Origin of the sequence: Jutongia huaianensis (genome assembly GCF_014384985.1) — a bacterium.
Taxonomy (GTDB): Bacteria; Bacillota; Clostridia; order Lachnospirales; family Lachnospiraceae; genus Jutongia; species Jutongia huaianensis.
Map to the genome: position 1 here is coordinate 230686 of NZ_JACRSX010000002.1, position 57671 is coordinate 288356.

General features: G+C 44.3%; 51 protein-coding genes and 1 riboswitch (1 of these 52 running past the window's edge). Of the genes, 46 read left to right on the plus strand and 5 right to left on the minus strand.

Annotated features, from left to right (window positions below):
• The 6 genes from H8704_RS03070 to H8704_RS03095 form a co-directional block, all read left to right on the plus strand.
• Positions 1–1066, plus strand: partial view of a serine/threonine protein kinase gene (locus H8704_RS03070; RefSeq protein WP_249297287.1) — the 3' portion only. It extends 467 nt beyond the left edge of the window; 1066 of the gene's 1533 nt are visible here — the last part of the coding sequence; its start codon lies off the left edge, out of view; the stop codon is at positions 1064–1066.
• Between the two features lie 32 nt (positions 1067–1098).
• A complete protein-coding gene (locus H8704_RS03075) occupies positions 1099–2508 on the plus strand; it encodes a hypothetical protein (RefSeq protein WP_249297289.1) in 1410 nt (469 codons plus the stop codon).
• A gap of 139 nt (positions 2509–2647) precedes the next feature.
• Positions 2648–2944 carry a thiamine-binding protein gene (locus H8704_RS03080; RefSeq protein ID WP_022464523.1) on the plus strand — a complete coding sequence of 99 codons (297 nt, stop codon included), beginning with the start codon at positions 2648–2650 and terminating at the stop codon, positions 2942–2944.
• Positions 2916–3710, plus strand: a complete 795-nt coding sequence (locus H8704_RS03085) for an ABC transporter permease (protein WP_118689266.1) — start codon at positions 2916–2918, stop codon at positions 3708–3710. The genes H8704_RS03080 and H8704_RS03085 overlap by 29 nt, the downstream gene beginning before the upstream one ends.
• The gene (locus tag H8704_RS03090; protein ID WP_022464521.1) at positions 3707–4723 is read left to right on the plus strand and encodes an ABC transporter substrate-binding protein; all 1017 of its coding nucleotides are present in this window, start codon (positions 3707–3709) and stop codon (positions 4721–4723) included. Before H8704_RS03085 ends, H8704_RS03090 begins: the two co-directional genes overlap by 4 nt.
• 60 nt (positions 4724–4783) lie before the next feature.
• Positions 4784–5548: an ABC transporter ATP-binding protein gene (locus H8704_RS03095; protein WP_118678989.1), complete on the plus strand. Its 765-nt coding sequence runs from the start codon at positions 4784–4786 to the stop codon at positions 5546–5548.
• A gap of 94 nt (positions 5549–5642) precedes the next feature.
• Here the strand turns inward: H8704_RS03095 and H8704_RS03100 are convergent, their stop codons facing one another.
• Entirely contained in the window at positions 5643–7691 is a 2049-nt protein-coding gene (locus tag H8704_RS03100; RefSeq protein ID WP_022464519.1) for an HD domain-containing phosphohydrolase, read from the minus strand.
• 208 nt (positions 7692–7899) lie between these two features.
• On the opposite strand from H8704_RS03100, the gene H8704_RS03105 reads away from it, so the two are divergent.
• From H8704_RS03105 to H8704_RS03125, 5 genes are all read left to right on the plus strand, one after another.
• Positions 7900–8307: a hypothetical protein gene (locus H8704_RS03105; RefSeq protein ID WP_118678993.1), complete on the plus strand. Its 408-nt coding sequence runs from the start codon at positions 7900–7902 to the stop codon at positions 8305–8307.
• On the plus strand, positions 8304–9323 hold the full coding sequence (locus H8704_RS03110; protein WP_118678995.1) for a hypothetical protein: 1020 nt from the start codon (positions 8304–8306) through the stop codon (positions 9321–9323). The genes H8704_RS03105 and H8704_RS03110 overlap by 4 nt, the downstream gene beginning before the upstream one ends.
• Positions 9324–9355: 32 nt before the next feature.
• Entirely contained in the window at positions 9356–10237 is an 882-nt protein-coding gene (gene cdaA / locus H8704_RS03115; protein WP_022464516.1) for a diadenylate cyclase CdaA, read from the plus strand.
• A 74-nt stretch (positions 10238–10311) separates the two neighbouring features.
• Positions 10312–11709 carry a CdaR family protein gene (locus tag H8704_RS03120; protein ID WP_249297291.1) on the plus strand — a complete coding sequence of 466 codons (1398 nt, stop codon included), beginning with the start codon at positions 10312–10314 and terminating at the stop codon, positions 11707–11709.
• Positions 11706–12575 (plus strand): hypothetical protein, encoded by an 870-nt coding sequence (locus tag H8704_RS03125; protein WP_249297292.1) that lies wholly within the window; start codon positions 11706–11708, stop codon positions 12573–12575. The genes H8704_RS03120 and H8704_RS03125 overlap by 4 nt, the downstream gene beginning before the upstream one ends.
• Here H8704_RS03125 and typA read toward each other — a convergent pair.
• On the minus strand, positions 12572–14410 hold the full coding sequence (typA, locus tag H8704_RS03130) for a translational GTPase TypA (protein WP_022464513.1): 1839 nt from the start codon (positions 14408–14410) through the stop codon (positions 12572–12574). The two genes, H8704_RS03125 and typA, sit on opposite strands and share 4 nt — an antisense overlap.
• A gap of 374 nt (positions 14411–14784) precedes the next feature.
• On the opposite strand from typA, the gene H8704_RS03135 reads away from it, so the two are divergent.
• The 15 genes from H8704_RS03135 (at position 14785) to tsf (ending at position 28195) form a co-directional block, all read left to right on the plus strand.
• The gene (locus H8704_RS03135) at positions 14785–15426 is read left to right on the plus strand and encodes a single-stranded DNA-binding protein (RefSeq protein WP_022464512.1); all 642 of its coding nucleotides are present in this window, start codon (positions 14785–14787) and stop codon (positions 15424–15426) included.
• 136 nt (positions 15427–15562) lie between these two features.
• Positions 15563–16063 (plus strand): cob(I)yrinic acid a,c-diamide adenosyltransferase, encoded by a 501-nt coding sequence (locus H8704_RS03140; RefSeq protein ID WP_022464511.1) that lies wholly within the window; start codon positions 15563–15565, stop codon positions 16061–16063.
• A 75-nt stretch (positions 16064–16138) separates the two neighbouring features.
• Complete coding sequence (gene dapB / locus H8704_RS03145; RefSeq protein WP_249297295.1) at positions 16139–16894, plus strand: 4-hydroxy-tetrahydrodipicolinate reductase; 756 nt, start codon at positions 16139–16141, stop codon at positions 16892–16894.
• An 88-nt stretch (positions 16895–16982) separates the two neighbouring features.
• Positions 16983–17564: a CvpA family protein gene (locus tag H8704_RS03150; protein ID WP_249297297.1), complete on the plus strand. Its 582-nt coding sequence runs from the start codon at positions 16983–16985 to the stop codon at positions 17562–17564.
• A 24-nt stretch (positions 17565–17588) separates the two neighbouring features.
• Positions 17589–18236 (plus strand): epoxyqueuosine reductase QueH, encoded by a 648-nt coding sequence (locus tag H8704_RS03155; RefSeq protein WP_249297299.1) that lies wholly within the window; start codon positions 17589–17591, stop codon positions 18234–18236.
• A gap of 122 nt (positions 18237–18358) precedes the next feature.
• Positions 18359–19441, plus strand: coding sequence for a bifunctional diaminohydroxyphosphoribosylaminopyrimidine deaminase/5-amino-6-(5-phosphoribosylamino)uracil reductase RibD (gene ribD / locus H8704_RS03160; RefSeq protein ID WP_249297301.1), 1083 nt, complete (start codon positions 18359–18361; stop codon positions 19439–19441).
• 107 nt (positions 19442–19548) lie between these two features.
• Positions 19549–19698: riboswitch (FMN riboswitch) on the plus strand.
• A gap of 86 nt (positions 19699–19784) precedes the next feature.
• Positions 19785–20444: a riboflavin synthase gene (locus H8704_RS03165; RefSeq protein ID WP_249297303.1), complete on the plus strand. Its 660-nt coding sequence runs from the start codon at positions 19785–19787 to the stop codon at positions 20442–20444.
• Between the two features lie 25 nt (positions 20445–20469).
• Entirely contained in the window at positions 20470–21672 is a 1203-nt protein-coding gene (locus H8704_RS03170; protein WP_022464505.1) for a bifunctional 3,4-dihydroxy-2-butanone-4-phosphate synthase/GTP cyclohydrolase II, read from the plus strand.
• A 78-nt stretch (positions 21673–21750) separates the two neighbouring features.
• Complete coding sequence (ribH, locus tag H8704_RS03175) at positions 21751–22212, plus strand: 6,7-dimethyl-8-ribityllumazine synthase (protein WP_022464504.1); 462 nt, start codon at positions 21751–21753, stop codon at positions 22210–22212.
• Positions 22213–22222: 10 nt separating this feature from the next.
• The gene (locus H8704_RS03180) at positions 22223–22717 is read left to right on the plus strand and encodes a YqeG family HAD IIIA-type phosphatase (protein WP_249297305.1); all 495 of its coding nucleotides are present in this window, start codon (positions 22223–22225) and stop codon (positions 22715–22717) included.
• A gap of 20 nt (positions 22718–22737) precedes the next feature.
• Entirely contained in the window at positions 22738–23544 is an 807-nt protein-coding gene (locus H8704_RS03185; protein ID WP_022464502.1) for a hypothetical protein, read from the plus strand.
• Positions 23545–23878: 334 nt separating this feature from the next.
• Complete coding sequence (locus H8704_RS03190) at positions 23879–24565, plus strand: cell wall hydrolase (RefSeq protein WP_249297306.1); 687 nt, start codon at positions 23879–23881, stop codon at positions 24563–24565.
• Between the two features lie 197 nt (positions 24566–24762).
• Positions 24763–26250: a threonine synthase gene (thrC, locus tag H8704_RS03195; protein WP_249297308.1), complete on the plus strand. Its 1488-nt coding sequence runs from the start codon at positions 24763–24765 to the stop codon at positions 26248–26250.
• Between the two features lie 264 nt (positions 26251–26514).
• Positions 26515–27237 (plus strand): 30S ribosomal protein S2, encoded by a 723-nt coding sequence (gene rpsB / locus H8704_RS03200; RefSeq protein WP_118678578.1) that lies wholly within the window; start codon positions 26515–26517, stop codon positions 27235–27237.
• A 28-nt stretch (positions 27238–27265) separates the two neighbouring features.
• Positions 27266–28195: a translation elongation factor Ts gene (gene tsf, locus H8704_RS03205; protein ID WP_022465569.1), complete on the plus strand. Its 930-nt coding sequence runs from the start codon at positions 27266–27268 to the stop codon at positions 28193–28195.
• Positions 28196–28384: 189 nt separating this feature from the next.
• On the opposite strand, the gene H8704_RS03210 is transcribed toward tsf, so the two are convergent.
• Positions 28385–29272, minus strand: coding sequence for a DegV family protein (locus tag H8704_RS03210; RefSeq protein WP_249297310.1), 888 nt, complete (start codon positions 29270–29272; stop codon positions 28385–28387).
• A 256-nt stretch (positions 29273–29528) separates the two neighbouring features.
• Here H8704_RS03210 and H8704_RS03215 point away from each other — a divergent pair, with 256 nt between their 5' ends.
• From H8704_RS03215 to H8704_RS03270, 12 genes are all read left to right on the plus strand, one after another.
• Positions 29529–30173 carry a YoaK family protein gene (locus tag H8704_RS03215; protein WP_118678641.1) on the plus strand — a complete coding sequence of 215 codons (645 nt, stop codon included), beginning with the start codon at positions 29529–29531 and terminating at the stop codon, positions 30171–30173.
• A 323-nt stretch (positions 30174–30496) separates the two neighbouring features.
• A complete protein-coding gene (locus H8704_RS03220) occupies positions 30497–31861 on the plus strand; it encodes an Ig-like domain-containing protein (RefSeq protein ID WP_249297313.1) in 1365 nt (454 codons plus the stop codon).
• A gap of 107 nt (positions 31862–31968) precedes the next feature.
• The gene (locus tag H8704_RS03225) at positions 31969–32847 is read left to right on the plus strand and encodes an Ig-like domain-containing protein (RefSeq protein WP_249297314.1); all 879 of its coding nucleotides are present in this window, start codon (positions 31969–31971) and stop codon (positions 32845–32847) included.
• Positions 32848–32859: 12 nt separating this feature from the next.
• Positions 32860–34452: a hypothetical protein gene (locus tag H8704_RS03230; RefSeq protein WP_249297316.1), complete on the plus strand. Its 1593-nt coding sequence runs from the start codon at positions 32860–32862 to the stop codon at positions 34450–34452.
• Between the two features lie 12 nt (positions 34453–34464).
• Positions 34465–35199: a CpsB/CapC family capsule biosynthesis tyrosine phosphatase gene (locus H8704_RS03235; RefSeq protein WP_022465574.1), complete on the plus strand. Its 735-nt coding sequence runs from the start codon at positions 34465–34467 to the stop codon at positions 35197–35199.
• A 30-nt stretch (positions 35200–35229) separates the two neighbouring features.
• On the plus strand, positions 35230–36015 hold the full coding sequence (locus tag H8704_RS03240; protein ID WP_249297317.1) for a YveK family protein: 786 nt from the start codon (positions 35230–35232) through the stop codon (positions 36013–36015).
• 5 nt (positions 36016–36020) lie between these two features.
• Positions 36021–36758 carry a CpsD/CapB family tyrosine-protein kinase gene (locus tag H8704_RS03245; RefSeq protein WP_249297319.1) on the plus strand — a complete coding sequence of 246 codons (738 nt, stop codon included), beginning with the start codon at positions 36021–36023 and terminating at the stop codon, positions 36756–36758.
• A 100-nt stretch (positions 36759–36858) separates the two neighbouring features.
• A complete protein-coding gene (locus H8704_RS03250; protein WP_249297320.1) occupies positions 36859–38322 on the plus strand; it encodes a sugar transferase in 1464 nt (487 codons plus the stop codon).
• Between the two features lie 141 nt (positions 38323–38463).
• Positions 38464–39207: a response regulator transcription factor gene (locus H8704_RS03255; RefSeq protein WP_118689272.1), complete on the plus strand. Its 744-nt coding sequence runs from the start codon at positions 38464–38466 to the stop codon at positions 39205–39207.
• Positions 39207–40283, plus strand: coding sequence for a sensor histidine kinase (locus H8704_RS03260; protein WP_249297322.1), 1077 nt, complete (start codon positions 39207–39209; stop codon positions 40281–40283). The genes H8704_RS03255 and H8704_RS03260 overlap by 1 nt, the downstream gene beginning before the upstream one ends.
• 121 nt (positions 40284–40404) lie before the next feature.
• On the plus strand, positions 40405–41160 hold the full coding sequence (locus tag H8704_RS03265) for an ABC transporter ATP-binding protein (protein ID WP_118689278.1): 756 nt from the start codon (positions 40405–40407) through the stop codon (positions 41158–41160).
• A 3-nt stretch (positions 41161–41163) separates the two neighbouring features.
• Positions 41164–43770 (plus strand): ABC transporter permease, encoded by a 2607-nt coding sequence (locus H8704_RS03270; RefSeq protein WP_249297324.1) that lies wholly within the window; start codon positions 41164–41166, stop codon positions 43768–43770.
• 123 nt (positions 43771–43893) lie between these two features.
• On the opposite strand, the gene H8704_RS03275 is transcribed toward H8704_RS03270, so the two are convergent.
• Positions 43894–45000, minus strand: a complete 1107-nt coding sequence (locus H8704_RS03275) for a glycosyltransferase family protein (RefSeq protein ID WP_022465581.1) — start codon at positions 44998–45000, stop codon at positions 43894–43896.
• 26 nt (positions 45001–45026) lie between these two features.
• Positions 45027–47024, minus strand: coding sequence for an O-antigen ligase family protein (locus H8704_RS03280; protein WP_249297325.1), 1998 nt, complete (start codon positions 47022–47024; stop codon positions 45027–45029).
• A 214-nt stretch (positions 47025–47238) separates the two neighbouring features.
• Between H8704_RS03280 and H8704_RS03285 the strand changes: the two genes are divergently transcribed.
• The 8 genes from H8704_RS03285 (at position 47239) to htpG (ending at position 57501) form a co-directional block, all read left to right on the plus strand.
• A complete protein-coding gene (locus H8704_RS03285) occupies positions 47239–47922 on the plus strand; it encodes a GntR family transcriptional regulator (RefSeq protein WP_022465583.1) in 684 nt (227 codons plus the stop codon).
• Positions 47923–47945: 23 nt separating this feature from the next.
• Positions 47946–49415, plus strand: coding sequence for a sugar transferase (locus H8704_RS03290; RefSeq protein ID WP_249297328.1), 1470 nt, complete (start codon positions 47946–47948; stop codon positions 49413–49415).
• Between the two features lie 12 nt (positions 49416–49427).
• Entirely contained in the window at positions 49428–50657 is a 1230-nt protein-coding gene (locus H8704_RS03295; protein ID WP_022465585.1) for a glycosyltransferase, read from the plus strand.
• Positions 50623–51549: a glycosyltransferase family 2 protein gene (locus H8704_RS03300; protein WP_249297330.1), complete on the plus strand. Its 927-nt coding sequence runs from the start codon at positions 50623–50625 to the stop codon at positions 51547–51549. The genes H8704_RS03295 and H8704_RS03300 overlap by 35 nt, the downstream gene beginning before the upstream one ends.
• A 34-nt stretch (positions 51550–51583) precedes the next feature.
• Positions 51584–53296 carry a glycosyltransferase family 2 protein gene (locus tag H8704_RS03305; protein ID WP_118678605.1) on the plus strand — a complete coding sequence of 571 codons (1713 nt, stop codon included), beginning with the start codon at positions 51584–51586 and terminating at the stop codon, positions 53294–53296.
• Between the two features lie 41 nt (positions 53297–53337).
• Positions 53338–54432: a UDP-galactopyranose mutase gene (gene glf, locus H8704_RS03310; RefSeq protein ID WP_249297332.1), complete on the plus strand. Its 1095-nt coding sequence runs from the start codon at positions 53338–53340 to the stop codon at positions 54430–54432.
• 72 nt (positions 54433–54504) lie between these two features.
• Positions 54505–55236: an Ig-like domain-containing protein gene (locus tag H8704_RS03315; RefSeq protein ID WP_249297334.1), complete on the plus strand. Its 732-nt coding sequence runs from the start codon at positions 54505–54507 to the stop codon at positions 55234–55236.
• Positions 55237–55413: 177 nt separating this feature from the next.
• Positions 55414–57501, plus strand: a complete 2088-nt coding sequence (gene htpG / locus H8704_RS03320) for a molecular chaperone HtpG (RefSeq protein ID WP_118678609.1) — start codon at positions 55414–55416, stop codon at positions 57499–57501.
• The last annotated feature ends 170 nt before the right edge of the window (positions 57502–57671 follow it).

The following is a 57671-nucleotide window of genomic DNA, read 5'->3' on the forward strand; positions in this document are numbered from 1 at the left end:
TGTCAAGGAATATGTAGAAAAAAACGGTCCGATTGAAGGAGAGAAGCTCTTAAATATGCTGGAGCCGGTGATCTGTTCCCTGATGAAGGTTCATCAGACCGGGGTTTTACACAGGGATATCAGTCCGGACAATATTCTGCTGACACGGGATGAACGTCTTGTTCTGATTGATTTTGGAGCAGCCCGCAGAGAAAATATCAATATGACCAGAAGCATGACTGTGGTGTTTAAGCGGGGATTTTCACCGGAGGAACAGTACCGGACCAGAGGCAGGCAGGGAGCCTGGACGGACGTGTATGCACTATGTGCAACGGTTTATTACGCATTGACCGGAAAAACTCCGGATGAATCCATTCAGAGAATGCTGGAGGATGATATGCCATCTCTGATGGATATGTCGGAGCTGTCATTGGGCCTGCCACAGAAGAAAGCGTTGATGAAGGGGCTTACTGTGGATTTTCATCACCGTTATCAGACCATGGGAGAATTATATCGGGGGTTGTATCAGGAGGAAGAGAAACGATTTCTCTTTGGCCGTTACTGGAAGGTGGCCGGAGTCACTGCAGGCATCGTGATTCTGGCTGTGGCGGCAGGCTTTCCGGGGTCAGGGGGACGCAGTACCAAAATAATGCCGGCTGCTTCACCGGCTGTGGTACAGACAGCAGAAGCGTCTGTTACAGCGGTTCCTTTTACCACCGGCATTCAGGAATATAAAATGGCCAGCTTTACCGGAATGAAAAAGAAAGCGGCCGCCGGGAAGCTGAAACGGCAGGACAAATCAATTTCGATCCAATGGATCTATAAATACAGCGATAAGGTGAAAAAGGGAAAAATCATTTCGCAGAGTATTGCAAAAGGGACGAAATATTCTGAGGGAACGTATCAGAAAATAGTATTTACTGTCAGCAAAGGTAAAAAGAAGGTTTCCGTGTCGGCAAAGACCAAAGCTACGGCACAGATAAGAACAAGTGCCCCGACACAGGCAGCACCCCGTAAAAATACTACGACCTCATCCAAAAAGCAGACGGGAAAGAGCGGTATCGAGTTTGAGGGAGCGATTCCGTAAAGATAAAACAATATGAATAATAGGAGAAAACAATGGGAACGCATAGAAAAACATTTACTATGGCTTTATTAAATATAAAACGAGAGAAGCAGTTTCAGGATTTTACGGACTTTATTATGGAAAAGCTGAATATTGCGGGGGATGGTGAAATTACAGACGATATGCGCAAAAGTGCATACCGGGCGTTTCGGACCCGGACCGGCAAAGAAGATTTTGCAACGCTTCCAACCATACGAAAATGGTTTGGAATTGGCGGTACGGCAGTACCGGACCGGGAGCAGGTATATCAGATCTGTATGGCTATGGGACTGTCTATGGAGGATTGTCAGGAATATCTTGTTTATGGAATCCATGAGCCGGCATTTCAGGTAAACGATTACCGGGAAGTGATATTGGTTTATGGTCTCGAAAATAAAAAGAATTATCAGGAATGTCAGGAGATGATCCGGGATTTCGAAGAGAGATTAAGCCATGTTATGACATTTGAACAAACCTGCGGTACACAGACATTGATGGGAGAATTTCAAGGGAGAAAAAATCTGCCCTGGGAAGAATTCCGGGAATGGATGATGGAGAATGCAGCCAGTTTTAAAGGCTACAGCAAGACAACACTGGATTATTTCCGAAAATACAAAAAGCTTATTTTGCAGTACGCCAAAAAGGATGCCCAGGAGGAACTGGAACGTCTGTTATCGGAAACAGATTATGCAGTATGGTGTCAGAGAAGACTGCTAAATCCACAGCATTATCAGAAGAATGTCCGTAAGTATGTGAATGCGCAGTCCAAGGGAAAGAAAAGAAACCTGTCGGATGGCTTAAAGGCGAGTATTACCGAGCTTTGTTCCCTGGCATATACGGAGAAGGAATCCAATGCCAGACTTTTGTCTGAGGTGTTTCAGACTGAGGGAGAGGGAGCTGAGGAGGCTCCGGAGTTTCAGTCGGTGAATTCCATGACGGAGAAGCATTTGTCGGATCTTTTAAATGTGCCGCTTCATAAAGAACGCTTTTTTCGGACCCGACAGGCAGAACTGACTCTTTCTAATCTGGCTGATGAAGATAAGTGTCCGGAGTGGATCATACAGCTGCAGCGGGAATATGGACGGAGACCGCAGGAGCTTCGTACGGCAGGGGAGGCAAAGAGGTGGCTTACACAATACCGGCGGGAAAATAAACGTCGTTGTCTTCAGATACAGCGAGAGGATATTCTGCCGTTAATTATGTATGTGGCACAGCACAGATATCTGGATATGATTGGCCAGGATATGTCTGCTTACAAGCAGAAGGATGCATTGGAGATGTTTAAGGTGCTGGCGGATTCTACCCTTGCGGCGTGTAATATGGGCCGCCTGAATCAAAACTATGAGCTGGATGCGGTGTTATGTGCCTGCTATCAACAGGAAGAGATGTTTGGTTATGCGGAGCTGCTGGAGTTAAGCAATTAGACGGCTTATTTTTTCAACAAGAGTGTGGATGGCAGCAGGTCATTGACAAAGTTTTAATTATGTGTATAATTTTAGCAGAAATTCTGGAAGAAATTTATAGAAAATGTATTCCATGACATATTATGAAAGGAAAAAAATCATGAACGCAAGTGTAGCAATTCAGGTATTACCAAATGTAACAGATGATGAGGAAGTGATCCGTATTGTAGATGAGGTGATCGCTTATATTAAAAGCTTTGGGCTTTCCACATCTGTGGGTCCTTTTGAGACAACTATAGAAGGAGATTATGATCAGCTCATGGAGATCGTAGCGGGATGTCAGAAGGTTGCGATTGCAGCCGGTGGATGTGATCAGATATCTACTTATGTCAAAATTGTATACAAACCGGAGGGTGAGGTACTGAGTATTGAAAAGAAAGTTACAAAGCATCACTAATGCACTAATTCCGGCATCAGCAGTGATTCTGCTGCTGATCATCTGGCAGGTATTATGTCTGGCGGGGGTACTTCCGGGATATATGCTTCCGTCGCCGTGGCAGGTAGTTCAGGCATTTGTAAAGGATTTTCCATTGATGGCGGGGCATATGTGGACCACGCTTTTTGAGGCGTTTGCCGGGCTGGGGATAGGAATTGTCATGGGATTTGTTGTGGCATTTTTGATGCAGCGGTTTCACGCACTTTATCGGGCATTTTATCCGATCCTGGTGATCACACAGACGATCCCGACGCTGGCAATCGCACCACTTCTGGTGCTGTGGCTGGGATATAACACAGCGCCAAAGATTACTCTGGTTGTGATCATGACATTTTTCCCGATCACTGTGGGATTGTTAGATGGCTTTAAGGAGGCAGATCCTGATGCGGTACGTCTGCTGCAGGCGATGGGAGCATCCAAAACACAGATATTTTTCCATATTATGCTGCCATCCGGACTGGGGCATTTTTTTGCCGGTCTGAGAATGTCTGTTTCCTATGCTGTGGTGGGGGCAGTAGTGGCGGAATGGCTGGGCGGTTTTTCCGGTCTCGGTGTCTATATGACAAGGGTAAAAAAGTCTTATGCCTATGACAGAATGTTTGCAGTCATCTTTTTGATCACGGCTATCAGTATCCTGTTGATGAAGCTTGTGGATATAGTTCAGTATTTTGTGATGCCCTGGAAAAGGGATGACAGATCAAAAACGAAAATGGAGGAATATAAATGAAAAAGTTTATGGCGGTCATGTTGTCAGCATGTATGGCCTTTTCTCTTTGTGCCTGCGGAAATACCGCTACAGAGAGAAATTCTGATGCAACAGCCGAAAAATCAACAAAGAATTCAAAGAAGATAACTATGGTCCTGGACTGGACTCCCAATACCAATCACACAGGTATTTATGTAGCACAGGAAAAGGGATATTTTAAAGAGGCCGGACTGGATGTATCGGTAATACAGCCGCCGGATAATGGAGCAACGGATCTTGTGGCATCCGGTGGAGCGGAGTTTGGAATTGATTTTCAGGATACTCTCGCTGCAGCTTTCAGCAGTGACAGTCCATTGCCGGTGACTGCGGTGGCTGCAATTTTACAGCATAATACTTCCGGATTAATCTCATTAAAAAAGAAGGGGATTGACAGTCCGGGGAAGCTGGAGGGGCATTCCTATGCAACGTGGGATTCTCCGATTGAACAGGCGGTTCTGAAAAATGTGGTAGAAAAGGATGGGGGAGATTTCAGCAGGGTGAAATTAATCTCCACTTATGTTGAGGATATTGTAGCGGCACTTCATGCGGATATTGAATCGGTGTGGATTTATTACGGCTGGGATGGTGTGAAATGCGATATGGAAGGTCTTTCCACAAATTTCCTGCCATTTGCGGATATGAATCCAACCTTCGATTATTATAGTCCGGTGATCATTGGCAACAATGATTATATGAAGAAAAATCCGGATACCACAAAGGCATTTTTATCTGCGGTCAAAAAGGGGTATGAATATGCGGCCGGGAATCCGTCAGATGCAGCAGATATTTTGCTGAAGGCAGTACCGGAGCTGGATGAGAAGCTGGTACAGAAAAGTCAGGAATATCTGAGTAAACAGTATATTGCCGATGCGGCACAGTGGGGCGAGATCGATGCGAACCGCTGGAATGGTTTTTATCAGTGGCTCAATGAAAATAAGCTGGTGGATAATGCATTGGATGAAAATGCCGGATTTACTATGGATTATTTGAAGTAGCCGGCAATTTTGTGTCTGCAGCCCCCTATATGCGGGCTGGGAAAGGGATGTAGAAGTAAGATGAGGCTTGTTGTGGAAAATGTGTCGAAATCTTTTGGAGACAAAAAAGTACTGGAATCCGTTTCATTGACGCTGGAGGAAGGAGAGATCGTCTGTATTCTGGGTGCCAGCGGAGTTGGAAAAAGTACATTGTTCCACATTATTTCGGGGCTGTTGATGCCCGATGAGGGCAGAGTGCTTCTGGACGGAGAGGATGTGACTGGAAAGCCGGGGAAGATCAGCTATATGCTGCAGAAGGATATGATGCTTCCGTACAAAACTGTTTTGGATAATGTGGCACTTCCGTTGATAATCAAAAAAACGTCAGGGGAGGGGAAGATTTGGCCCTGGAGACGCATAAGAACAGCGAGAGAGAAAGCAGCAGCTTATTTTGAGGAGTTTGGTCTTTCCGGATATGAAAAGAAATATCCGGCTCAGCTGTCGGGAGGCATGCGTCAGAGAGCCGCGTTGTTGCGGACGTATCTGTTTTCACAGGAGGTTGCGCTGCTGGATGAGCCCTTTAGTGCACTGGATACTATTACCAAGGGGAAAATGCACCAGTGGTATTTATCAATTATGGAAGAAATCCATATGTCAACGCTGTTCATTACCCATGATATGGATGAGGCAATTATATTGTCTGACCGGATCTATATTCTGGGAGGGACACCGGCTGTGATACAGGATGAGATCACAGTGTCAGGAAAGAAGCCGGGAGCAGAGGAGTTTAAGATCTCTCCGGAATTTTTGGAATATAAAAAAAGAATTCTGGAATATATACAATAAAATGTGAATGAATAAAGGCTGAGAGAGTTGCAGAGTGAATGAAAGTTCACCGGGACTGTCTCAGTCTTTTGGATTATGGATTTATTTGCAATGGCTATACCTGAGCCTTGTGGTTATTATATAATGCCTTTTCTATCTCCGGCCGGATCGTCAGGAATGCTGCAAGCACCTCCGGATCAAAATGGGAGCCGCTGGATTCCTCCAGAATACGAAATGCCTGATCGGCAGAATAGGCTTCCTTGTAGATCCGCTTGCTTGTGAGGGCATCAAAGACATCCACGATTGCCATGATCCGGGCACACAGAGGAATTTCTTCGCCACACAGATGGCATGGATAACCGCTGCCATCCCATTTCTCGTGATGGAATAATGCCATATCGTGTGCAATCTGGAGATAATCATTATCCTCGATGTTGGTCAGGGTATCCCGGATAATCTCACTGCCTTCCAGGGCGTGGCACTTAATCTTTTCGAACTCGTCATTGTCCAGTCTCCCCGGTTTATTCAGAATGACATCGGATACCTTGATCTTGCCAATGTCATGAAGAGGTGCTGCTTTACACATTAACGTCTGATATTTTTTGGTCAACAGCTCGGAATATTTTGGCATGGTTGCCATGTACTGCACAAGGATACGGAGATATTCGCTGGTCCGTTTAATATGTTGTCCGGTGCAGGTATCACGGGATTCCACCAGATCCGCGAAGCTTACGATAATTTTATTTTGTACATCACGAAGCTTTTTGTTGGATGCCTGCAGGTTGTTCTTTTGCAGATACATTCCAATACAGTTGTTCAGATTGGAAACAAAACGCTGCATACGGTGCAGTCCATAGCCATATCCCTGATATCTGCTGCGGTCGGCAAAGATTGCTGTGTATCCGTAAACCTCCTGCTGGTGATGCAGACAGGATATTACAAGAGGAGCGGGCTGGGCAAAAAAGGCGGACCAGTCAGGAATCAGTTCTCCCGACTGGATTGGGAGACTTTTATTATAATTCAGATCATCAAAACAGAATTTGGCATCCACGACCGGGGTAAACACCAAATCGTCAGAAGGTTCCAGATGATCCTGTATATCAAAATCCGCATTGGTGCAGATATATCCGTCAAATGGGATATAGTAACGTGAGATGGTATGCAGATCAGTGATGCTTTTCAGATTGGTCATTTTGGCGTTCATATTATTCATCGAACGATTGTAATTGACGGAATCATTCATCTGGGCATACAGTGTATTGATGGAACGGTTGATGTTCAGCATCCTGCACTGACGGCAGCCACAGGATTCGGAAGGATCAAAAGTGTATGGAAAGGTATAGTGTGTCTCGTGGGTGGAAGCCTGCAGGATTTGTTCCAGGATCTCTCCCACATATCTGGCAAAAGCATCCATATCCCTGCGGCAGGTGGTGATACGGGGATAGTTGCATTTCTCCTGCTCAATCCCATCAAATCCCGTTACGGTGACCTGCTCCGGAATGGCGATATTGTTTTCAGATAAAATATCACATACGGTGATGGCCATGCTGTCGTTAATACAGACAATGGCTTCCGGAAGTTCCGCCTGTTGAAGAAATGTTTCCATTACCTTCCGGGTCGGCTGGGCATAAAAATTACCATAGCCCAGTTGGCTCTCATCAAAAGGAATGTTATGATCTGCCAGTATTTCCCGGAAGATCTGTACTCTGTGCTCGGAGATTGGATTGTCTTTGATGCCCGCAATACAATTGATCCGGGTAAAATGGTGATCTTCCACCAGATGAAGCACCAGCCGTTCGAAGGCATCACTTTCATCAAAGCTGATCTGGATCGTACCCTCCGGCCGGGTATCACTGTCGATCAGAAGAACCGGTGTTCCGTTCTGTCTGGCGCGGTTAATGATCTGATTCTGGATCTCGTCGTTTTTAATGGTTCTTGACATTATTAAAACAGCATCGATATAATCGTGATTTAATAATTGAAACAAATGGGCTTCCCCTTCGTCGAAAGCGTTTTTGAGAAAGAAATCGGTGCAGCTGTCAAAAATGATCATACGCCATCCGATTTCAGAGAGTGCCTCGTTTAACGGGTATAATATACTTTGGATATCATCGTTCTGCATTTCGGCAACACAAACGGCTGCTATTTTCTTGTTCTGGATCATGATTGGGGCTCCCTTCAAAATTATCGTTATTAGTTTATCATATTTCAATGGAAACAGACATACCCGGAGACGTGATTTTATGTAAAAAATTTCCTTCTTTTTTTATCTAAATTGTACAAGAAAGAGTTGAAATCGGAAAATCTACATGTTATGATGAAATATGGTTAAAGTCTCTGAAAATGTGATCATGAAGGGAAATGGGATTCGTATGGTAAACGAGGAAAAGCTTCGGATTATGGTAAATCTGGCAAGGTATGAGCAGGAGCCGCTGCACACGGAGCTGAAGGAAGCAGGCTATTACAGAATAGATTATATACGTTCTCATTTACTGGTGACTCTTTGGAGCTATTCTGTTGCATATGTGCTGGTGTTGTTTTTGATTGCATTGTACCATTTTGAATATCTTTTATCTAAAGTCAGATTACCTGAAATAGGCAGTCTTGCAGCGGGAGCACTTGCTGTTTATCTGTTGATCCTGTTAGGCTGTGCCTTTTTTACGGTAATTATTTATTCGGCCAAATACCATCGCATTCAGAATAAACGCAGAGCATATCTGGCAGAGCTTAAAAAAATGGAATTATTTTATGAACAGAGCAGGGAGGTAAGCGGAGAATGACGCATTTATTGGTGATTAGAGAACGGCTGATCCGGTTTTATCAGGATCACGCCCGGATAGTGAATGCGCTTTTTCGACTGCTCCTTTCTTTTATTACATTTTTTTCGATCAATCAGCTGGTGGGGTACAATCCGGTTTTAAAATCATGGTATGTGATTGTGGCGTTTTCGGTAGTGAATACGGTGCTGCCGATGTCGGTGCTATTGTTTCTTGCCGCTGCATATACTGTTTTTCATGTGTATTATGTATCCGTTTCCCTTGCATTAGTCATTCTGCTGATCTTTCTGATTGCATATCTGATCTATCTGCGCTTTTTACCGGAACACGGTTATGTGATCCTGGCAGTTCCGATTTTGTATGGACTACATCTGCCATATCTGGTGCCAATCCTTCTGGGGCTGATCGGTGCACCGGTGGCTGTGATCCCTATGAGCTGCGGGGTGGTCTGTTATTATACGATCAAGTGTATTACCACGGTGATCGGTACCGCTACCGAGGAAAGTATGGTATTATTTAATCAGGCGTTCCAGATGATATTTTCCAATAAAGAGATGTATCTTGTTATTGCGGTTTTTGCCATCGTGATGGTTATCGTAAATATGATCTGCAGCCAGGAGTTTCATTATGTCTATGAAACAGCAATTGTTGCGGGAGTGATCGTTAATATCCTGCTGATCCTGGTGCTGAGTTTTCCGTTCAATATACAGGTACATGTCGTATATCTTCTGGTACAATCTGTCATCTGCGGAATACTTGCGTGGCTGATACAGTTCTTTCAGCTTGTGTTAAATTATTCGGCTGTGGAGTATCTTCAGTTTGAAGATGATGAATACTGTTATTATGTCAAGGCTGTGCCGAAAATGAACATTGCAGTAGGAGAAAAGAGAGTCAAACGATTTAATGCCCACTTGCTGGGAGAAGGACGTTTTGGCGTTTCATCAAAGAAAGCAGAGAGTGAGTCCGGGCAGATCCGATCGGAACAAACGGCGAAGACCGGATCAGGTGAAGAAAAATAAAAATAACAGGATAAACGGGATTAGGAGGAAGTATGAACTCTATTGTTGCATCCTTAAAGGAATATATACATGTGATCAATTTACCCAAGGTATCAGTGATAGATATTTTGGAGATTGTGATACTGGCATTTGTGATCTATCATGTAGCATTGTGGATTAAAAATACAAGAGCATGGATGCTGTTAAAGGGAATTATTGTTCTTTTGGCGTGTTATGTGATCGCATACATTCTGCGGATGAATGTTATTGTCTGGATCTTTGAGAGGACGATCTCCATTGGTATTACGGCACTGATGATCGTATTCCAGCCAGAGCTTCGCCGGGCGTTGGAAGAACTTGGACAGAAAAAGATCGTTTCTACATTGATTCCATTTGATGATACCCGAAATCAAAATGAGCGTTTTTCAGAGCGCAGTATTAATGAGATCGTGAAGGCAACGGTAGAAATGGCCAAGGCGAAGACGGGAGCCCTGATCATAATGGAAAAGGACATTGATCTGTCCGAATACGAAAGGACAGGAATTGAACTGGATTCCACCATTAGCAGTCAGCTTCTGGTTAATATTTTTGAGCATAATACCCCTCTTCACGATGGAGCCGTGATCATTCGGGGGGACAGGATCGTGTCGGCGACCTGTTATCTGCCTTTGTCCGACAATATGGGGTTGTCAAAGGAGCTTGGAACCAGACATCGTGCCGGTGTGGGAATCAGCGAGGTGACGGACAGCCTGACGATCATTGTTTCCGAGGAGACAGGCAGGATTTCTGTTGCAGTGGGAGGAAAGCTTTTGCGGAATATTGACGGAGATCTGCTGCGAAAGAAGTTGACAGAAATGCAGGGGAAATCAGGAGATGATACAGAAAAGAAACGCTGGAAGGGGCTGCGCCGTACAGATAGCGGCAGGGCAGAGTAACCGGCGGGGATGATACATGTAGCTTTGTGGCGGAAGGACAGATACCACACAGTTGGAAAGGCATGGTTAGAGATATGGATAACAAGCAGGAGAAAAGCATACGGCATAACAATTCCGGGGATACAGGACATAAGGATTTTGTACAGAAATATATCATCAATAATATAGGAATTAAGCTGCTTGCCCTTGCTACGGCGATTGTGGTCTGGGTGGCAATCGTAAATATTGAAGATCCTTATAAGGAACGGATCTTTAATGTAGAGGTTGAAACCATCAATGAGGATGCACTTTCCTCTGTCAATAAGGTATATGAAATTATTGAGGGAAGCACGGCACAAGTCCGGGTAAAGGGCAAAAAAAGCATTGTAGACAGACTGAAAGCCGACGATATCCGTGCTACGGCGGATCTCTCTGATCTGTCGGCAGTTAATGCGGTGGCCATTGTGCCGGAATTAAAGAAAACAGTATCTGACGAGCCGGTATTGGAGTGTAATAGTGTGTTGAAGGTCTCTCTGGAGGATAAGGCCAGCAAACAGATCAAGGTTACAGTAGTAACGAACGGTACGCCACAGGCCGGATACAGTGTGGGGGAATGTCTGGCAAGTCCCAACATGCTGGAGGTGACAGGTGGTAAGGGTGTGATCGACAAGATTGATTCTGTTCGTGTAACGGTCAATGTCAGCGGAATCGGTGAGAACTTAAAAAAGAGAGTTACCCCGGTTGCATATGATGCGGATGGAAAGGTGATCGAGTCCAGTACCCTGAATTATGGAGTGCGTAAGGTCCGGGTGAATGTCCAGGTATTAAAGACCAAGACAATACCTGTCAATATAAAGATAACCGGAAAACCGGCATCGGGATATGAGTTTGTGGATGCGGAGTGCCAGCCGGAGACCATACAGGTGGCAGGTGGTAAAAAGGATCTTGCCAATATCAGCGAGGTCAATGTGCCGGTGGATATTACCGGAATGCAGAGTACCACAGGTTCTGTGGAACAAAATATCAGCATTCAGGATTACCTGCCGGATGGTGTGTCTGTGCTGGCCGATTATGCACAGGTGTCTCTGCGGATCGGCATTGAAAAGCTGATGAGCAAAAAAATATCCATTCCGGTGAAGGATATTAAATTCGCTTCCCTGTCGGATCATCTGGCAGCACGTATTGTTGGGGACAGAGATGTGGTCAGCATAACGATCCAGGGAATCTCTTCTGTTCTGGATGAGATTACTGTGGATGATTACAGTGCCTATGTCGATTGCGAAGGACTGCGTCGTGGAAAGCACCGTCTGAAGGTTCATCTGGATCTGAGGGATAGCAGTGCGATTGTAAAGACGGAGTATGTGACGGTAAAGATTGAAAAGGATGATAATGCTGAAGACAAGTCAGACAGCAGCGCAACGGAGGAACCCGGGGCAACAGAAGCTCCGACGCAGACACCGGCGGATAAAACGGATGAGGGAGATAAGGAATGAAGATCATCACCACGGAAGCATTTGTAAAAAACTGGAAATCGTGGGTTCTTGAAAGAAAGGGCAGCCATATGGCTGTCCTTTTGTGCTGCAATGACATATATTTCACGGAAGAGACCTGGCATCAGAAGTTTTTGACAGAATTGCGTCTATATTGTCAGGTAGATCGTATCCCGTGGCAGAAAAATGGGAATGTGGCGGAACGGCTGCGGCAGATCAGACCAGAATATGTGATTGCCATTGGAAATATCAGGATGCTGCAGGAGGTCTGCTGGAATAGAAATCAGGATATTTCCGGCACCGGGGAATATGAAAAAAGACCTCCGGTGGTATTCCTTTCGACAGAGATCATGTGGGAGCAGATGATAAAAAGGGAACTTTTGTGGATTCGTGACCGTGACGGTGTGACATTATATCTGGGAAGAGCCGGATGGCAGGAGGAAGATCTGGTTGTGATACCGCCTGTGCATGGAACGGAGCAGAAGAGAATCTTCACGGCGTTATCCCGGAATGTGACGGAGCTTAAAAAATGCGTGCCGGGAAGCAGAGAGGAGAGAAGAGACAGCCGTTATCTGTGGGAGGAGCTGGCAGAACCATTATGGCTGCGCTATGGAATGCCATTGTGGATGGGAATATTACTGGCGGTACGTTATGTGGATCTATTGACAGAGACAAAGACGGCGAAAAAGCTGGAACAAATACTTGAGAGGAGAAAAGACAGACCGGAGGAGATGCTCTGGATTCCGGCAGAGGACATAGAATTGCTGGTGAATATGGCAATGGCGGGAATAGAAATGCTGCCACAACAGGAACATCTGTCATGGCAGCAGATCAAAGAATTTTATATGAAATTAAGCCGTTCTGTTTAGTTGTTCTGAGCATTTTTCTTGCTGCGGAAACGAAGAGTGGAATCCAGAATCTTCTTACGGATACGGAGGCTGGTTGGAGTGATCTCCAAAAGCTCATCGGTATCAATGAACTCCAGAGCCTCTTCCAGGCTCAGCTTCTTTGGTGGTACAAGCTTTAAGGCATCATCTGCAGAAGAAGATCGTGTGTTGGTGAGATGCTTTGTCTTGCAGACGTTTAACTCAATATCCTCTGCTTTACCATTTTGTCCAATGACCATACCACTGTAAACCTTCTCGCCGGGTCCCACAAAGAGAGTACCACGATCCTGGGCGTTAAACAGACCATAAGCAACAGTCTCGCCGGACTCAAAAGCAATCAGGGATCCCTGTTTTCTATAATTCATATCGCCCTTATATGGACCATACTCTTCGAATGTTGTATTGATAATACCGTTTCCCTTAGTATCTGTCATAAATTCTCCACGATAGCCGATCAGACCTCTGGATGGAATTAAAAATTCCAGTCTGGTATATCCGCCGCCGATGGAACCCATTCCCTGAAGCTCACCTTTACGGTTGCTGAGCTTTTCGATGACGCTTCCGGAGAATTCATCCGGTACATCGATAAATGCACGCTCCATTGGCTCCAGCTTTTTGCCGCGCTCATCCGTGTGATAGAGAACCTCTGCTTTGCTTACGGCAAATTCATAGCCTTCACGGCGCATGTTTTCGATCAGGACAGAGAGATGAAGCTCTCCACGGCCGGATACCTTGAAGCTGTCCATATTATCTGTCTCCTCCACACGAAGGCTGACATCAGAGTTCAACTCGCTGAACAGACGGTCACGCAGATGGCGTGAGGTAACATATTTTCCTTCCTGACCGGCCAGTGGGCTATCGTTTACCATAAAATGCATGGCGATGGTTGGCTCGGAGATCTTCTGGAATGGAATAGCAACCGGATTCTCCGGAGAGCAGATGGTATCTCCGATATGGATATCTGAAATACCGGAAATCGCAACGATGGAACCGATGGTCGCTTCCGGCACCTCTACCTTCTGAAGTCCGTCAAACTCGTAAAGCTTTGTGATGCGGACTCTCTGGGATTTGGAGTCATCATGATGGTTGACAATAACGACATCCTGATTTACTTTTACGGAGCCGTTATCAATCTTGCCGATACCAATACGTCCTACATACTCATTGTAATCAATGGTACTGATCAGTACCTGTGTTCCGGCATCCGGATCGCCCTCCGGAGCAGGAATATAATCAAGGATCGTATCAAACAAAGGAACCATATCTTTGCCCGGTTCATCCGCACTGTAGGAAGCGATACCTTCCTTGGCGGAAGCATAGATAAATGGGCAGTCAAGCTGCTCCTCATTGGCATCCAGATCAATAAAAAGCTCCAGAACCTCGTCTACAACTTCCTCCGGACGTGCCTCCGGACGATCGATCTTGTTGATACATACAATAACCGGAAGCTCTAATTCCAGAGCCTTCTTTAATACAAACTTTGTCTGTGGCATAGCACCCTCAAAGGCATCTACTACCAGAACAACTCCGTTTACCATTTTTAAGACACGCTCTACCTCGCCGCCGAAATCAGCGTGTCCCGGTGTGTCGATAATATTGATCTTAGTATCCTTATAAGTAATGGCTGTATTTTTGGATAAAATTGTAATTCCACGTTCCCGTTCGATATCGCCGGAATCCATGACACGTTCGGCCACCTCCTGGTTGGAGCGGAATACACCACTCTGCTTTAAAAGCTCGTCCACCAGCGTAGTTTTACCATGGTCAACGTGTGCAATAATTGCAATATTTCTGACGTCTTCACGTTTCTGCATCATAATTGTTCAAGTCCTTTCTCAATATGCGGCGATATCTCATCGCTTTTCTCTTTTTTGCAAAATAAATCACCAATACATTAGTATACCGATTGTCACGTCATTATACAAGTAAGAAAAAGTCACAAAAAAATGATGAAGTTTTGCACGAGTTCTGATAAGATTGTAGAAGGAATATGTATTTTTGGGCGAATTGGGTAGGACATTTGTGTCTGGTGATAGCAGACGTCGTGATTTGTCGTCCGGAAGCCCGTTTAAAAACAGGAAAAATGTGGCATAATAGTTCTAGCACCGAAAGGAGCCAAATATACATTTATTAATGAAGTTACAATGCATACGGGACGGGAGACCCGTAAAAGGAAAAGGGAGGAAAAAATATGTTGGATAAGGTTTTTACAAATAACCAGGTGACAATTGCAGGAAGGGTGGTAGGTGAATTTGGGTACAGTCATACGGTATACGGAGAGGACTTCTATACGGTAGATATCGAAGTGAGCCGTCTGAGCAATTCCAATGACATCATTCCGGTTATGGTTTCGGAGAGGATATTGGATGTCCGTGCAGATTACCGTGGGTATGTGCTGCGTGCCAATGGCCAGTTCCGTTCCTATAACCGTCATGAAGAAACAAGAAATCGTCTTGTGTTGTCTGTGTTTGCAAGAGAAGTAGAGATTGTGGAGCCGGAGGAGGAAGAACAGGATCCTAACCATATCTTTCTGGATGGTTATGTCTGTAAAAAGCCGGTATACCGGAAAACGCCGTTGGGGCGTGAGATCGCAGATGTACTACTGGCAGTGAACAGACCGTACGGCAAATCAGATTATATTCCATGTATCTGCTGGGGCAGAAATGCCAGATATGCCGATCAGTTTGAGGTAGGAGCACATGTACAGATCTGGGGCAGAATTCAGAGCAGGGAGTACCAGAAGAAGATCAGCGAAGAAGAATATGAAAAGAGAGTCGCTTATGAGGTTTCTGTCAGCAAGCTGGAATATCAGTCTGATGAGGAGGAAATGTAAAAGAGTGGATTTTTCATTATAAATATGATAGAATGACTGGAGTTAAGGAGTAAATTCTTTGTCTCCGGTCATTTTTTTCGTTTCATAGGGCGTGAACAGACCGGATAAATATACGAAGAAAGTACAGAGGTGAATTATGGACAGGCGTATTGTTCAGGTTTTTTACGGACCGGGAAAGGGAAAGACATCAGCGGCTGTGGGGCAGTGCATCCGTGCCGCAAGTCTTGGTCAGTCTGTGATCATTATCCAGTTCCTGAAGGGAAATGATGCGGAGGAGTTTAATTTTTTGGAGAAGCTGGAGCCGGATATCAAGCTGTTCCGTTTTGAAAAGGAAAAAGAATCATTTTCAGAGCTTCTCGCTTCCCAGAAAAAGGAAGAGACACAGAATATTTTAAATGGTGTAAATTTCGCAAGAAAGGTGATCGATACCGGCGGCTGCGATGTTTTGGTACTGGATGAGATTCTGGGACTGATCGATCTGGAGATCATTACAGTAGAGGATATCATTCATCTGATCGAATTGCGGGATGATTATACCAGACTGGTACTCACCGGACAGAATCTGCCGGAGGAGCTTGTGGAATATATGGATGTGATCTCCAAAATTGAGCTGGAGAAGGATATCACAGTTAATTAAGCAGATATACAGCAGGAAAGTGATCAGGTCTGCAGTATAAAGTGTGCATATATTATGAAAGGCGGGATTGTTCAAATGACAGATATTATTATGGTAGGCTGTAATGGCCGTATGGGACAGATGATTTCAGGACTGGTAAAGGAGGATGCAGATTGCCGGATCGTGGCAGGTATTGACATTGTGGACAATAGAGACAACGGCTATCCGGTGTTTACCGATATTGATGCGTGTGATGTAAAGGCAGATGTTATCATTGATTTTTCTTCTGCCAATGGCTTTGAGAAGCGTATGGATTACGCCGCAAGGACACAGACTCCGATCGTGCAGTGTTCTACCGGTATGAGTGAGGAGCAGCTTTCATATCTGCGCCAGACCGGAGAGAAGGTTGCTGTACTGAAATCAGCCAATATGTCTCTGGGAATCAATCTTTTAATGAAGCTTTTGAAGGAGGCGGCACAGAAGCTTTGTGAAGAGGGTTTTGACGTGGAGATCGTGGAGCAGCATCACAACAAAAAGCTTGATGCGCCATCCGGCACGGCTCTTGCACTGGCAGACTCTGTTAATGAGGCAATGGATAACCGGTTTGAGTATGTTTATGACCGTTCTCAGGTGAGAAAGCAGAGAGACAAAAAGGAGCTTGGTATTTCTGCTGTTCGCGGTGGCACGATTGTGGGAGATCATGAAGTGATCTTTGCCGGTACCGATGAGGTGATCACTTTTAAGCATACGGCATATTCCCGTGCTGTTTTTGCAAAGGGCTCTATCGCCGCTGCAAAGTTCCTGAAGGGAAAGGCTGCAGGCATGTATGATATGGCGGATGTTCTTCTGTAATCGTTTGTGACGGTGGAGAAGATGGCAGAATTGTAATTGCCTGTGCAGATTTTTTCAGGCAGCAGGCTGTCTGGAAATGAGGATTGATATGGATATTACAACGTGCGTTGATGTGATCATCGGAGTTTGTATGCTGGTGTCCGTTCTCGTAGGATATCATAGAGGATTTTTAGTGACCATTGCCCGGATCGTGGCAATGGTTGCTGCATATATAGGGGCAGTTCTGGCGGCCGGAACGCTAAAAAAGATGCTGGCAGAGGCTGTATTTGTGCCTGTACTTGAGAAGCAGATGGGAAGCGGTGCGTTGGCGCTGGCGCAGTTTGCGGGACAGGCTTTGGAACCGGCAGCAGAGGGCATTGCTTACTCCATCGTGTTTTTTGTGGTGTTTGCGGTGTTACAGTTTGTACTGCTGCATAGTATCCGGGCATTAAAGCTGGTGGATCATATTCCGGTACTTGGCACCATGAATAAGCTGGCAGGGGGGATTCTGGGATTTTTCTGGGTATTTATCCTGTGTATGCTGTTTGGAAATGTCTTTTTTACTTATGTACCGGGGGAGCTTCGCTCACAGTGGGGCTTTACGGATCAGAAAGTAAAACAGACGGTTCTGCTCAGTGCGTTTGTGCCGGATCAGACAGAAAAGCGGCATAATAAAGTGTCGGATCAATGATCACAAAAAGGGGTAAATGTAGATATGAATAAAGTGAATTATCAGAGAGAGCTGGATCAGATCATTGATCATCTCCAAAAGGAAGAAAAGGTGCCAAAGCTATTAATGCACAGCTGCTGTGCACCCTGCAGCAGTTATTGTCTTTCCTATCTGGCAGAGTATTTTCATATTACAATCTATTATTATAATCCTAATATTACAGAACAGGCAGAGTATCAGAAGAGGGTAAAGGAGCAGCAGAGACTTCTTGGTGAGCTTCCGGTAAAGTATCCCATTGCGTTTGTGGAAGGGGCATATGAGCCGGAGGTGTTTCTTGCTATGGCAAAGGGCATGGAGCAGCTTCCGGAGGGGGGCGAACGCTGCTTTGCCTGCTATGAGCTGCGGCAGAGAAAGGCGGCAGAGTATGCAAAGGAGCATCACTTTGACTACTTTACCACCACACTTTCTGTCAGTCCCCACAAGAATGCAGCAAAGCTCAATGAAATCGGTCTGCGTCTGGCACAGGAATATGGTATTCCTTATCTGGTGTCGGATTTTAAGAAAAAGGGCGGTTATCTCAAGTCAATTGAGTTGTCGGCTGAGTATCAGCTGTACCGGCAGGATTACTGTGGCTGTGTTTACAGCAAGGCGGCGAGAGAACGGGAAAAGCAGCAGAAGGCATTGGAGTCTTGATGGATGGGCGTGGGAGATATGAAATGTGGAGTTTGAGGGATAGATAACAAGTATATCAGAAGTGCTGTGGAGTTTGAGGGATAGATAACAAATATATCAGAAGAGCCATGGAGGTTTGAAATATGGATGAAAAATATATGAGAAGAGCCATCGAACTGGCCCGCAAGGGAGAGGGACATGTCAATCCCAATCCTCTGGTGGGGGCCGTGATCGTCAGAGATGAAGAAATCCTGGCGGAAGGGTATCATGCCCGTTACGGTGATCTGCATGCAGAACGGAGTGCTTTTGCCAATCTGAAAACAGATGCCACAGGAGCGGAAATGTATGTGACTCTGGAGCCATGCTGTCATTACGGTAAGCAGCCTCCATGTACCCAGGCGATCATAGAGCACGGTATCCGCAAGGTTTATGTGGGCTCCGATGATCCCAATGCACTGGTGGCAGGAAAGGGAATCCGCCAGCTTCAGGACGCGGGGATTACCGTGGAAACCCATGTGCTGAAAGAGGAGTGCGATGCCCTGAATGATGTGTTTTTTCATTATATTACGACCCACACGCCATATGTGGTCATGAAATACGCCATGACTATGGACGGCAAGATCGCCTGTCATACAGGTGCCAGTAAATGGGTGACCGGAGAAGAGGCAAGAGCCCATGTACAGCGCATGCGCAATAAATACACCGGTATTATGGTGGGAGTGCAGACGGTGCTTGCAGATGATCCGCTGCTGACCTGCCGTATTCCGGAAGGGAGAAATCCTATCCGGATCATTTGTGACAGCAGTCTCAGGACGCCTCTTGACAGTCAGATCGTTCGGACGGCAGAAGAAGTAGAAACCATTCTTGCAACAGTGAAGGAGGATCCGGAGCGGATCGCTGCCTATGAGGAAAAGGGAGTGCAGGTGCTTGTGACAAGGCAGAAGGATGGCAGAGTGGATCTTGCGGATCTGATGGAAAAACTGGGAGAACGAAAAATCGACAGCATCCTTCTGGAAGGAGGCGGTACATTAAATTACAGCGCCCTGCAGGCAGGGATCGTGCAGCATGTGCAGGCTTATATTGCGCCGAAGCTGTTTGGAGGGGGGGAGGGATTCACTCCGGTGAGAGGCATAGGCGTGGATGATCCGGCTCAGGCATGGATCCTGACAAACCGCAAAGTAACATCTCTCGGTGAAGATCTTCTGATGGAGGCAGATGTTATATAATTGTGTTGCCGGTGTTACGCCGGAAGAGATCATTCCGGTACACAGTGTGAAGCTCCCGATATTTTTCTTGCAAACCGTAAGCGGCTGTGCTATGATAAGGAACGTAAAGTAAACTTCGGGGCAGCGTGAAATTCGCGACCGACGGTATTTGTGTACAGAAGCTGTTTTTTTGACACATCAGCCCGTGAGTCATTTTTGTGACATGACTTGGTGAGATTCCAAGGCCGACAGTACAGTCTGGATGAGAGAAGTATTGATACATGATTTTTTGATGTCCCCGTTTTTGGCGGGGACTTTTTTCTTTCTTATAGAATACCCGAAGGTATCAGGAAAGGAGGAAAAGGTGTTTACAGGTATTATTGAAGAAGTGGGAACCATTGATTCTATTGCAGCAGGAGGTGAATCGGCGGTACTCACGGTGGCAGCTCATAAGGTACTGCAGGGAACGCAGATCGGCGACAGTATTGCAGTCAATGGTGTCTGTCTGACGGTAACCTCCATGCAAGGGGGAAAATTTCAGGCAGATGTGATGGCGGAAACATTGCGGAGAAGCTCGCTGGGATCTCTTCACAGAGGCAGTCAGGTGAATCTGGAGCGTGCAATGGCAGCCGATGGCAGATTTGGCGGTCATATTGTGGCGGGTCATATTGATGGCACCGGAACGATCCTTTCTACAAGAAAGGAAGGCAATGCCATGTGGGTGGAGATTGGGGCTCCGGAAGGAATACTGCGTTATATTATTGAAAAGGGCTCTATTGCCATTGACGGGATCAGCCTGACAGTGGCACTTCTCACAGACAAGAGCTTTTCCGTGTCAGTGATTCCTCATACAGGGGAGGAAACTACGCTGTTACACAAAAAGAAAGGCGATATTGTCAATCTGGAGAATGACCCGGTAGGAAAATATGTCGAGCGTTTTCTGACGATTCCTGCGGAGAAAACCAACGATACAACGCAGGAAAAGGGCATTACCCTGGAAATGCTTACAAAATATGGGTTCTAATGACAAATAGAAAGGCAAGAGGATTATGGAAACAAAGTTTAATACCATTGAAGAAGTGTTGGAAGATCTTCGTCAGGGAAAGATTGTTGTGATGATGGATGACGAGGATCGGGAAAATGAAGGGGATGTGATCTGTGCGGCAGAGTTTGCTACACTGGAAAATGTAAATTTTATGGCAAGTTATGCTAAGGGATTGATCTGTATGCCGATGTCGGAGGAGTATACCAATAAGCTGAATCTTCCGCAGATGTGTGCAGAAAATACAGACAATCATTGTACGGCATTTACAGTATCCATTGATTACAAGGATACTACTACAGGTATTTCTGCTTATGAGCGGGGGATCACGGCAAGAATGGTGGCAGACGACAATGCAAAGCCATCGGATTTTCGTCGTCCGGGCCATATGTTCCCACTTCTGGCAAAGAAGGGCGGTGTGCTGGAGCGTAACGGACATACGGAGGCAACCGTGGATCTTTGCAGACTGGCAGGCTTAAAGCCGGTGGGACTGTGCTGTGAGATTATGAAAGAGGATGGCACGATGGCAAGAACGCCGGATATTCTTGAGTTCGCAAAGGAGCATCAGTTAAAATGCGGCAGGATCGCAGATCTGATCCGGTACCGCAAGGAGCATGAGGTGCTGGTGGAGTGTGTGGCAAAGGCAAAGATGCCGACACGATATGGCCAGTTTACTATTTATGGTTATGTGAATAAACTCAATGGCGAGCATCATGTGGCGCTTGTCATGGGAGATATTACAGATGGCGAGCCGGTTCTGTGCCGTGTTCATTCCGAGTGTTTGACAGGAGATGCCCTTGGTTCGGCACGTTGTGACTGTGGCCAGCAGTACGATGCGGCAATGAAGATGATCGCCAAGGAGGGAAGAGGTGTTCTGCTTTATATGCGCCAGGAGGGAAGAGGCATTGGACTGATCAATAAGATCCGTGCTTATGAGCTGCAGGATCACGGACGCGATACAGTAGAAGCCAACCTGGAGCTGGGCTTCCCGGAGGATGCAAGAGATTATACAATAGGTACGCAGATTTTGGTGGATTTAGGAATTCATCAGCTTCGTCTGATGACAAATAATCCGGCGAAGGTATATGGCCTGGCCGGATATGATCTGGAGATTGTAGAGCGTGTGCCGATCGAGATGGAGCCTGGCAAATATGACAGCTTCTATCTGAAAACCAAAAAAGAAAAAATGGGACACATTTTGAAACTGTAGATGACTCAAACTTCCCACATCCAGTACGATGTGGGAAGTTTGAGTGAACGATATATATCATAGAAAAGGAGAATTATCATGAAAGTATTAGAGGGAAAAGTAGTATCAGAAGGAGCAAAAATTGGTATTGTAGCAGCACGTTTTAATGAATTTATCGTATCCAAACTGATTGCCGGAGCAAGGGATGGTCTGGTTCGTCACAATGTTGAGGATGATGATATTACATTGGCATGGGTGCCGGGAGCATTTGAGATTCCGGTCATGGCAAAGAAGATGGCAGAATCCGGTAAATATGATGCCGTAATCTGTCTTGGTGCCGTGATCCGTGGTGCCACAAGTCATTATGATTATGTCTGTGCAGAGGTATCCAAGGGGATTGCAAGTGTTTCTCTGGAGACCGGTATTCCGGTAATGTTTGGCGTTGTGACAACAGACAATATCGAGCAGGCCATTGAGCGTGCAGGTACAAAGGCAGGTAACAAGGGCTATGACTGTGCTCTCGGAGCGATTGAAATGATCAATCTGGCAAAGCAGATGTAAGGAGGAAACCATGTTTCAGCAGTTTTATCCCAGGGAAGAATATGATTCCACTTATGAGATTCCCTTTGAAATGTATTATCAAAAGGGATATCGGGGGGTTTTGTTTGATGTGGACAACACATTAGTAGAGCATGATCAGCCGGCAACAGCCCGTGCAGTAGAATTATTTGAGCATCTGCGGGAATTGGGCTTTCAGACCTGTGTGATTTCGAATAACAAGGATTACCGTGTGAAGCCCTTTGCGGATACGGTGAAAACTCCCTATGTGTTTAAAGCAGGAAAGCCGTCTCCGAGAGGATATCAGGAGGGGATGAAACGTATGCAGACTACGCCGGAAACAACGCTGTTTGTAGGAGATCAGATTTTTACGGATGTGTGGGGGGCAAATCGTGCCGGAGTTTATTCGATTCTGGTCAAACAGATTGCCAGACATGAGGAGATTCAGATCGTCTTGAAGCGTAAGCTGGAAAAAATCGTGCTAAGAAGTTATCGGAAACAAAAATAGGGAACCAGGAGGGAATGGATATGAAGCGGCTTCCGGGAGTTTTTCAGGCCAGGAAAAAGAACGGGGATATCTATTTTCGTTCCTCTGTGACATTTCGGGGAAAACATATCAGTCTCGGCAGCTTCGCTACGCAGGAGGAAGCGCACCGGACGTATACAATTGCGGCGAATCTTCTGAAATCAGAAATTCGTTTTTTGCCGGATGATTATCGTCCATGTGAGCTCCCCTTTTCCAAGTGGGTGGTTTTAAATAATTTCAAAAATAATGGACTTTATATCAAAACGCCTATTTATTTACAGGCAAATTATTTTGAATATTATCTTTCCAGAGAGGATGTCCTTCTTTTTGATGCGGATGATCTGTTTTATTATTCCCATCATTCGATCATGCGCCGGGGGGGTCATCTTTTTGTGGCAGATTATGGAATGCAGGTCAATATCGCATCCCGTTATGGGATCAAAAACTTTGCCGTGGAGAACCGGGATTATCGTTTTGTGAACGGCAATGATCACGATTACCGTTATGCTAATATTGAGATTCTGAATGCCTATCATGGAGTAACACGTCAGCCGGATGTGTATGCGGCGGTGTATGTGGCAAAGATTCATATTAATGGAGATCATATTATCGGTAGATATCCTACGGATACAGAGGCGGCTATTGCTTACAACAAAGCGGCGGATCTGCTGCAGGAAGCAGGAATCGGGATTCAGTATGCTTCCAATTATCTATCGGAGCTGTCGTCGGAGGAATATCACAGGATATATCGTGAAATATCTTTCGAGCCGCGTTTTTCCGGTTATATATCAGGATTGCAGTCGATATGAATAAAAATGCTTTCGGACAATTTATGGATTTTCCGGAGGCATTTTTATTTTGAGGGATTTTTTACAGAGCTGTAAGGAACAGGATCTTTGCAGAATTGTGTTTTTTGTCGAACAATGCCCGAATTTTTTTAGAAAAATCTGGAAATGAGTGTATAAAATTCATCAAATGTTACAAAAATATAAACTAATACGAATAAAAGATAAAATGTGAAAATATAATTTGTAATGTTTTTGTAACAAAATTCAAAATGGTTCATAAAATAAAGTATAAAAATGATAATGTCTCTGAGAGGCATTGTTGATATGAACCGGGAAAGGTTTGGTGAAGAATACCATGAGGAAAATAAAAGTTGTACGGGGAGTAGTGGTGATTGCAATCAGTGCAGGTCTTTCACTGTGGAATATGCAGTCTCAGGAAGTTGTTGCCCTGGCTCCGGTAAGCGAGCAGAGCGTCCTGCCGTCCCGGGTGCAACGGTGGCAGGACAGTCTGTCGGTGGCAGATACTGCGACAATGACATGTAAAATAAAAAAACTTGATCAGGTAAGATCGGTACGTGTGAAGGAGCATCAGTTAGAAGTAAAACGGATGAGAGAAGAGAGAGCAAGAAAGCAGAGAATGCTGGAAATACAAAAATGCTGTGGAGTCCGTATCAGCGAAAGTGACAGGACAGTTCTGGAAAAAATCGTTCAGGCGGAAGCGGGCAATCAGGATCATCAGGGCAAACTTCTGGTGGCAAATGTCATTTTAAACCGGGTGCGAAGCGGAAAATTTCCGTCCACTATACGGGAAGTGGTATTTGCTCCAAGACAGTTTTCGCCGATTTCGGATGGAAGTTATTCCAGAGCGGAAGCATCCGAGGATACCAGGAAGGCGGTGGATGAGGCACTGCATGGAGTGGATGGTTCCCGGGGAGCCTTGTATTTTATGGATCGGCGCTATGCCGATGGCGGCAATGTAAGCTGGTTTGACCGGAGTCTCACGAGATTGTTCCAGCATCAGGGGCATGAATTTTTTAAATAACAAAGATACCGGATGACAGCCTTGCAGCGTGGGATTTCGTCTCACGCTGTGAGTTGTGTCTTGAAATAAGGTCATTGATATGGTAAAATTTCTTCCAAAAGTATAGCGATGAAGCAATCTGTGACATCAACTGGTGGCGGATATCTTTTGAACCCGGCATTATTGCACCAGATCGCAGATCAGAATGGAGGAAAGACATGGAACCAATGTATAGAAGTACCAGAAGCGAAGGAAAGACAGTTACAGCATCTCAGGCTATTTTAAAGGGACTGGCAGAGGATGGAGGACTTTTTGTGCCAACAAGCATTCCGTCACTGGATAAGTCCTTTGCAGATATTGCAAAGCTGAATTATCAGGAGACTGCTTATGAGGTGATGAAAAAGTTCTTTACCGATTTTACAGAGGAGGAGCTGAAAAACTGTATTACAAAAGCTTACGATGACAAGTTTGATACAAAGGAGATCGCCCCTTTAGTAGAGAAGGATGGTACATATTATCTGGAGCTGTTCCATGGTGCAACCATCGCATTTAAGGACATGGCATTATCCATCCTGCCGCATCTTTTAACTACATCTGCCAAAAAGAATCACATCACCAATGAGATCGTGATCCTTACAGCAACATCCGGAGATACCGGAAAGGCAGCTTTGGCAGGTTTTGCGGATGTAGAGGGTACAAGCATTATTGTATTTTATCCAAAGAACGGTGTCAGCCGGATCCAGGAGCGTCAGATGGTAACACAGAAAGGGAAAAATACAAAGGTTGTTGGTATTACCGGTAACTTTGATGATGCCCAGAGCGGCGTAAAGGCTATGTTCAATAACAAGGAGCTTGCAAAGACCATGGCAGAGAAGGGATACCAGTTCTCTTCTGCCAATTCCATCAACATTGGACGTCTTGTGCCACAGGTTGTTTATTATGTATATTCTTATACACGTCTTTTGGGACAGGGTGTGGTTAAGGAAGGCGAGCCGGTGAACTTTGTAGTGCCTACCGGTAACTTCGGAAATATCCTTGCTGCATATTATGCCAAAAATATGGGAGTGCCGGTTGGGAAGCTGATCTGTGCTTCCAATGAAAATAAAGTCCTGTTTGATTTCTTTGAGACAGGTGTTTACGACAAGAACCGTGACTTTATCCTCACGACATCCCCATCTATGGATATTCTGATCTCCAGCAATCTGGAGAGACTGATCTTTAAGATCGCCGGAGAAAATGCAAAGGCAACGGCTGATATGATGAACTCTCTTGCTACCGATGGTAAATATGAGGTGACAGATGAGATGAAGGCACAGCTGAAGGACTTTGTCGGCGGCTGGGCAAGCGAAGAGGAATGTGCCGCAGAGATCAAGCGTGTTTATGACAAGACAGGTTATGTTATGGATACACATACTGCCGTTGCATCTGCTGTATATCATGCATATAAGGAAAAGACAGGTGATACGGCCAAAACAATTATTGCATCGACGGCAAGTCCTTATAAATTTGGAACAAGCGTTATGAGTGCCATTGATGAGAAGTACAAAGGAATGGATGATTTTGCGCTGATCGATGAGCTGGAAAAGGTATCCGGTACCAAGGTTCCAAAGGCAGTTGAGGAGATCAGGAGTGCACCGGTTCTTCACGATACTGTCTGTGAGACAGAAGATATGCAGAAGACCGTAGAGGGAATTCTCGGTCTGTAAAAGGGATAAAACCGGATCAGAGTATATAATTTATCTGTAATTTCCGGAAAAATGAGATAAAATCAAAAAAATGCCCGTTGACCCCTTGTCAACGGGCATTTTTTATGATAATCTACTCTAGTGTGTTTGCGGCTGGTTTGTCCGTAACGCATAAAAACAAGTAAACACATATGCGGATCACGCATTGGTGCCGTGCTCGCGGTCATGTGCCGGAATGGTTCCGGGAAGCATATGGAAGACATTAACCAATTGGAGGTAAACAAAATGAGCGTAATTTCAATGAAACAGTTACTGGAAGCAGGTGTACACTTCGGACATCAGACAAGAAGATGGAACCCGAAAATGGCTGAGTACATTTACACAGAGCGTAATGGTATCTACATTATCGATCTGCAGAAGTCTGTAGGAATGGTTGACACAGCTTACAATGCAGTAAAGGATATCGTTGCAAACGGTGGTGACATTCTTTTTGTAGGTACAAAGAAGCAGGCTCAGGATTCTATTAAGACTGAGGCAGAGCGTTGCGGTATGTACTATGTAAACGAGAGATGGCTCGGTGGTATGCTGACAAACTTCAAGACAATCCAGACTCGTATTAAGAGACTCAAAGAGATCGAGGCTATGTCTGAGGATGGTACATTTGATGTACTTCCTAAGAAGGAAGTAATCGGTCTGAAGAAAGAGTGGGAGAAGCTTGAGAAGAACCTTGGCGGTATCAAGGAGATGAAGAAGATCCCTGACGCTATCTTCGTTGTAGATCCTAAGAAGGAGAGAATCTGTATCCAGGAAGCACATACATTAGGTATTCCACTTATCGGTATCGCTGATACAAACTGTGATCCGGAAGAGTTAGATTATGTAATCCCAGGTAATGATGATGCGATCAGAGCCGTTAAGCTTATCGTTTCTACAATGGCTGACGCCGTTATCGAGGCAAATCAGGGTGAGTCAATGAGCGAGGATGTTCCGGCAGAGGATGCAGAATAATCAAAAATCATAAATGGAGGAAATCACAATGGCAATTACAGCTTCACAGGTAAAAGAGCTTAGAGAGATGACTGGTGCAGGTATGATGGACTGTAAAAAGGCATTAACTGCAACAGAGGGAGATATGGATCAGGCAGTAGAGTGGTTGAGAGAGAATGGTCTTGCAAAGGCTGCTAAGAAGTCCGGACGTATTGCAGCAGAAGGTATTGTTGCTGTTGACGTTGCTGAGGATGGCAAGGTTGCTTCTATCGTAGAGGTAAACAGTGAGACTGATTTCGTTGCAAAGAACGAGAAGTTCCAGGCATATGTTGCCGAGGTAGCTGCTCAGGCAAAGAATTCCAGCGCTGCAAGTCTGGAAGATTTTATGGCTGAGAAGTGGGCAGCAGAGGATGCTGGCACAGTTGAGGAGAAACTCAAGGCTATGATCGCCGTAATCGGTGAGAACATGAATATCCGTCGTTTCGAGAAGGTGACAACAGATGGTCTTGTTGTTCCTTATATCCATGGTGGCGGAAAGATCGGCGTACTTGTTGTTGCTGATACTGATTCTGACAGCGATGCAGTTAAGGAGTGCCTGAAGAACGTAGCAATGCAGGTTGCAGCTCTTCGTCCGCAGTATGTATCTACGGATGATGTAGATTCTGACTACAAGGAGCATGAGAAGTCAATCCTTCTTGCTCAGGCAAAGAACGATCCTAAGAATGCAAATAAGCCGGATGAGATCATTGAGAAGATGATCACAGGCCGTCTGAATAAAGAGCTCAAGGAAGTTTGTCTTCTGGAGCAGGAGTACTTCAAGGGCGAGAACAAAGAGTCTGTTGGCAAGTATGTAGAGTCTGTTGCTAAGGCAGAGGGATGCAAGCTTGTTGTAACGAAGTTCATCCGTTTTGAGACCGGTGAGGGAATCGAGAAGAAGGAAGAGGATTTCGCAGCAGAGGTTGCTGCTCAGATGCGGTAATCAGTATTACAATATTATAGAAATTATAAAGTTCCATAGGCACTTATGGTTATAGTGCTTATGGAACTTTTTTAGTGTATAGGAAAATGCTCGTAGCGTAGAGGGGAGCCAACGAGCATTGCGAAGCAATTCTTGGAGGGCAAAACGCTGGTTTTGCCCTTTTTTATAATTCTCTATTTCAGCCATCTATCATTCGGTACGTTCCTTGCCCCAGAAGAACAGTGCCACGGTTCCCGGACCGGTATGGCTTCCAATCGTAGTACCGATATAGTTGATCACTACATGACCCTTTAAGTGAGGAAATGCGGCTTCGATCTTATCGGCAACTGCCTTTGCGTCATCATAGCATTCAGACTGGGAAATAAAACATTTATCAGCGTAATCCAGACCATTCTCTGCATTTTCTTTCATACAATCGACAATGGCATTGATCACCTTTTTTTTCGTGCGGATCTTGTAGCGGGGAATCAGATGACCGGTATTATTTACGTTTAACAATGGGCAGATACCAAGAACAGTACCTATGGCACCGGATGTCTTAGAAATCCGGCCTCCCTTTACATAGAAGGAAAGATCCGTGGAAAAGAACCAGTGCTGGGCATTTAACCGGTGATCCAGAGCATATTGGCGAACCTCTTCGATATCCTTTCCTTCGTCCCGCAGATCTGCAAGCTTATCCATCAGCAGACCATAACCGGAGGAAGCGGCCAGAGAATCTACAATATAGATCCTGCGGTCCGGAAATTCTTCCCGGAGAGTATCTGCCGCAATATTAGCGGAGTTGATCGTCCCGGAAATGCCGGAGGACAATGTCAGATGAAGAATATCAAGTCCCTGTTCCAAAAATTTACGAAAATAGGCTTCGTATTCCTCAGCATTTACCTGGGATGTCTTTGTGCTGGAACCGGTTGCCATACGGTGATAAAAATCCTTGAAATCCATAGACTGTCCCAGATCGTCAGAATAACTCACACCGTCCAGCTCGTAATGGAAACAGATGTAAGAAATCCCGCGTGATTCAAATTGCTCCTTTGACAGATCGGCCGTGGAGCAACAGCTCAAAATATATTTGTTCATAAATATCCTCCTTATATAATAAGAACATTATCTGCATAATTATATAAATTGTACCATATAATCTGGCGAGATACAAATAACTTCTATGTATTCTTTGATAGGGGAATCTTATAAAGGAAGGCATTGACAGAAACCTTGTGCGTGATATACTTCAAAGGGCTTAAAAACGCTATGCAATATGCAATAGGAAGAAAAGAGGTTGTTATCATTGAAACAAAAGAAGTCACGGCTTGCAGAGGTCTTGCCGGAGCGTCAGATGTCGGAGGCGTTTATCAATTCATTTTTTCTGGCATTATCCGGAGGTTTTCAGGATGCGTATACTTATAACTGCAGAGATGAAGTGTTTTCCAATGCACAGACAGGAAATGTGGTACTGATGAGCCAGCATTTTATGGAAGGAAGGTGGCAGGAGGGGCTTCGCTATCTGTTGCCGCTTTTATCCTTTGCTATGGGAGTTTTTCTGGCGGAAAATGTACAGTATCGTTTCCGTAATGCAAAAAAGATTCACTGGCGTCAGGGAATTCTTCTGGCTGAGATTGTTATTTTGGCATTGGTGGGATTTATTCCCCGGACATACAATATGACAGCAACGATTCTTGTATCCTTTGCATGTGCAATGCAGGTACAGTCGTTCCGCAAGGTGGGAGGTTATTCTTATGCCAGTACTATGTGTATCGGTAATCTCCGCAGCGGTATGGCGGCATTGTCTTTCTATGTAAGAGAACACCGCCGGGAACAGCTTCGCCAGATGGGGTATTATTTCGGAGTGATCGGTACATTTGCTGTAGGAGCAGGCATTGGAGGTATCTGTTCTCATTTATATGGGATTCACGTTATCTGGATATCCTGTCTGCTTTTATTGGTAAGTTTTATAGTAATGTCTTTGGAAAAACTCAAATGATTGTGCAGACTTATCGTAATAAATGGGAAATCCTGTAAATTGTGTCATGTAAATGTCATATGTCACGATAACGCATGTGCAGTTTGTCTATTTTTGAGATAATTTAGGAATATTTATAGATGAATTTCACAAAAGTAATGAAATCTATTGAGCGACCTTGACATTTAAATTTTTATCTACTAAAATAAACTTCGAAAATTGTTATTACAAACAACGAAATGCCTATCATTTAAAATACCGTATGGAGAAGAGATATGATATGTATCCGGTCTCAGACTGGTATACTGAGGGTGAGGGGCATCAAAATGTTAGGAGGAAAAAAGATGAGAAGTAAGACAATCAAAAAAATCATTGCAGCAGCAGTAGTTGCAGCAATGGGAATCACATCAATCGTTCCTGCAGCACCAGCTCAGGCAGCTGCTAAGACAAAGAAGCTCACAGTAAAGACAAAGAAAATCACTCTTTACAAGGGCGCAGCAGCAGGATATGGCTCAATGAAGCTGAAGGTAACTGTAAAGCCTAAGAAAGCTAAGGTTACATACAAGATCAACAAGAAGAAGATCGCTTCTGTTTCTAAGAAGGGCGTTGTAAAGGCTAAGAAGCCAGGTAAGGCTAAGATTACAGTTAAGTCCGGCAGCAAGAAAGTTGTTGTTAAGGTAGTAGTTAAGAAGATCAAGAAGAAAGTAACAAAGGTTACTGCACCAAAGAACGTAACAGTTAAGGTTGGTGCTAAGCAGAAGATTAAGACATCTGTAAAGCCTAAGAAGGCAACTCTTAAGAAGCTTACATTTAAGTCAAGCGCTAAGAAGATCGCAAAGGTAAACGCTAAGGGTGTTATCACAGGCGTTAAGGCTGGTAAGGCTAAGATCACAGTTAAGGCTGTTGATGGAAGCAAGAAGAAAGCTACAGTATCTGTAGTTGTTACAGCCGGAGCTGTTGCAACATCTCCAGCAATTACAACTGGTCCTGCTGTTACAGCAAAGGTAGCTCCAAGTGCAACAGTAGCACCTACAACAAATGTACCTGCAACAAATGCACCTGCAACAACAGCACCAGCAGAGACAAAAGCTCCTACAACAACAGCACCAGCAGAGACAACAGCTCCTGCTCTGAAACCTGTTGAGGTACCGGAACTTGCTGATGGTGAGTCTTACAAGGTTACATTTGGTAAGGATACACTGAATGTTTCTAAGGATGATATTGAGGCAGTAGCTTCTGCTTTCAATCAGAAGGCTGACAAGATCAAGGCTAACCTTGCAAAGGATCTTGCAGAGAAAGCTAACAATTTTATTGCTAAGGCATATGATTCTAAGACTGCTTCTGTAGCAGTTAAGGGTCTGACATACAGCAAAGAGGCTGGTTCTGACACAGTATATGTTGAGAAGAACGGTAAGAAGGTAGCGGTTAAGACAACTGTTAAAGATGACGTTGTTTCCGTAGCTGCAACTGGTGACAAGAACTTCTCACTGGATGTTAAGGGATCTGCTAAGGAATGCACAGTAAGCAATGTTGTAATCGGTGGTGAGAAATTCGAGGGAACATTCGCTGTAGCAACTGAGATTTCTGATGACAACACTGTAACAATTACAGTAGCTGATACCGCTAAGCTTGTTGTTGATAAGAACGGTAACATTAAGGAACTGAGTGTTGCTGAGAAATATGCTAAGGATTTGAAGATTAGTAAATAATTCCCAAGCGTAATAAGAAAGAAAACACAGACAGGATCGTTGCGTTTGTAACGATCCTGTTTTCTTGAAAAAATGATTGTAAATACTTCGAAATGGAGATATAATTGATGAATGTAGGGAAAAAGATATTGTGTGGTATGATAACCCTGTGTTTGATCGGTCAGAGCTTGGGTGGAATTAATGTTGCAGCTGCAAAGTCAAATGCGGTAAAGTTGAATATAACGAAAAAAAAGATTTCTGTCGGAAGCAGTTTTCAGCTTAAGGTAAAGGGAAAGGTTTCGCGAAAGACAGTTGTGACATGGAAGAGCAGCAATAAAAAGATTGCAGTCGTTTCCCAAAAAGGAAAAGTGACGGGAAAAAAGGCCGGAAAAACTCAAATTACCGTTACGGTTGGTGGAAACAATAAAAAAGCGGTTTGTAAGGTGACCGTTCAAAAGAAAAAAAATTCTTCCTCAAAACCGGTAACTACATTGACACCTGATTCGAATGTTGTTCCATCGTCACCTGTACCGGGAGTGGCAGATAATCCAACAGTGTCACAGGCACCCGCATCTACAGCATCACCGGAAGCAAGTGCGAAGACAGCGGATTCTTCGGTACTGGTAGTATCGGAAAGTCTTGTGGAGCTTGATGGCGAAATCATGACAGCATATCTTGTCAATAAAAATTACAGCGGGAATATTTCAGTGAGTCTGAATGGAAAAAATTATACACACAGTGATAAGATAAGTGGTAAGGATCTTTTGGTAATGCTGGCATTAACATACACTCCAAATGAGCCTAAGGTGAATCATGAGGGGACAATCAGTTTGTACCGTGGTGAAGAGGATGAGTACTGGACTGTGGAGGATATGGAATTAAATAAGAAATATTATTTAAAAGCAATCCGGACAAACACGCTGGATCCATCCTGGGCAGATTGCGGTGTGATCTATGTCAAAGGTGATGTACGCACAGAAGTGGGATTTCAGACAAATACACAATAGGAAAGGGAAGTTATGAAGCATAAGATTACTGGATTAATAATTGGATTAGCGGCATTTGCTCTTACAGCAGTGACAGTGCACGCTGGAGAGATCAATGCCAATGAGCAGAGTGTGATATCTGCTGTGTCACAGTCATTTTCTTATAATGGTGCCACATATGTGGTTAAGAGCAGTTATATTGCTCAGGGAAAAGCTAAGCTGGCAGAGGATGAAGTGGATCTCTCGGCTTCGCAGGCGCAGGGGTATATTTCACAGTTTCATGGAAGTTATCAGGAACTGGTAGAGGAAGGCTATTGTGATCTGATTTCCGGGACACCATCGAATGACAGTGAAGATGCAGAGCCACAGCATTCCAAGAAAACTTCAGAGGCCAATAAGCTATTGTTGAAGAGTATTTTAGGAAAGCCGGGCAGCGCAGAGAAGAATCAGAAAAAGCAGGAAACGGATGAGTTTGATAGTCAGGCAACTCCAATCGTGACGGAGACTCCGGCAGGAGTGGACGATACCTGGGACAAAGAGCAGGATCTCGGCAACTCTATTACTTTTGAAAAGACAGATAAGTCCCATGCAAAAAATGGAGAGGTGACAATCTCCGGAAACGGAACAAAATTTTCCATAGATAATAAGAGTGATGATCAGAAAAGCTCTGATACTAAAGTACAGAAGGCAAGCGATAATTTTATCAGCCAGATCGTACATATTTCCTTATGGAAGATTATATTCTGGGTTGTATTGGGCTTAACGGTTGCAGCGATTGCAGCAGTTTTATACTATGTGATCAAAGTCAAAGGCCATCATAGAAAGAAGAGAGGCCTGCGCCGGGGAATTGCGATTGGTGTTGGTGTGTGTGCCAGTGGCTGGGCATTTCTTTTGATGCTTGCACTGGGATTATATTTTGGTATATATAATAACAATTCGATCCAGCGTCAGATGATGGAAAGTGATTACTTCCTGGGTGTGACACAGATGATCCGTGAAACGGCACAGGAACAGCTGGAAGATGCGGGATATGATGGAAAGATTGCAACGGAGGTTTTCTCACTTTCCAGTGTTTATATCGAGGAAAAGCAGTATATCAATAAAGTGCTGGCCGGTCAGGAAGATGCACAGATTTCTACAGAGGGCATTCAGGATGCATTAAATACAGAGGTGATCGGAAAGGATGCAGCAACCAATGAGAAGATGGTCGAAGAGTTAAAAGAGACTTATACAGATATGCTTCAGTTTAATTTGGGTAAAGTGATCTATCAGAGCAGACAGTCATTTACAGGCTGGTTCTATCTGACAACGATAGTCAGTATTATTATGCTTCTGGTATTATTCATTCTGACTTGTCGTTTATATGGCTATCCGCATAAGTCGGCACGCGTTATGTGTATTGCGATATTGGTATCGTCATGTCTGATCAGTGGTGGTGCTGTAGCAGCAAGGGCATTGAAGATTACCAGCAAAATCATGGCAACGCCGGTATATTATCTGCAGTTTTTGCAGAAGTATGCAGCCTGGAGCATCAATGTGTTGATGTATGTGGGATGTCTTGGCATTCTTGTGGCAATCGCACTTGTGATCTGGAAACGTTATCTGCATACTATTTATGCAGAGTAAGGAGGACAAAGGATGGAAACCGGGTTTTATGACATTCATACGCATATCTTACCAGGAGTAGACGACGGTTCCAAAAGTCCGGAAGAATCAAAGCAGATGCTTCAGATGGCATACGATCAGGGTGTACGTCATATTGTGGCAACTCCGCATTTTTCTGTAAATGGAAAGAATCACCCGGTAGAGGAGCTGCAGGATAAATTAAAGCTTCTTCGCCAGATGGCGGCAGAAATTGATCCTTCCTTTACGGTGGATTTGGGAAATGAACTGTTAAATGGTCCGGGGATCATAGAAGAGCTGAAGAGCGGACAAGCATTAACCATGGCGGGGACGCGTTATATTTTGGTGGAATTTTTGCCATCAGATAAGTATCATGTATTATATCAGTCTCTTCATGAGTATATTATGGCCGGGTATATTCCTATCGTTGCCCATATGGAAAGATATGAAGCGTTATATAAGAATTATGACCATATCGAGGAACTGGCAAAGATGGGATGCTATTTTCAGATGAATACGGAAAGTATCGTTGGAGGCTTTTTGCAGCGCCGGGCAGCATATCACAGACGTCTGATACTGGATGGATATATTCAGTTTATGGGGAGTGACTGTCACGGAACGGATCATCGTAAACCATTAATGAAAGATGCACTGCGATATTTTGGACAGAATCCGGAAGCAGAACGCAGACTGGAAAGGGTTCTGGTAAAATATCCTGTAACAATGCTGGATGATAAGTATATTGATTAATCGGGAGATTAGAAAGATAAGAGGGAATCTATGGAAAAACAGCAAGACGAAGAAATCGAAATTGATTTATTGGAACTTTTTGGAGTGGTACGTGCCAGATGGTTCAGTATTTTAATGACTGGAATTATTCTGGCTGCGGTAGCAGGAATTGGAACTTTGTTTCTGGTGACGCCAAAGTATCAGTCCACATCAAAGCTTTATATTGTAGGTCAGACATCTGCACTGACATCGTTATCAGATCTGCAGGCAGGATCCCAGTTGACACAGGATTATATGATTCTGGTACAGAGCCGTCCGGTGTTGGAAACGGTAATCGACAATCTGAGACTTGATATGGAATACGAGTCATTAAAAGAGATGGTTGCATTAAATAACCAGTCCGATACCCGTATTCTGGATATTACAGTGACGGCAGATGATCCGTATATGGCAAAGGAGATCGTAGATGAGGTCAGTCAGGTCTCTGTGTCCAGAATTGCATCTATTATGAATGTAGATGAGCCGACAACTGTAGAGTATGGTCATCTGGAAAACAGCCCAAGCAGCCCGAATGCAAAGAAAAACATAGCAATCGGAGGTTTGTTGGGGCTGGTAGCCAGTGCGGCAGTCATTATTATTCTGTATCTGCTGAACGATACCATCTGCAGTGAGGATGATGTACAGAAATATCTTGGCCTGAACACTCTTGGTTTGATCCCAATTGAGGAAGGTGCCATGGAGCAGATGATGAAGGATAAAAGAAAGCGTAAAGGCCATTCCGGTGGATTATGGAATCGTTTACTCTTAGGAAATCGTTCCAGGAAAGGAAATGGGTGAGAAGAATGGCAAAAGTTTTATTTGAGGGTCGGAAAGAGTTAGATTATCGTGTGAACGAGGCGTATAAGTCGCTTCGGACAAATGTGCAGTTCAGCGGCACAGATGTTCAGGTAATTGATTTTACCAGTTGTACTCCGAATGAAGGAAAAAGTAGTGTCAGCTTCAATCTGGCAGTTTCCTTTGCGGATAGTGGCAAGCGTGTTGTGATGATTGATGCGGATATGAGAAAGTCCGTTCTGGCAGGCCGATACAAGGTTGGTGGAGTAGAGGCTGGTCTGGCACATTATTTGTCTGGACAAAAGACATTGGATGAAGTATGTTTAAAAACAGATATTGAGGGGATGGATATTATCTTTTCCGGTCCGTTTGTACCAAATCCGGCAGAGCTTTTGGAGAGTCAGAATTTTCATGATCTGGTGCAGTATTGTAGAGAACATTATGATTATGTGCTGATTGATACACCGCCGTTAGGATCTGTTATTGACAGTGCAATCGTGGCAAAGGAATGCGATGGGGCGATCATTGTTATTGAGGCGGATGCTGTCAGCTATCGTTTTGTACAGAATGTAAAGAACCAGCTTGCAAAGAGCGATGTAAAGATCCTTGGAACAGTATTAAATAAGGTGCCAATGGGCAATGGTAAATACGGCTATGGAAAGTATGGCAAGTACGGTTACGGCAAATATGGTAAGTATGGTGAGTATGGAGACTATGGCGCATATGGTCATGATGGCGACAAGTAATTAGTATATAAAAGCGTAAGATAGGGTTTGATTCAAAGGATATAGTAACAGAAATGTTGCGGCAGTCGTAGTAATGTATAAGATCATGGGAGGTAGATTATTGTACGTTAGAAGAGAAAAAAGCTGGTTAAAGCATATTGATTTTGCAGTTTTAGATATTTTCTGTATTATAGTGACATTTTATATTGGCTATATATTCAGACATGGTATTGGCAGTGATTTTACAACATATTACTGGAGACTTCTTTGTATTCTGGTCGTACTGGATATCAGCGTTTCTTTGATCCGGTCCAGTCATAAGTCGATTGTTCGTCGAAGTTATCTGCGGGAAATGCTGGACACGGTGACACATTGTGTTACTGTGGACGGTCTGGCTTTGTTCTTTTTGTTTTTGGTACAGGAAACAGGCATTTATTCCAGAGAGTCTTTGTTGATTTATTTCGTGCTGCATAATATTGCAACATATGTGGCACGTTGCCTGCATAAGCATGCGCTTCGTAAGAAAATGACGAGCAATCCCGATGTGGAACAGATGCTGATCCTGACAAACCGGGAAGGCGCAGAACAATGCGTGAGGGAGCTTTCTCAGGATGAATATCGTAATTATCAGGTTGTAGGTGTTGTACTTATGGATGATATTTATGAAGAAGAAAACACCCCGCAAGAGAGTGAGTTGAATCCTGCCGTAAAAGAAGCGGCAGCCACGGAGGAGATTGCCGGTGTACCGGTTGTATCAAATTATAACGGTGTACGGGACTATCTGATGGAGCATGTTGTGGACAGTGTATTTTTGAATCTGCAGCTTGACAGTAAAAAAAGTCGCAGGTTAAACAACGAGTTGATCCGTGCCGGAGTGACAGTACATATCAACCTGGTACGCGTGCCGGATGATATTCCCAACAGAACTGTGGAGCGTCTTGGCAATTATACGGTTCTGACAACGGGACTTCGCCTGGCAAGTGCCCGCCAGATTATGATGAAACGGCTGCTTGATATAGCCGGAGGACTGGTGGGAAGTCTGCTCACTGCTCTGGTAAGTGTGTTTATCGGGCCGTTCATTTATTTCCAGTCACCGGGACCGATTTATTTTAAACAGAAGCGTGTCGGTAAAAACGGCAGAACATTTGAAATCTATAAGTTCCGCTCTATGTATATGGATGCAGAGGAGCGAAAAAAAGAACTGATGCAGCAAAACGAGATGGATGGTCTTATGTTTAAAATGAAGGATGATCCGCGTATTATCCCAATTGGCCACTTCATACGCAAATATTCCATTGATGAGCTTCCACAGTTCTTTAATGTACTGAAGGGAGATATGAGTATTGTCGGGACAAGACCGCCGACAGTAGATGAATATGAGCAGTATCAGGTACATCATCGTGGAAGACTTGCATCAAAGCCGGGAATTACCGGATTATGGCAGGTCAGTGGGCGTAATCAGATTACCGATTTTGAAGAGATAGTGGAACTTGACACAGATTATATTATGAGATGGTCTGTGGTAGAAGACATTCGTATTATATTAAAAACAGTGCGCCTGGTCATTCATGGGGATGGCGAGTGATCAGATTGTTTATTGTAATGTAGTATGGTTGGACATATTAAGGTTATTGTATATGAAAAGTGAGTTTTTGAGGTGAGTCGCTGCAAAAACTCACTTTTTTCAAAATAAGAAATTATGGACCGGCGGAAAGGAGAAAGGATCATGGGAGCAAAAATATTATTTGTTGAAGATGATGAAGCATTGGCAATGGGAACCTCGTATGTATTGGAAAGTGAAGGGATGCAGGTGATCCGGGTGGACGATTGCCAATCCGCCAAAAGACTCTGGAGTGGAAAGGAGGATCAGGTATTTGATCTGGTACTTCTGGATGTGATGCTGCCGGATGGAGACGGATTTGCCCTGTGTCAATGGTTGAAATCGGAGCAGGAGGATATTCCGGTTATATTTTTGACTGCATTGGAGGATGAGGGGAATGTGGTGCATGGTCTGCAGTATGGGGATGATTATGTAACGAAGCCTTTTCGGACGAAAGAGCTTGTGGCACGCATTTTGGCGAATATCAGAAAATATAAGATACCGGACACGGGAATAAGAAATGGAATGACAGCATCGGAGGAAGGTGTATATCAAAATGGAGAGCTTTGTCTGAATGAAAAGGAAATGCTGGTATATCGAAATAAAGAAAGAATCGAACTGACCAGAAGCGAATACCGGCTTTTTCAGATACTGATCCATCATGCCGGACAGATATTGACAAGAGAACAGCTGATGGAACAATTGTGGTCTGTTGATGAAGCTTTTGTTGACGATAATACATTATCTGTCTATATGAGACGTCTCCGCCAAAAGCTTGGCTGCGATGAAGAAAAATCTTATATCTCTACGATCCGGGGAGTGGGGTATCGGATGGAGCTGGCAGGTCGTGAGAGGGAGGGGAGAATATAATGTTTCAGGAAAGCTGTGTAAAAGGATATTTATGGAAAAGCCTTGTACTGACGGGGGGAAGCGGGTTTGTTTTTTTTCTGCTTGGCAGATTCCTTTGCGGATTTTCTGTGGATATCAGTGGGATTACGGCGGTATCGGCCGGTCTGATCTGTTTGTGGCTGTATGGGGGCTTGTCTTTGAAAAGATTATGCGGTCAGGTGGATCAGGTGGGAGATATTTTTGATGAAATCCTGGCAGAAAGCTCTATGGAGGAAACAAGGAGAAGAACAGAAGATGTCTGGAAAAAACGACTTCCTCATCCACTGGATGAAGGAGCAGTCGGAAGATTGGAAAGTCATATTCTGAAAAGTGCGTATGTGCTGGGACAGCGGGAAAGTGGTCATGTGAAGGAGCAGAATTATCTCAAGGAAATGATGACAGATATTTCTCACCAGATCAAGACACCACTTGCTTCTTTGCAGGTTTTTCTGGAGATTTTTGAGCGTAACCTGACACAGGAGAAGCTTCAGATCATGGTGACACAGGCGCAGGATCAAGTTGAGAGGATTCATTGGCTGGTCATGGGACTTTTGAAGCTGACACAGCTGGAATCGGGGATGCTTCCAATTGAAAAGTCTTCCAATGATCTTGGAGTGATGCTGCGGGAATGTGCAGAGAGAGTGATCACCGGTTTTCCGGAAAAACAAATACACATAAAATTTCAGGGACCGGAGCATTGTAGTTTCTTATGTGAGAAGGAATGGCTCACGGAGGCATTTCAAAATCTGATCAAAAATTGCTGTGAGTTTAGTCCTGCGGGAGGAGAAATAATGATCTGCTGGACCAAAACGCAAATGGCACTGACGGTACAGATTATGGACCGGGGACCGGGAATATCAATGGAAGAGCTGCCAAAGATCTTTAACCGGTTTTATCAGGTAAAGGGAAGCAAAGAGCAGCATCAGGAGCATAAGGGGGTGGGGATCGGTTTATCCCTGGCAAAGGAAATTATTGAGAGGCAGAAGGGATCACTGGTGGCTTACAGCAGTACAGAACCACCTACCTTTACGCGGTTTGAGGCTGTTTTTATGATTTAAAATATAATGAATGAATCTTACAAAACTGTAAGATTCCATTCATGGGAATGTAAGAAGGTTCTGATAAGATAATTATATGGTAACAGATATATTATATCTGATAGAAAGGATGATAGGATATATGGCTTTTTTGGAAGTAAAGAATCTTACCAGAATTTATGGGAAAAAAGAAAATCAGTTAACGGCGCTGGATCATGTAAGCTTTTCGGTGGAACGGGGAGAATTTGTAGCAGTGACGGGGGCAAGCGGGTCGGGGAAATCAACCCTTCTTCATCTGCTGGGAACTATGGATGATGCCCAGGATGGTTCCGTAAAGCTGGAGGGAGAAGATGTTCTGGGAATGAAGGAAAAACAGAAAGCAGTTTTCCGGCGTCGAAGAATTGGGTTTGTTTTTCAGGAATATAATCTGGTGCCGGTTTTGAATGTAGAAGAAAACATTCAGATTCCGGTACGACTGGACGGAAAACAGATGGACCGGGAATATCTGGCAAAGCTTTTGAAAATTTTGGGACTGGAGGAAAGAAAATATCATTTGCCGGAGGAATTGTCCGGGGGACAAAAGCAGCGTGTGGCAATTGGCAGAGCACTGGCAAACCATCCCAGTCTGCTTCTGGCAGATGAACCTACCGGTAATCTGGATCATCAGAATGGACTGGAGGTGATGTCCCTGTTAAAGAATGCGGTGGAACAGTTTTCGCTGACGCTGATCGTGGTAACTCATGATCCTGGAATTGCATCTATGGCGGACCGTGTGATCACGTTGTCGGATGGTGTGATCATTTCGGATGCAAAGGTAAAGCATGCCTTATCCTCTGAAATTGTACGAAATGAAACAGAGGGGATGAGCCAGACTGCACCGGATCAAGAGGAGGTGTAGAGGATGAAACAGTTGGGATATTATTTTATGCTGGTGCTTCGATACCGCAAAAAACATCTTCTGGAAACCATATATTCCCTTCTGGCCATCACGATATCTGTTATTCTGTGTTATTGCAGTATTACAGTTGGTTTTACCTTGATGAATTATGGATATGAGGCGGTTATGATTGAACAGCATGGATGCGAGATGGAGATGGATGGATTTCCGGTCGGGGCAGCTTCGATTGATGGGGAGGATGAGTGGAAGCCGGAGGATTACCGCAGGATGAAAAAGAAGCTGGATGCACTTCCGGAGGTACGGGAAACTTATCTGAAGAAAGGGTATTCCGAGTATACCGATGACGATGGAAATGATAAAAAAGAGCTGTATTATCAACTTTATGTGGGAGCAAAGGACACTTCAGATCTGAACGGATGTGCGAAGCAGATTGAGAAGGATACCGGATATGCAGTGAGGGTTAACTCAGAAATCGCAACACATCTGGGACAGGGCACAGAGGAGGATTCTATGGCAAGATCTGCCGGAAATGCTATTGTGGCAATGATCGGTGCTCTGTTTGCTTCTTTTGTAATGCTGGTGATCCGAAATACTATGATGCTGCCGGTACTGGAGCGGATGAAGGAGTATGGTGTGCTTCGGTGTGTTGGAATGTCGAAGAGACAGCTTTCCTTTATGTTGGCGGTGGAAGGAGTTTTATTGACGCTGCTTAGTACCGTTTTGGGGACAGCAATCGGATTTGCTCTCCTGCGAAGCTGTCAGGGATGGATCAATGACTGCCTGATGCTTCGTGTTCCGGTACGTTTTCATTTCTATCCTCTGGCGGTATTGTATAGTTGTCTGCTTTGTATCGGAGTGACACTTCTTGCACTGATGGAGCCGGCAAGACAGGCAGGAAACCGATCAGTACAGGAGACCCTTCGCGGAGGTGTTTATGGAATACGAACGGGCAACGGAAAGAAAAAGAGCGGGCGTCATACTATCAGTCATTTGTTTGGAAGAATATTTGGCGTAGAATGGGAATATGCAGCCCGGAATATGACACGAAATCCGGGAAACCAGATTTATATGTTTATTGGTCTTTTTATCAGCATGGTTTTATTTTCCGTTGTTTTCAGCAGCGTGGAGACGACCTACTCCACTTATGAAAACAGTATGCAGGGGACGCATGTAGAATATACGGAAGCCATTGAAATTACCGGGGACTGTTCTGTGGCAGAAAAAAAGAAGATCTGCCAGGATGTATCAAAGCTGAAGGGAGTAAAAAAAACGGGGCTTTACCGGCCGGGTATTCTTCATATGCCGGATTACGGACAGAAAAAGCACTTTAAAAATGCAGAGGATGCGGATAGCTGGTATAGTTATGTGACAGCAATAGGATATGACCGGGATCATCTGGATGGATTAAAGGGGCAGATTGTATCAGGAGCCATTGATTATGACAAGATGGTAAAAGAAAATGGAATTGTATTATGTGATTATAAATATAATCCAAAGGATGAAGACGGGAACGTGGTTCGTGAGGATGTACGGTTAACGGATTATAAAGTCGGGGATACATTTCCTGTATTGACAAATGAAGCGGGGAACCGGGTGGCCGGACAGTTGAGAATGATTTCAGGGAAACTGGGAAAGGAACCGACACTTTCCGATAATGCATGGCTAAATAAAAAATCACGGGAATATCGTAAATATGAAAAAAATTTAGAACGATACTGGAAAAAAGCAGGAAAATTGATAGAGAAAAATGGCTATCCTCTGCAGAAGTATAAGAAGATGATCAAAGCCTGGGGAAATGATTATGTTGTGGGGATATACAATATGAAAATGACGCTGGAGCAGATCGAGGTGGATCGTGGTAATGTTGTCCGGCTTCCGATTCAGGCAATCATTATGGAGGACACATATAATTCGGCATATCTGACGGAGCAATGGCTCCAGGGGGGAAACAGCGTGGGAGTGCTTATGGCAGATAAGACGTATGATCTGTACAGCACAGGCAAAAGTTCATATTTTTCTATGAATAGTACAGGTGATGGTGTAGTATTTGTCGGGATTGAGAGGGATATCAGGCAGGCCGGAAAGGATCTGGCTGCTTATATCAAAGAATTGAATAATAAGTCGATCGACAAAAAATATGTATTGGTATCGGATGCCAACGGGAGCGGAGACTTGGACTGGTATCAGGAAGACAAAGGAAATACCAATCGGGAGATGGAACTGCTTGAGAAAGGAGGCGCAGGAATCGGGGCATTTATTTTATTTGTATGTCTGCTGCAGATATTTAATGTGACAGCAGCGGGAATGACCATGCGGCGGGAAGAATTTTATCTCTTGTCTGTAGCCGGAATGTCGAAAGGGCAGATGCGGAAAATGCTGATCCTGGAGAAGGCAATCACCTGTTTCTTTGGAATCCTGACAGGAGTTTGTGCCGGTTATGGTCTGAGCTATTTGTTCCTTGAGACATTCCTGAACCAGGATGGCGGATTTGCCGATGGAACCGGAGGAATTTGTTTTAGCTGGCCGGCAGGGAAGATTTTGATCACGGCAGGGATCGTTTATATATTGTGTCTGTTAAGCAGTCTGGGAAAACAAAGAAAAGAAGGTTAGAAATGGAAGTGGGAGAAGAAAGAATTTAAGATACAGAACAAAAAAGGGCAAAACCAGCGTTTTGCCCTCCAAGAATTGCTTCGCAATGCTCGTAATAGCTGCTATTTCACAGGAGAAAGAATGTTATTCCGGAAGGCACAGGATCCGGATGCGGTCACGGGCAGTTTTTGATACATGCCAGCGTGTAAAATATGCCTGTCCCTCCTGTTGGTATGTTTCCGGAAGTTTATTTTCTGTACGCCAGAGATAACGGCAGATCCGCTGATAATGCAGTGGAAGCCAGTCAGCGGTCTGCTCCCCTGACTCCAGTGGAATAAATACCTCATGAATGTCAGCCTCTTTTTCCTGTTGATTGATCTGAAGGAACACCGTCAGAATACAGAATAATTCATTGTCCTGATTTTGGGACAGATTTTCCTGTGTAAAGTGAAGCGCTTCTTCATATCGTTTCTCCTGAATCAGCGAGAGAAGGGTATCCACTGCAGTGTTTTTCCCGGCAGCCATCTGAGGAGACGTTTCAGCCTGTGTGGCGATGAAACGGGTACAGGCATCGATTTCCACCTGATTATCCGGACAATATTCTTCCAGATAGGTCTTACGGTAGGTGTGATAATCCTTCAGATTTTGGGCACCGCTGTCATGGAGAACCCACGGAGTCTCCTGATAAGGGACAGCAATACGGTATCCGGCCCGGAGAAATTCCCGGCATTGTGCCAGATCATAAAAGTCCCAGCCGGTAAACAGATCGGAACGCCATAGAAAATCCTGATCTGTCATCATAAGCAGTCCGTCAATGGCTTCCACTGTGGTGAAATCCCGTCCCTCCGGGATGGGAATATCGAAATACTCATCTGATGTGGTGATCAAGTGGGAACGGAGGGCACCGGTTCTCATAGGATTTGACCAGATGCAGCCGTTTTTGTGAAGCTGTTTTGTTCCTACCATGCCGATCATACCGATCTGTGGATATTCCCGGAAGATCGCAATGGTATCCAGAAGAAAGTGCCTGTTGAGGATCAGTGCGTCCTGATGAAGATACACTTTATATTTGGCATCCGTTTGCAGCATACCAGCATTGTAACCTTCCGCCATGGAATTTGCACCACGGATCGGGAGAACATTTACCACAAAGCCATCTGGTATTTCCAGCTGGTTAATATAGATCTCGCATTCATGAAATGCCGATTCACTGTCCGTGCATACGATAAAACTGACTTTTTGTGCATTCATATAGGCATCTTCCTTTCTATAATATATTATTTCTTTTTCTTCTTTTTATTGTTTTTACTGTTATTATTGTTTTCATTTTTCTCTTTGGCAGTGGAGGTTTTCGTTGTTGTAGTACTGCTTTTTGTGGCAGTTTCTGTTTTTTCGTCTGGGGTAGTTTTCTTAATGAAAACAAATTCCATATCCTTTCGGATCTTGTGGTTAATACCAAGTCCGATACCGATCAGTGTATAGAAGATCGGGGAAAGCGCCACGCAGGAATCATTGGTAAGAGAGAGGATCAGGTAGCCGATCACGGCAGCGAAGATACCAACACCTAAATATGTCATATATTCTGAATAATGACATCTCCAGTAGATTCGCAGAGAATCGATCAGATACCAGCCGAAGAAGACTAACAGGGCAATCAGAGAAGGAACACCGGTCTGTACACCCACCTGTAAATACATACAGTGAGGTTTGGTGATCAGTTCGTTGGTATGACCGGAATTGTACATTCCTACCAGATCATTATTTGGAAAAGCAATGATAAATGTATCCGGACCACTTCCCAGGAAGAAATATTTCTTCAGCAGAGGAATGGTTCTGTCCCAGATATAACCACGCATGTTGGCGAGTTTATAATGTTTATCCAGATATGGAATGCTTTCGGTAATCTTGGCAAGCTTCATCATAGCATTATTGCCGCCGCGGCAGTAGTAGCCCTTCTGGCCCTCGGTATTCATAAGATTGGAGAAGGCCCACTGATATCCGTCAATCGTCAGGAGAAATCCCTGAAAGGAATCATCACGGGATACACAAAAGGTAAAAGGAAAACGCGGATCGGAGATGCTATATGTTACCCCGTCCTCTGTCAAAGCAAAAGGAACATCTTTTTTATTGCCGTCCTTCAGCTCAAAATAATCGGCTCCATCAGAGTTCTGGAGCATTTTGATCACAAGAGTATCATCCTTTGTGACTTTGCCGTTTTCTGCAGTATTCCGCTCGGCAGACTGATATACGACAGTGACATCATTATCATTTGTCTGGATGTCCTTTAACGGATAATATTCTGCCTCGGAGGTAAACATCCCCTGTAAACGGTTGATCAGAACATTATCGTTCATATTGTTGATAAACAGGAATGCGGCAACAACCAGAATGATTCCGCCAACGCCGATCTTCCAGTTCTTAATGAATACTTTCCGCATACATAAGAGCATAACAAAAAGTGAAACAACAAGTGCAACGATACCGGCACGGGACTGGGATCCAAAGAGGATCAGAAGCATTGCGATGATCAGAAGAGCACTTGCAATTCTCTGCCAGATCTTTTTGACGGCAAAAAGAAGCGTCAGCAGTACCGGAACGGTAAGGGCAACATAAAAACCTACATAGTTAGGATTGTAAAGTGTCATATAAGGACGACCGGGCTCGAAATTGAATACCAGCTCTTCGGTATAGGTCGATGGCTTGATCAGGCTCTGGCCGAAGCCGGTCTGGAAGAAATCATGACGGAATACCTGGGAAAGTCCCAGAAATGCCATGATGGCAATGCCGATCATAAACCAGTTCATGGTACGTTTCAGAGCGGATTCATTCTGCATAATAAAGAAGCTGTAATAAACCATCAGACCATAGCCGACGAGAACCCATACGGATTCAAACTGCTCGAAGATACCGGAGAAGGAAAAGCCGGAGTATTTCGAAGCAATAGCTGACAGAAGAGCCAGTCCACAGTAAACGGCCATAGGGATCAGGGATTTGATCCAGATGGGATCCTTTTCAGCGGAAAAGAATAAATATGCCATGCAAAACAGCACATATACACAGGCAATAATAATCCAGACCATTTTAAAATATAAGAAAAAGTCTGTAAAATCTGTGTATGTGGTGTACCATTCAAACTGACCGAGATTGGTATTATATTGGTGCATCATCGTGATTAAAGGGATGATTGCAAGAAAAGCAATGATTGGAAGCAGTAGTCCAAGAGGATATTTTTGTTCCTTTTGGGGCTGTTTTCGTTTGTTTTTGTTATAAGACATAATTTCCTCCAGATAAATTCAATTTATTGCGATTACTCACAGAATAATTATATACGTTTTGGAGGGATTTCTCAACCAAAAAAGAGAAAAGAATGGTAGTTACTTCTTATATTAAAGTTATTTGCTCTTTCAAATTATTTTAATATGTGTTATGATATCGGCAATGGTTTAGAAAAAGGAGCTCACAGGAAGGAGCTTCGGAGTGAGGATAGATATGGATAATTATAATGGAGAAAAGGAAATGCCGGATCGGTATTCGTTGCGGGGAAAGGTATTTCATCGTCTGCGGGAGGATATTTTGTCCGGAAAATATGCACAAAATGATGAGCTTCGGGAGGCTGCGATCAGTAAATCCATGGGAGTTTCCAGAACACCTGTGAGAGAGGCACTTCGTCAGCTGGAGCTGGAGGGTCTTGTGACCATTATTCCCAACAAGGGAGCTTATGTGGATGGAATCACGGCCAAGGATATTTTTGATATATATGAGATACGATCTTATCTGGAGGGACTTTGCGCAAAATGGGCATGCCGCAATATTACAGAGGAACAGTTAGATGATCTGGATGAGATCACATATCTTAGTGATTTTCATATTCAGAGGGAGCACTGGGAGCAGATTTTTGAGCTGGATAACCGATTTCATCTGTTGTTATATAAGGCATGTGGCAGCACTGTTCTGGAACACATTTTATCGGACTATCATCATTATGTGGAGCGTGTACGGAAAAACACGCTGTCTTCCCAGGGACGTGCCGGCAAGGCTGCCCAGGAGCATAAAGCAATTCTGAATGCCGTCCGGGAAAAAAATGAAGAGCTGGCAGAAAAGCTGGCAAATGAGCATATTTATAAATCCCTTGAAAATATTAAAAAGCAGGGAATGGAAAATCTGATGAAATAAGAGGGCAGACGCAGAGGCTGCCAATGGAAATTATAGGGGATAAAGCAGGGGAAAGAGTAAACATGGAAAGAGAAACGAAAAACTACGATCCATATAAACGTACAATACTGTTTTTTGCATCACTTGTAAATATTATATTGATGACGTTAATCTTTGCATATGCATGGTATGGCTATTATGCATCGACGATGTTTCAGATCACATTCTATCGGAAAGGACATTATGCACTGCTTGCATTATATGCGCTGCTGATGTTTTTCTTTTCCACGATGTATGGGGGCTTAAAGATCGGTCAGCTCCGCAGGATTGAAGTGATGCTGTCGCAGTATCTGAGTCTGGTTTTTACCAATATTGTGGCTTATTTTATCATCTGTCTGCTGGCATTTGGTATCGTAAGTCCGACATATCTGTTTTTAGTTCTGCTGACAGAGATGGTGGTTTCCACCATTTGGAATGTCATTATTATCCATTTTTACAACCGGATCTTTCAGCCATGGAAGATCCTGCTGATCTATGGAGAACGTCCGGCTGCAGATCTGGTTTATAAGGTAGAGGCCAGAAGAGACAAGTATGCGATATATGATGCCATCAATATTGATGAGGGAATCGACGCCATCGCAGAAAAAATGAAATCTTTTCAGGCAGTGATCATTGGAGATATTTCTGCTATCAAGAGAAATGATATTTTAAAATACTGCTATGCACATAAGGTGCGTGCCTATGTTATTCCGAAGGTGTCTGATATTATCCTGATGGGAGCAGACCGGATTCATGTGTTTGATACCCCGTTTCTGTTGTCGAAGGGATATACTCTGAGCTTTGACCAGCGTCTGGCCAAAAGAGCTCTGGATCTGATGATTGCAGTTCCACTGACGGTGATCTTGTCGCCGGTGATGCTTTTGACGGCACTGGCGATCAGGCTGTATGACAGGGGACCGGTGTTTTATAAGCAGGTGCGCTGTACCAAATACAACCGGGAGTTTGAAATTATCAAATTCCGCAGTATGATCGTGAATGCAGAGAGTGATGGTGTTGCCAAGCTTGCTTCAGAAAATGACAGCAGGATTACCCCGATCGGTCATTTTATCCGTGCAACGAGAATTGATGAGCTGCCACAGCTGCTTAATATTATCCGGGGAGATATGTCTTTTGTAGGACCGCGTCCGGAGAGACCGGAGATTATACGGGAGTATTGTGAGGATATGCCGGAGTTTAATTTCAGGACAAGAGTAAAGGCAGGTCTGACAGGGTTTGCCCAGGTATATGGAAAGTACAATACCACACCATATGATAAGTTAAAGCTTGATTTATTTTATATAGAAAATTATTCTTTCTGGATGGATCTGAAGCTGATCCTGATGACGGTCAAAACGGTTTTGAAAAAGGATGCCACGGAGGGGGTTGCCGAGGGACAGGTAACGGCGCAGAAGGAAGACTCCGGGCAGGATCAGGAGTCAGTGGAGGAGATTGTAAAGGAGATTGTCAGAAAATAGTGGAGGCTGATCATGAAGGCGTTAATTGTCACAAGAGTCAGCGGATTTCTTCCGCAGTTTGAGGCGAATAATGTGAAAATATTACAGGAAATGGGCTTTGAGGTTCATTATGCTGCTAATTTTAATACCGTAGTTTATGGAAAAGATAATCACCGTCTGGACGGAATGGGACTTATTTGTCATCAGATCGATTTTGAGAGATCCCCCTTTTCAAACGGCGTCAGGAAAGCATATCATCAGTTGAAGGAGCTTATGGAGCAGGAAGCTTTTGACCTGATTCATTGTCATATGCCCATGAGTGGTGTAGTTACCAGAATGGCTGCGCAGGCAGTGAGGAAAAAATCAGGGAGGAAGGTTCCTGTTCTTTATACAGCCCATGGTCTTCACTTTTATGAGGGAGCACCTTTAAAGAACTGGATCTATTATCCGGTGGAACGGTATTTGTCCCGTTTTACGGACAGACTTATTTTGATCAATGAAGAAGATTATCAAAGGGCGCAGAAGTTTCCGGTCAGAGGATCGGTGGAGCGGATTATGGGAATCGGTATGCGTCTGGAAAAGTTTCGTTCCTGGTGCAAGACGGATTATTCTCTGGGAAAGTCGGAAGCGAAGCGGGATATTTATGAAAAGTATGGGATTCCGGATAATTATGGTATTTTAATCAGTGTGGGAGAGATTACCCAAAGGAAAAATCATATTGTTATGATTGACGCCATGAAAGAGCTGTTAGATCTGCCTTTGGTTTATATTATTTGCGGTTCCGGTCCGGAGGAGGACAAATTAAAAGCGTATGTACATGAGCTGGGGCTGGAGAGCCGGGTGAAGTTTGCGGGGTATGTGGAACAGGTTCCGGCAATGCTCTGTCAGGCGGACTGCTTCGTATTTCCATCCTTTCAGGAAGGACTTCCTGTGGCGGTGATGGAGGCTATGGCAGTGGGGCTGCCGGTAATTGCTACAAGGATCCGGGGGATTACGGATCTGCTAGAGCATACAAAGGGTGGTTATCTGGCAGATGACTGGGAGCCGGAAAGCTACGGAGTAAAGGTGCGTCGCATGTTTTCCGAAAGAGGTGGAAAGAGCGGGATTTCCCGGCAACAGCGGCGTCAGGAGATGGGACAGTGGAACAGGCAAAGGGTACAGAAGTTTGCGCTGCCGGTGGTAGAGGATAAGATGCGCAGGATTTATCAGTCCGTTATGGAGGAAATTAATGAAAACGTTACAGATACTCATGTCAACTTATAATGGAGCAAAATATATCAGGGAGCAGATGGATTCTCTGTTGGATCAAAATTGTGAGAAGCTGGGAAAGGCCGCTTTTCGCATTGTGATCCGTGATGATGGTTCCTCGGATGGAACGCAGGATATTTTGGAAGAGTATGCCGGGAGATATCCGGAGAAGGTTTTCTGGTATCAGGGAGAAAACCATGGTGTGATCCGCAGCTTTTTTGAACTGCTTCAAAGAGTGGATACATCCGATTATTATGCGTTTTGTGATCAGGATGATTACTGGATGGAGGATAAGATGACCCGTGCGGTTGAGATCATTGATGCCATGAGGAAAGATGTCCCGGTTTTGTATTGCTGCAGGCCAAAGCTGGTAGACCAGAATCTGCAGCCGCTGGAATCGGAGATCAAGCGCCCGCCAATGCGGCCGGGATTCCGGAATGCCATGATTGAAAATATTGTGACCGGCTGTACGGCAGTGTTTGATCAGTCGCTTCGGGAGATGGTAGTAAAAGAGCTGCCGCAATTTACGGTGATGCACGATTGGTGGCTGTATCTGATCGCTACATGCTTTGGCGAGATTTATTATGACGAGACCCCATATATCTGTTATCGCCAGCATCAGGGAAATGTTTTGGGAACAAAGACAAGAAAAATGGATGAATGGAAAATGCGGCTTAAAAGGTTTCGCAGAAATCGTGGCAATATCAGTCATCAGCTGGAGGAATTTATACGGATTTTTGGTGACATGGGCGCAGAGAATGAAAATATGCGGCTGGCAGAGAGATTTCTGAAGGTACGGAAATCCTTTTGGGCAAGAAAGCGTTTCCTGAGAGATACAGAGCTTTATCGCCAGCGCAGGGAGGATGACAGAATATTTCATATTATATTGCTGCTGGGAAATTATTAGTGAATGAGATCAAGGGGGAGGAAAGGATCTGCTCATGAACATATGGAAAAAACTAGGTGGTTTCTGTAAGGATTATGGAATATGGTATACTGCCAGAAAAGTTGTGTACCGCTGCTATATCAAGTATTATCTGGGGAGAAAATACTGTCCACTTACCATATCGGAGACGGATAGACGGACACAGGAGCAGTGGAAGCCTGACAGGAAAATTAAGATCAGTATCGTTGTTCCCCTGTATAATACGAGAGAGGATTTCTTTCGGCAGATGCTGGATTCTGTTAGAAACCAGACCTATGGAAACTGGGAGCTTTGTCTGGCAGATGCCAGCGATCATGAGGAGTGCAGCCGGATGCTGCAGCAGCTTGCACAGGAGGCTCAAAAGGAAGACGGCAGAATCCGTTATCAGCGGCTTATGATCAATGAGGGAATTTCAGAAAATACCAACCGTGCGATAGAGATGAGCACAGGAGAATATATTGCACTGCTGGATCATGATGATATTCTTCATCCATCGGCATTGTATGATGTGATGCAGGCGATCAATTATCATCAGGGGGAATTTATTTATACGGATGAGCTGTCTTTTGACGGAACACCGGATCGGGTGCAAAATATTCATTTTAAGCCGGACTTTTCGCCGGAGAGTTTTCGGAGCAATAATTATATTTGTCATTTCTCTGTTTTTTCCCGTCGCCTTCTGGAAAAAGCAGGAGGCTTTCGAAAGGAATATGACGGGAGTCAGGATTATGATATGCTGCTTCGCCTGACGGATGAGGCAGATAATATCTATCATGTGCCGAAGGTGCGGTATTACTGGAGGATTCATGAGGGATCGGTGGCCTCTTCCACGGCAGCAAAGCCATATACTGTTGAGGCGGGAAGGAGAGCGTTAGAGGCGCATCTCCTGCGTAGAAAGATTCCTGGCAAAGTCAGCAGTGCGGAAGGATATGGACCCTTTTACCGGTTGCATTATGAAATACCGGAAACGACAAAGGTTCTCGTTATGGCAGAAACGGAGGTGATCGCCCGAGATCTGGAACACAGCTTAAAAGAGCTGCCTTATGAGATTGAGATTCGTGCGGTCAATCAGCCGCGTTTTGAGGTAGATGAAAAAAGATTTGATGTGATCGTGCTGGTAAGAGAAGGTTATCAGCCGGAGCAGGCGGGAGCAGAATGGATGCAGGAGCTTTTGTCCTGTCTTGTCCCGAGGGAGAATATGGTGGCAGCTCCGATAGTCTATGATAACCGGGGAAGAGTTTATCATGCCGGATATGGTTACAGCGCAGCCAGACCGGAGCAGATCTACAGCCTGTACCGGGGGGTACCCCGCAGGGATCCGTCTTATATGAACCGCCTGGCATTTCGGCAGAATGTTTCTCTGGCAGGAGGAGCTGTTCTGGCTGTGAAGGAAGAGGTATACAGTGACTGGGTAGAGGAAAATCTGGAAGTTGGAACCAAGAAGTGGAATGGCTGGGGAGCATTTTCGGATCAAACCTGGTTTTCTCTGTGCCTGAAGGCAAAAAAGAGATGGGGAGACTGTATTTATACACCGTATGTTTCTTTTGTCAAAAAGCCGGGAATGATGGATAGGAAAAGAACAACTGTACAGCAGCGGGAACAATGGAGGATGTTTTTTGCTATGTGGGACCGGATGTTTAAAAAAGAAGATCCTCACGGTAATCCGGGAATGGAAGTGTTTGGAAAGTTTTATTTCTTAGGAAACAATCGCAATACTTTACATCTGTAATTAAGTGCGCTAGAATATAATGTGGCGGAAGGGAGAATGAAATGAAGTATGATTATCTGATAGTTGGGGCAGGTCTGTTTGGTGCTGTATTTGCCAGAGAAATGACAAATATGGGGAGAAAGTGCCTTGTGATCGACAAAAGGAAACATATCGCAGGAAATATTTATACAGAAGAGATAGACGGGATTTATGTACATCGTTATGGTGCTCACATTTTTCATACATCGGATAAAAAGATTTGGGAGTATGTGAATCGTTATACAGAGTTCAACCAGTATATCAATTCTCCGGTGGCAGTTTATGGGGATGAGCTTTATAATCTTCCATTTAATATGAATACCTTCAGCAAAATGTGGGGGATCAAGACGCCGGCAGAGGCGAAGGAGATCATAGAACGTCAGATCCGGAAGGCGGGAATCAAAGAACCGGCCAATCTGGAGGAGCAGGCAATCCGTCTGGTGGGAACCGATGTATATGAAAAGCTGATCAAGGGGTATACCCAGAAGCAGTGGGGCAGGAAGTGTACCGAGCTTCCGGCGTTTATTATTAAACGGCTTCCTCTGCGGTTTACCTATGACAATAATTATTTTAATGATCGTTATCAGGGAATTCCGGTAGATGGCTATACAAAAATGGTAGAGAAAATGCTGGAAGGGATTGAGGTGCGTCTGGAGACAGATTATTTTCAGGTGCGCAATGAGATTGATGCGGATACAACGGTATATACGGGACCGATTGATGAATATTTTGGTTACACTCTGGGACATTTGCAGTATCGTTCTCTTCGTTTTGAGACCGAGAAGTTAGACTGTGAGAATTATCAGGGGAATGCAGTTGTAAATTATACGGCAGCAGATGTTCCATATACCAGAATCATCGAACATAAACATTTTACTTTTGGAAAGCAGCCGGTAACGGTGATCACCAGAGAGTATTCCTCTGAATGGAAACCGGGGGAGGAACCGTATTATCCGGTGAATGATTCCAAAAACACGGAGTTATATCGTAAGTATCAGGAGCTTGCAGAGCAGGAGCAGGGCCTGATCTTTGGGGGAAGATTAGGACAATATCAGTATTTTGATATGGATAAGGTGATTGCATCTGCTTTGTCTTGCGTGGAGTCACAGAAGAAATAAAGGGGGATCTGTGGCTGGAGAAGAGAGATAACAAAAGAGATGGGGCGATAGCGGATCAGAGAAAGGCAGGGAATGATAATGAAATCCGTTATGAAGCGTATGATGGTAATGGTAGTGATCGTAGCAGTTCTGGTTGTCCAGATGCCGGGAGAAGCGACCGCAGCGGCAAGACCGATGGAAATGGCATTAAACTACACGACAGTGCTGGTGAAACTCCATGGAAAACAGACATTAAAGGTTTCATCTATTGCACCGGGAGGAGCGAGTAAAGCGGTTAAGTATGAGATTGCCAATCGGAAAATTGCTTCTGTGACCAAAAAAGGAGTGGTAAAAGGAAAGAAGACTGGTGTCACAACAATCCGTGTGACCTCGAAAAAAAATAAATCATTAAAAAAATTAGTTAAGGTGATCGTAGCGCAGTTTGTACCAACAAAGGTGAAAATGTCAACGGTTTCTGTCAAAATGAAAGTGGATCAGAAAAAATCGTTAAAAGCAACAGTCACACCGAAAAAGGTGCTTTCTTCTAATAAAAAAGGAGTCTGGATCAGCTCAGATACGGACATTGTATCGGTGTCCTCCAAAGGAGTGATGACAGCCAGGCAGGAAGGACAGGCTGTTGTTACATTTACAACGATCAATGGAAAAAAGGCAGTCTGTACAGTGACGGTAAGCAGGGATTCAGTTGTCCGGCCGGTACCGGAACCAACGCAGCCGTCTGTTACATCCGGAGGAGCGATAGCGATTCCTGTTTCCGGATCTGCCATTGGTGTGGATGTTGCAAGTGGCAGCACATTTATATTGTAATATGTTTTAGCACTCTTTTTTAAAGAGTGCTAAATTTGTCTTGACATTTTTTTAAAATCGTAATAAGATATCTACCAGAATGGTTGTTAGCAGTCGATACGAGTGATTGCTAATTATTCCGCTGGCAGATATTTTTTTAGTATATGTATAATAAAGTGAATTTAGGAGGTTGTTATTATGCAGATGGAAAAGGGTAGTTTATCAATTGAATCAGAGAATATGTTCCCGATCATTAAGAAATGGCTGTATTCGGATCATGATATTTTTGTACGTGAGTTGGTATCCAATGGTTGTGATGCTATCACGAAGTTAAAGAAGCTGGAAGTCATGGGAGAATATGATTTTCCGGAGGATTATAAGGCAAGCATTCAGGTCGAGGTCAGCCCGGAGCATAAGACATTGTCTTTCACTGATACCGGTATCGGTATGACAGAGGCCGAGGTCAAGGAATATATTAATCAGGTGGCATTTTCCGGTGCAACAGATTTCCTGGAGAAATATAAGGACAAGACGAACGAAGATCAGATCATTGGTCATTTTGGTCTTGGTTTTTATTCTGCATTTATGGTGGCGGATAAGGTGACGATCGATACCCTGTCTTGGCAGAAGGATGCTGCTCCGGTTCACTGGGAGTCAGAGGGCGGTATCAATTTCGAGATGTCTGACGGAGACAAGAAAGAGGTTGGCACAAAGATTACTCTGTATCTGTCAGAGGACAGTGTAGAGTTTGCAAATGAATACCGCATCAAAGAGATTATTGAGAAGTATTGTTCCTTTATGCCGGTAAATATCTACCTGTCAAAGGAAGGTGCAGAGCAGGAATATGAGACGATTGATGCCGCTGATATCCGCGAGGATGATGTTGTCGTAGAAAAATTTACGGAGGAAGCTAAGACAGAGGAGAAGGAGAACGAAAACGGAGAGAAAGAGACCGTAGAAATTTCTCCTGCTAAGGAAAAGGCGAAGATCAATAAGAGACCGGTATCCCTGAGTGATACCACACCTCTCTGGATGAAGCATCCAAATGAATGCACCGATGAGGAATATAAGAGCTTCTACCGCAAGGTATTTAATGATTACAAGGAGCCTCTTTTCTGGATTCATCTGAATATGGATTATCCGTTTAACTTAAAGGGTATCCTTTATTTCCCGAAGGTAAATACCCAGTATGACAATTTAGAGGGTGTTATTAAGCTGTACAACAATCAGGTATTTATCGCAGATAATATTAAGGAAGTCATTCCGGAATTCCTGATGCTTCTGAAGGGTGTGATCGATTGTCCGGATCTGCCACTGAACGTATCAAGAAGTGCACTTCAGAATGATGGCTTTGTCAAAAAGATTTCCGATTATATTACCAAAAAGGTAGCAGACAAGCTGTCCGGTATGTACAAGGTTGATCGTGAGAATTATGAGAAATACTGGGATGATATCAGTCCGTTTATCAAATTTGGCTGCCTGAAGGATCAGAAGTTCCAGGAGAAGATGAAGGATTTCATTATCTTTAAGAATCTGGATGACAAGTATATCACTTTGCCGGAGTATGTAGAGAATATGAAAGGCAAAGAGGATAGTGAGCAGCCGGAGGTTGTTGACGCAGAGGATGTTGCAAAGGAGGAGGCAGGAGAAGAGACTGCCGGGAAGGAAGAGGAGCCGACGACAGTTTATTATGTCACCGATATCCAGCAGCAGAGCCAGTATATCAACCTCTTTAAGGAGCAAGGAATGGATGCTCTCATTCTGGCACATACCATTGATCAGCCGTTTATCACACAGCTGGAGCAGAGTGAGGACGTCAAGGTACATTTCCAGAGAATTGACTCCGATCTTTCAGATTCTATGAAGGAAGAGGGAGACGAGGAGACATTAAAGAAGCAGACCGAGACGCTCGGCGATGTATTTAAAAAGGCTCTTGGCAAGGATCAGCTGGAGGTACAGGTACAGAATCTCAAGAATGAGAATATCTCCTCCATGATCACTCTGTCAGAGGAAACCCGCCGTATGCAGGATATGATGAAGATGTACAGTGCCGGCGGTATGGGAATGGATACAAGTATGTTTGGCGGTGGAGAGACTTTGATCCTCAATGCAAACAATGCTTTAGTGAAGTATATTCTTGACAATACCGAAGGAGAGCATGTGGATATGTTCTGTAAGCAGCTGTATGATCTGGCGATGCTTGCCAATAAGCCACTTTCTGCTGAGGAGATGACACAGTTTGTTGCCAGAAGCAATGAGATTATGCTTTTATTGACGCAGGAGTAATCGCTGTAATAGTGTTATCTTATGCGATAAGTTGTTTAAAAATAAGGATGAGTATCTGAAATATCAGAAAAATTGCCGGTTTTCGGAGACGGATGAAGTTTGTCTCAGGGGACCGGCTTTTTGATGCTGTGATCAGAATCAGTCTGCGTTAATGAAGAAAAATATCATTA

What these genes read in the sequence shown, in the direction of transcription:
- H8704_RS03275 (WP_022465581.1), bottom strand. Translation starts at nt 45,000, where the DNA reads ATGAATGCACAAAAAGTCAGTTTTATCGTATGCACGGACAGTGAATCG.
- H8704_RS03105 (WP_118678993.1), top strand. Translation starts at nt 7,900, where the DNA reads ATGGTAAACGAGGAAAAGCTTCGGATTATGGTAAATCTGGCAAGGTAT.
- rpsB (WP_118678578.1), top strand. Translation starts at nt 26,515, where the DNA reads ATGAGCGTAATTTCAATGAAACAGTTACTGGAAGCAGGTGTACACTTC.
- H8704_RS03260 (WP_249297322.1), top strand. Translation starts at nt 39,207, where the DNA reads ATGTTTCAGGAAAGCTGTGTAAAAGGATATTTATGGAAAAGCCTTGTA.
- H8704_RS03075 (WP_249297289.1), top strand. Translation starts at nt 1,099, where the DNA reads ATGGGAACGCATAGAAAAACATTTACTATGGCTTTATTAAATATAAAA.
- H8704_RS03080 (WP_022464523.1), top strand. Translation starts at nt 2,648, where the DNA reads ATGAACGCAAGTGTAGCAATTCAGGTATTACCAAATGTAACAGATGAT.
- H8704_RS03305 (WP_118678605.1), top strand. Translation starts at nt 51,584, where the DNA reads ATGAACATATGGAAAAAACTAGGTGGTTTCTGTAAGGATTATGGAATA.
- H8704_RS03280 (WP_249297325.1), bottom strand. Translation starts at nt 47,024, where the DNA reads ATGTCTTATAACAAAAACAAACGAAAACAGCCCCAAAAGGAACAAAAA.
- cdaA (WP_022464516.1), top strand. Translation starts at nt 9,356, where the DNA reads ATGAACTCTATTGTTGCATCCTTAAAGGAATATATACATGTGATCAAT.
- H8704_RS03255 (WP_118689272.1), top strand. Translation starts at nt 38,464, where the DNA reads ATGGGAGCAAAAATATTATTTGTTGAAGATGATGAAGCATTGGCAATG.
- htpG (WP_118678609.1), top strand. Translation starts at nt 55,414, where the DNA reads ATGCAGATGGAAAAGGGTAGTTTATCAATTGAATCAGAGAATATGTTC.
- H8704_RS03215 (WP_118678641.1), top strand. Translation starts at nt 29,529, where the DNA reads ATGTCGGAGGCGTTTATCAATTCATTTTTTCTGGCATTATCCGGAGGT.
- H8704_RS03235 (WP_022465574.1), top strand. Translation starts at nt 34,465, where the DNA reads ATGGAAACCGGGTTTTATGACATTCATACGCATATCTTACCAGGAGTA.
- ribH (WP_022464504.1), top strand. Translation starts at nt 21,751, where the DNA reads ATGAAAGTATTAGAGGGAAAAGTAGTATCAGAAGGAGCAAAAATTGGT.
- H8704_RS03100 (WP_022464519.1), bottom strand. Translation starts at nt 7,691, where the DNA reads ATGATCCAGAACAAGAAAATAGCAGCCGTTTGTGTTGCCGAAATGCAG.
- H8704_RS03220 (WP_249297313.1), top strand. Translation starts at nt 30,497, where the DNA reads ATGAGAAGTAAGACAATCAAAAAAATCATTGCAGCAGCAGTAGTTGCA.
- H8704_RS03300 (WP_249297330.1), top strand. Translation starts at nt 50,623, where the DNA reads ATGAAAACGTTACAGATACTCATGTCAACTTATAATGGAGCAAAATAT.
- H8704_RS03110 (WP_118678995.1), top strand. Translation starts at nt 8,304, where the DNA reads ATGACGCATTTATTGGTGATTAGAGAACGGCTGATCCGGTTTTATCAG.
- H8704_RS03295 (WP_022465585.1), top strand. Translation starts at nt 49,428, where the DNA reads ATGAAGGCGTTAATTGTCACAAGAGTCAGCGGATTTCTTCCGCAGTTT.
- H8704_RS03230 (WP_249297316.1), top strand. Translation starts at nt 32,860, where the DNA reads ATGAAGCATAAGATTACTGGATTAATAATTGGATTAGCGGCATTTGCT.
- thrC (WP_249297308.1), top strand. Translation starts at nt 24,763, where the DNA reads ATGGAACCAATGTATAGAAGTACCAGAAGCGAAGGAAAGACAGTTACA.
- H8704_RS03140 (WP_022464511.1), top strand. Translation starts at nt 15,563, where the DNA reads ATGGACAGGCGTATTGTTCAGGTTTTTTACGGACCGGGAAAGGGAAAG.
- H8704_RS03270 (WP_249297324.1), top strand. Translation starts at nt 41,164, where the DNA reads ATGAAACAGTTGGGATATTATTTTATGCTGGTGCTTCGATACCGCAAA.
- glf (WP_249297332.1), top strand. Translation starts at nt 53,338, where the DNA reads ATGAAGTATGATTATCTGATAGTTGGGGCAGGTCTGTTTGGTGCTGTA.
- H8704_RS03240 (WP_249297317.1), top strand. Translation starts at nt 35,230, where the DNA reads ATGGAAAAACAGCAAGACGAAGAAATCGAAATTGATTTATTGGAACTT.
- H8704_RS03135 (WP_022464512.1), top strand. Translation starts at nt 14,785, where the DNA reads ATGTTGGATAAGGTTTTTACAAATAACCAGGTGACAATTGCAGGAAGG.
- H8704_RS03265 (WP_118689278.1), top strand. Translation starts at nt 40,405, where the DNA reads ATGGCTTTTTTGGAAGTAAAGAATCTTACCAGAATTTATGGGAAAAAA.
- dapB (WP_249297295.1), top strand. Translation starts at nt 16,139, where the DNA reads ATGACAGATATTATTATGGTAGGCTGTAATGGCCGTATGGGACAGATG.
- H8704_RS03155 (WP_249297299.1), top strand. Translation starts at nt 17,589, where the DNA reads ATGAATAAAGTGAATTATCAGAGAGAGCTGGATCAGATCATTGATCAT.
- H8704_RS03225 (WP_249297314.1), top strand. Translation starts at nt 31,969, where the DNA reads ATGAATGTAGGGAAAAAGATATTGTGTGGTATGATAACCCTGTGTTTG.
- H8704_RS03290 (WP_249297328.1), top strand. Translation starts at nt 47,946, where the DNA reads ATGGAAATTATAGGGGATAAAGCAGGGGAAAGAGTAAACATGGAAAGA.
- H8704_RS03120 (WP_249297291.1), top strand. Translation starts at nt 10,312, where the DNA reads ATGGATAACAAGCAGGAGAAAAGCATACGGCATAACAATTCCGGGGAT.
- H8704_RS03180 (WP_249297305.1), top strand. Translation starts at nt 22,223, where the DNA reads ATGTTTCAGCAGTTTTATCCCAGGGAAGAATATGATTCCACTTATGAG.
- typA (WP_022464513.1), bottom strand. Translation starts at nt 14,410, where the DNA reads ATGATGCAGAAACGTGAAGACGTCAGAAATATTGCAATTATTGCACAC.
- H8704_RS03210 (WP_249297310.1), bottom strand. Translation starts at nt 29,272, where the DNA reads ATGAACAAATATATTTTGAGCTGTTGCTCCACGGCCGATCTGTCAAAG.
- tsf (WP_022465569.1), top strand. Translation starts at nt 27,266, where the DNA reads ATGGCAATTACAGCTTCACAGGTAAAAGAGCTTAGAGAGATGACTGGT.
- H8704_RS03185 (WP_022464502.1), top strand. Translation starts at nt 22,738, where the DNA reads ATGAAGCGGCTTCCGGGAGTTTTTCAGGCCAGGAAAAAGAACGGGGAT.
- H8704_RS03315 (WP_249297334.1), top strand. Translation starts at nt 54,505, where the DNA reads ATGATAATGAAATCCGTTATGAAGCGTATGATGGTAATGGTAGTGATC.
- H8704_RS03125 (WP_249297292.1), top strand. Translation starts at nt 11,706, where the DNA reads ATGAAGATCATCACCACGGAAGCATTTGTAAAAAACTGGAAATCGTGG.
- H8704_RS03245 (WP_249297319.1), top strand. Translation starts at nt 36,021, where the DNA reads ATGGCAAAAGTTTTATTTGAGGGTCGGAAAGAGTTAGATTATCGTGTG.
- H8704_RS03190 (WP_249297306.1), top strand. Translation starts at nt 23,879, where the DNA reads ATGAGGAAAATAAAAGTTGTACGGGGAGTAGTGGTGATTGCAATCAGT.
- H8704_RS03090 (WP_022464521.1), top strand. Translation starts at nt 3,707, where the DNA reads ATGAAAAAGTTTATGGCGGTCATGTTGTCAGCATGTATGGCCTTTTCT.
- H8704_RS03285 (WP_022465583.1), top strand. Translation starts at nt 47,239, where the DNA reads ATGGATAATTATAATGGAGAAAAGGAAATGCCGGATCGGTATTCGTTG.
- ribD (WP_249297301.1), top strand. Translation starts at nt 18,359, where the DNA reads ATGGATGAAAAATATATGAGAAGAGCCATCGAACTGGCCCGCAAGGGA.
- H8704_RS03150 (WP_249297297.1), top strand. Translation starts at nt 16,983, where the DNA reads ATGGATATTACAACGTGCGTTGATGTGATCATCGGAGTTTGTATGCTG.
- H8704_RS03170 (WP_022464505.1), top strand. Translation starts at nt 20,470, where the DNA reads ATGGAAACAAAGTTTAATACCATTGAAGAAGTGTTGGAAGATCTTCGT.
- H8704_RS03095 (WP_118678989.1), top strand. Translation starts at nt 4,784, where the DNA reads ATGAGGCTTGTTGTGGAAAATGTGTCGAAATCTTTTGGAGACAAAAAA.